The sequence below is a fragment of the Streptosporangium sp. OZ121 genome (assembly GCF_051918885.1).
Classification (GTDB): domain Bacteria; phylum Actinomycetota; class Actinomycetes; order Streptosporangiales; family Streptosporangiaceae; genus Streptosporangium.
Map to the genome: position 1 here is coordinate 226,871 of NZ_JBPXMC010000010.1, position 45,548 is coordinate 272,418.

The 45,548-nt window shown below is 70.9% G+C and carries 42 protein-coding genes (1 of these 42 cut by a window edge); 20 read left to right on the forward strand and 22 right to left on the reverse strand.

All coding sequences use genetic code 11. The features are described 5' to 3' along the window. Positions 1-1,185, forward strand: the 3' portion of a protein-coding gene (locus ACTOQ1_RS20365) for a hypothetical protein (protein WP_440069273.1). The gene continues 966 nt to the left of window position 1, outside the view; 1,185 of the gene's 2,151 nt are visible here — the last part of the coding sequence; its start codon lies beyond the left edge, outside the window; its stop codon occupies positions 1,183-1,185. Positions 1,186-1,249: 64 nt separating this feature from the next. Here ACTOQ1_RS20365 and ACTOQ1_RS20370 read toward each other — a convergent pair whose 3' ends face one another. Next, positions 1,250-2,233 carry a helix-turn-helix domain-containing protein gene (locus ACTOQ1_RS20370; RefSeq protein ID WP_440069275.1) on the reverse strand — a complete coding sequence of 328 codons (984 nt, stop codon included), beginning with the start codon at positions 2,231-2,233 and terminating at the stop codon, positions 1,250-1,252. Positions 2,234-2,713: 480 nt separating this feature from the next. Between ACTOQ1_RS20370 and ACTOQ1_RS20375 the strand changes: the two genes are divergently transcribed. Beyond that, a complete protein-coding gene (locus tag ACTOQ1_RS20375; RefSeq protein ID WP_440069277.1) occupies positions 2,714-3,802 on the forward strand; it encodes a glycoside hydrolase family 19 protein in 1,089 nt (362 codons plus the stop codon). Between the two features lie 188 nt (positions 3,803-3,990). Here ACTOQ1_RS20375 and ACTOQ1_RS20380 read toward each other — a convergent pair whose 3' ends face one another. The 5 genes from ACTOQ1_RS20380 to ACTOQ1_RS20400 are packed head-to-tail and all read right to left on the reverse strand — an operon-like array spanning position 3,991 to position 9,096. Beyond that, positions 3,991-5,163 (reverse strand): lipid-transfer protein, encoded by a 1,173-nt coding sequence (locus tag ACTOQ1_RS20380; protein ID WP_440069279.1) that lies wholly within the window; start codon positions 5,161-5,163, stop codon positions 3,991-3,993. A gap of 60 nt (positions 5,164-5,223) precedes the next feature. Further along, positions 5,224-5,634, reverse strand: coding sequence for a MaoC/PaaZ C-terminal domain-containing protein (locus ACTOQ1_RS20385; protein ID WP_440069281.1), 411 nt, complete (start codon positions 5,632-5,634; stop codon positions 5,224-5,226). After that, positions 5,634-6,860, reverse strand: coding sequence for a bifunctional MaoC family dehydratase N-terminal/OB-fold nucleic acid binding domain-containing protein (locus ACTOQ1_RS20390; protein WP_440069283.1), 1,227 nt, complete (start codon positions 6,858-6,860; stop codon positions 5,634-5,636). The genes ACTOQ1_RS20385 and ACTOQ1_RS20390 overlap by 1 nt, the downstream gene beginning before the upstream one ends. Continuing rightward, positions 6,857-8,011 carry an acyl-CoA dehydrogenase family protein gene (locus ACTOQ1_RS20395; protein WP_440069285.1) on the reverse strand — a complete coding sequence of 385 codons (1,155 nt, stop codon included), beginning with the start codon at positions 8,009-8,011 and terminating at the stop codon, positions 6,857-6,859. Before ACTOQ1_RS20395 ends, ACTOQ1_RS20390 begins: the two co-directional genes overlap by 4 nt. Further along, positions 8,011-9,096 (reverse strand): acyl-CoA dehydrogenase family protein, encoded by a 1,086-nt coding sequence (locus tag ACTOQ1_RS20400; protein WP_440069287.1) that lies wholly within the window; start codon positions 9,094-9,096, stop codon positions 8,011-8,013. Before ACTOQ1_RS20400 ends, ACTOQ1_RS20395 begins: the two co-directional genes overlap by 1 nt. Positions 9,097-9,394: 298 nt before the next feature. Here ACTOQ1_RS20400 and ACTOQ1_RS20405 point away from each other — a divergent pair, with 298 nt between their 5' ends. The 4 genes from ACTOQ1_RS20405 to ACTOQ1_RS20420 all read left to right on the forward strand — a co-directional run bounded on the left by ACTOQ1_RS20405 (position 9,395) and on the right by ACTOQ1_RS20420 (position 13,272). Then, a complete protein-coding gene (locus tag ACTOQ1_RS20405) occupies positions 9,395-10,003 on the forward strand; it encodes a TetR family transcriptional regulator (protein WP_440069352.1) in 609 nt (202 codons plus the stop codon). A 259-nt stretch (positions 10,004-10,262) separates the two neighbouring features. Continuing rightward, complete coding sequence (locus ACTOQ1_RS20410; protein WP_440069289.1) at positions 10,263-11,420, forward strand: steroid 3-ketoacyl-CoA thiolase; 1,158 nt, start codon at positions 10,263-10,265, stop codon at positions 11,418-11,420. A gap of 120 nt (positions 11,421-11,540) precedes the next feature. Then, on the forward strand, positions 11,541-12,560 hold the full coding sequence (locus tag ACTOQ1_RS20415; RefSeq protein ID WP_440069291.1) for an MBL fold metallo-hydrolase: 1,020 nt from the start codon (positions 11,541-11,543) through the stop codon (positions 12,558-12,560). A gap of 37 nt (positions 12,561-12,597) precedes the next feature. Further along, a complete protein-coding gene (locus ACTOQ1_RS20420) occupies positions 12,598-13,272 on the forward strand; it encodes a FadR/GntR family transcriptional regulator (RefSeq protein WP_440069293.1) in 675 nt (224 codons plus the stop codon). A 1-nt stretch (position 13,273) separates the two neighbouring features. Here ACTOQ1_RS20420 and ACTOQ1_RS20425 read toward each other — a convergent pair whose 3' ends face one another. From ACTOQ1_RS20425 to ACTOQ1_RS20480, 12 genes are all read right to left on the reverse strand, one after another. Next, complete coding sequence (locus ACTOQ1_RS20425) at positions 13,274-14,491, reverse strand: RNA polymerase sigma factor (RefSeq protein ID WP_440069295.1); 1,218 nt, start codon at positions 14,489-14,491, stop codon at positions 13,274-13,276. An 8-nt stretch (positions 14,492-14,499) separates the two neighbouring features. After that, entirely contained in the window at positions 14,500-14,856 is a 357-nt protein-coding gene (locus ACTOQ1_RS20430; RefSeq protein ID WP_440069354.1) for a YciI family protein, read from the reverse strand. A gap of 115 nt (positions 14,857-14,971) precedes the next feature. Continuing rightward, a complete protein-coding gene (locus ACTOQ1_RS20435; protein WP_440069297.1) occupies positions 14,972-15,148 on the reverse strand; it encodes a CGNR zinc finger domain-containing protein in 177 nt (58 codons plus the stop codon). Between the two features lie 46 nt (positions 15,149-15,194). Continuing rightward, positions 15,195-15,644: a hypothetical protein gene (locus ACTOQ1_RS20440; RefSeq protein ID WP_440069299.1), complete on the reverse strand. Its 450-nt coding sequence runs from the start codon at positions 15,642-15,644 to the stop codon at positions 15,195-15,197. Beyond that, on the reverse strand, positions 15,634-16,236 hold the full coding sequence (locus tag ACTOQ1_RS20445; protein WP_440069301.1) for a hypothetical protein: 603 nt from the start codon (positions 16,234-16,236) through the stop codon (positions 15,634-15,636). The genes ACTOQ1_RS20440 and ACTOQ1_RS20445 overlap by 11 nt, the downstream gene beginning before the upstream one ends. Positions 16,237-16,328: 92 nt before the next feature. Continuing rightward, the gene (locus ACTOQ1_RS20450) at positions 16,329-17,264 is read right to left on the reverse strand and encodes an aldo/keto reductase (protein ID WP_440069302.1); all 936 of its coding nucleotides are present in this window, start codon (positions 17,262-17,264) and stop codon (positions 16,329-16,331) included. Positions 17,265-17,541: 277 nt separating this feature from the next. Beyond that, the gene (locus tag ACTOQ1_RS20455; RefSeq protein WP_440069304.1) at positions 17,542-18,555 is read right to left on the reverse strand and encodes an ABC transporter permease; all 1,014 of its coding nucleotides are present in this window, start codon (positions 18,553-18,555) and stop codon (positions 17,542-17,544) included. Then, complete coding sequence (locus ACTOQ1_RS20460; protein WP_440069306.1) at positions 18,555-20,048, reverse strand: sugar ABC transporter ATP-binding protein; 1,494 nt, start codon at positions 20,046-20,048, stop codon at positions 18,555-18,557. The genes ACTOQ1_RS20455 and ACTOQ1_RS20460 overlap by 1 nt, the downstream gene beginning before the upstream one ends. Further along, positions 20,048-21,106, reverse strand: a complete 1,059-nt coding sequence (locus ACTOQ1_RS20465) for a sugar ABC transporter substrate-binding protein (RefSeq protein ID WP_440069308.1) — start codon at positions 21,104-21,106, stop codon at positions 20,048-20,050. Before ACTOQ1_RS20465 ends, ACTOQ1_RS20460 begins: the two co-directional genes overlap by 1 nt. A gap of 65 nt (positions 21,107-21,171) precedes the next feature. Beyond that, positions 21,172-21,918: an SDR family NAD(P)-dependent oxidoreductase gene (locus tag ACTOQ1_RS20470; RefSeq protein ID WP_440069310.1), complete on the reverse strand. Its 747-nt coding sequence runs from the start codon at positions 21,916-21,918 to the stop codon at positions 21,172-21,174. After that, positions 21,911-23,287, reverse strand: coding sequence for an L-fuconate dehydratase (locus ACTOQ1_RS20475; protein ID WP_440069312.1), 1,377 nt, complete (start codon positions 23,285-23,287; stop codon positions 21,911-21,913). Before ACTOQ1_RS20475 ends, ACTOQ1_RS20470 begins: the two co-directional genes overlap by 8 nt. Further along, a complete protein-coding gene (locus ACTOQ1_RS20480; RefSeq protein ID WP_362696908.1) occupies positions 23,284-24,129 on the reverse strand; it encodes a fumarylacetoacetate hydrolase family protein in 846 nt (281 codons plus the stop codon). The genes ACTOQ1_RS20475 and ACTOQ1_RS20480 overlap by 4 nt, the downstream gene beginning before the upstream one ends. Positions 24,130-24,596: 467 nt before the next feature. On the opposite strand from ACTOQ1_RS20480, the gene ACTOQ1_RS20485 reads away from it, so the two are divergent. From ACTOQ1_RS20485 to ACTOQ1_RS20495, 3 genes are all read left to right on the forward strand, one after another. After that, positions 24,597-27,812: a glycosyl hydrolase family 95 catalytic domain-containing protein gene (locus ACTOQ1_RS20485; RefSeq protein WP_440069315.1), complete on the forward strand. Its 3,216-nt coding sequence runs from the start codon at positions 24,597-24,599 to the stop codon at positions 27,810-27,812. A gap of 513 nt (positions 27,813-28,325) precedes the next feature. Then, positions 28,326-29,531: a cytochrome P450 gene (locus ACTOQ1_RS20490; RefSeq protein ID WP_440069317.1), complete on the forward strand. Its 1,206-nt coding sequence runs from the start codon at positions 28,326-28,328 to the stop codon at positions 29,529-29,531. Positions 29,532-29,733: 202 nt separating this feature from the next. After that, on the forward strand, positions 29,734-30,186 hold the full coding sequence (locus ACTOQ1_RS20495; RefSeq protein ID WP_440069319.1) for a DNA-binding protein: 453 nt from the start codon (positions 29,734-29,736) through the stop codon (positions 30,184-30,186). Between the two features lie 98 nt (positions 30,187-30,284). On the opposite strand, the gene ACTOQ1_RS20500 is transcribed toward ACTOQ1_RS20495, so the two are convergent. Continuing rightward, entirely contained in the window at positions 30,285-31,169 is an 885-nt protein-coding gene (locus ACTOQ1_RS20500) for a helix-turn-helix domain-containing protein (protein ID WP_440069321.1), read from the reverse strand. A gap of 139 nt (positions 31,170-31,308) precedes the next feature. On the opposite strand from ACTOQ1_RS20500, the gene ACTOQ1_RS20505 reads away from it, so the two are divergent. Further along, a complete protein-coding gene (locus ACTOQ1_RS20505; RefSeq protein WP_440069322.1) occupies positions 31,309-32,001 on the forward strand; it encodes an SDR family NAD(P)-dependent oxidoreductase in 693 nt (230 codons plus the stop codon). A gap of 52 nt (positions 32,002-32,053) precedes the next feature. Beyond that, positions 32,054-32,197 carry a hypothetical protein gene (locus ACTOQ1_RS20510; protein ID WP_440069324.1) on the forward strand — a complete coding sequence of 48 codons (144 nt, stop codon included), beginning with the start codon at positions 32,054-32,056 and terminating at the stop codon, positions 32,195-32,197. A gap of 59 nt (positions 32,198-32,256) precedes the next feature. On the opposite strand, the gene ACTOQ1_RS20515 is transcribed toward ACTOQ1_RS20510, so the two are convergent. Beyond that, positions 32,257-33,465, reverse strand: a complete 1,209-nt coding sequence (locus ACTOQ1_RS20515) for a macrolide family glycosyltransferase (protein WP_440069325.1) — start codon at positions 33,463-33,465, stop codon at positions 32,257-32,259. Positions 33,466-33,802: 337 nt separating this feature from the next. After that, positions 33,803-34,831 carry a GDP-mannose 4,6-dehydratase gene (locus ACTOQ1_RS20520; protein WP_362845262.1) on the reverse strand — a complete coding sequence of 343 codons (1,029 nt, stop codon included), beginning with the start codon at positions 34,829-34,831 and terminating at the stop codon, positions 33,803-33,805. A 296-nt stretch (positions 34,832-35,127) separates the two neighbouring features. Between ACTOQ1_RS20520 and ACTOQ1_RS20525 the strand changes: the two genes are divergently transcribed. The 6 genes from ACTOQ1_RS20525 (at position 35,128) to ACTOQ1_RS20550 (ending at position 42,941) form a co-directional block, all read left to right on the forward strand. After that, positions 35,128-36,372, forward strand: a complete 1,245-nt coding sequence (locus ACTOQ1_RS20525) for a glycosyltransferase family 4 protein (protein ID WP_440069327.1) — start codon at positions 35,128-35,130, stop codon at positions 36,370-36,372. A gap of 39 nt (positions 36,373-36,411) precedes the next feature. Then, entirely contained in the window at positions 36,412-37,125 is a 714-nt protein-coding gene (locus ACTOQ1_RS20530) for a class I SAM-dependent methyltransferase (RefSeq protein WP_440069329.1), read from the forward strand. Between the two features lie 29 nt (positions 37,126-37,154). Next, the gene (locus tag ACTOQ1_RS20535) at positions 37,155-38,207 is read left to right on the forward strand and encodes a prenyltransferase (protein ID WP_440069356.1); all 1,053 of its coding nucleotides are present in this window, start codon (positions 37,155-37,157) and stop codon (positions 38,205-38,207) included. 653 nt (positions 38,208-38,860) lie between these two features. Beyond that, a complete protein-coding gene (locus ACTOQ1_RS20540) occupies positions 38,861-39,781 on the forward strand; it encodes a DUF1702 family protein (RefSeq protein WP_440069331.1) in 921 nt (306 codons plus the stop codon). Positions 39,782-39,816: 35 nt separating this feature from the next. Continuing rightward, positions 39,817-41,835 (forward strand): CRTAC1 family protein, encoded by a 2,019-nt coding sequence (locus ACTOQ1_RS20545; RefSeq protein WP_440069332.1) that lies wholly within the window; start codon positions 39,817-39,819, stop codon positions 41,833-41,835. Further along, the gene (locus ACTOQ1_RS20550; RefSeq protein WP_440069334.1) at positions 41,832-42,941 is read left to right on the forward strand and encodes an enediyne biosynthesis protein UnbU; all 1,110 of its coding nucleotides are present in this window, start codon (positions 41,832-41,834) and stop codon (positions 42,939-42,941) included. Before ACTOQ1_RS20545 ends, ACTOQ1_RS20550 begins: the two co-directional genes overlap by 4 nt. Here the strand turns inward: ACTOQ1_RS20550 and ACTOQ1_RS20555 are convergent. Then, the gene (locus ACTOQ1_RS20555) at positions 42,877-43,524 is read right to left on the reverse strand and encodes a class I SAM-dependent methyltransferase (protein WP_440069336.1); all 648 of its coding nucleotides are present in this window, start codon (positions 43,522-43,524) and stop codon (positions 42,877-42,879) included. The two genes, ACTOQ1_RS20550 and ACTOQ1_RS20555, sit on opposite strands and share 65 nt — an antisense overlap. A 76-nt stretch (positions 43,525-43,600) precedes the next feature. Here ACTOQ1_RS20555 and ACTOQ1_RS20560 point away from each other — a divergent pair, with 76 nt between their 5' ends. From ACTOQ1_RS20560 to ACTOQ1_RS20570, 3 genes are read left to right on the forward strand one after another with little or no spacing between them, the layout of a single operon-like run. After that, positions 43,601-44,065 (forward strand): pyridoxamine 5'-phosphate oxidase family protein, encoded by a 465-nt coding sequence (locus tag ACTOQ1_RS20560; RefSeq protein ID WP_440069338.1) that lies wholly within the window; start codon positions 43,601-43,603, stop codon positions 44,063-44,065. A 9-nt stretch (positions 44,066-44,074) separates the two neighbouring features. Continuing rightward, positions 44,075-44,269 (forward strand): ferredoxin, encoded by a 195-nt coding sequence (locus ACTOQ1_RS20565; RefSeq protein WP_362696938.1) that lies wholly within the window; start codon positions 44,075-44,077, stop codon positions 44,267-44,269. 11 nt (positions 44,270-44,280) lie between these two features. Next, positions 44,281-45,366 carry an alcohol dehydrogenase catalytic domain-containing protein gene (locus ACTOQ1_RS20570; RefSeq protein ID WP_440069340.1) on the forward strand — a complete coding sequence of 362 codons (1,086 nt, stop codon included), beginning with the start codon at positions 44,281-44,283 and terminating at the stop codon, positions 45,364-45,366. The last annotated feature ends 182 nt before the right edge of the window (positions 45,367-45,548 follow it).

Consider the following 45,548-nt stretch of genomic DNA (forward strand, 5'->3'; position numbering starts at 1 on the left):
CGGGAAGACTTCTTCCGCCCGCTCACCCCGGAGGCACGGGCGGCCCGCGTCCGCACCGACAGGCTCGTCGCCGCCGCCCCCCGCACCGAGGCCCCGCCCGCCGGCCACACCGAGACGCCGGCCGCGGACCACATCGAGACGCCGCTCGCCGACCACGTCGGGACCCCGGCCGCCGGCCACACCGGGACACCGGCCGCGGACCACTTCGGTAGCCCGGCCGCCGGCCACACCGGGACGCAGGCCGTGGAGACGCCGCAGAGCCCTGTTCCCGCCGCCGAGACCCCCCGCACCCCGCTCACTGTCGTCCCGCCCCTCGGCAACCCCGGGCACCCCGGCGACGTGCTGGACGACGGCCTCGGCGACGTGCTGGACGACGCGCGTCCCCTTCCCGGCTGGCCCCTGCAGACCGACCAGCTCGACGCCCTCGCCGACCGCGAGCGCCACCGGCCCGCTCCCGCTCCCGCGCCCTCCAGGGAAGCGGGGCGGCACGCGTCCCCCGCCGGCGACCGCCCCCGGCTCTCGCTCCCCGTCTGGACCGCGCGGACGGACGCCCCCGCGTCCCCCGGGGTGTCGCCGGTGGAGCACGCCGAGCCCCCGTTCCCCACCTCGGCCCACCGGGCCGCCGGCCCCGTCCGGCCCCCCTCCGTCGACTGGTTCGCGGATGCCGCTCCCTCCGGCGCCCAGACCGGTGAGGCCCCGCCCGCTCCCTCCGGCGCCCAGACTCGGGAGGACCCGACCGCCCTTCCCGTCTGGTCCCCCCGGACCGACCACCTCCGCACCCCCGCCGGTCGCGCCCAGTTGCGCCTGCCCCGCTGGGTCATGCGCGAGGACCAGCCCGGCGACGTCCCCGACCGGACCGCCCCGCCGAACCACACCCTGACGCCGTACGACGCGCCGCTGGACGACGCGGCGACCATGCCGGGAAACGGGTTCGCGGCGATCCCCCCGGTCCCCCCGACGCCTCCGGTCTCCGAACCGTCCGCGCCGCACCCGGGGCTCGGGGAGACCGGTACGGTGCTCTCCCCCTACAGCCGGGCGGCATCCCGCAAGCGGGAGCCGCGCAGCCACAAGGCGATGAAGAACGCGACCCACCACGACTGGGCCTGGGAGCTGATCGGCTTCGTCATCGCGGTGACGATCGCCATGATCGTCTTCTTCGCGGTACCGATGATGTCCACCCCGTAGGCCCTCCCGGAATCCCCAGGGCCTTTCCGTACTCCCGCCCGGCCGCGCCGGTGTGGCCGGGTGCTCAGAGCCAGCGTTCGGTGGCGGCGCGCCAGGCCAGCTGCATGCGGGTCTGGGCGCCGGTGAGTTCCATGATGTTCGAGACGCGCCGCTGCACGGTCCGCTGACTGACGCCCAGCCGGGTGGCGATCGACTTGTCCGGTACGCCCGCGACCAGCAACGAGACCAGGGAGAGGTCGTCGGAACCGAGCGGGCAGGGCGTCGTCCCCTCGGTGAGGGCACCGTCCTCGGCGATCCGCAACGGCGTCGCCCGCTCCCAGCAGCCCTCGAAGAGGGCGATCAGCGCCTCCAGCAGCTGGTCGCCACGGACCAGCGCCGCCGTCGGTTCCGAGGTTCCCTCCTCCCGCGCCACCGGGATCACGGCGACCTCCCGGTCGACGACCGTCAGCCACACCGGCAGGCAGGGCGCGACCCTGGCCTGCTCGCCCAGTTTGACCGCGTACGCCACGTTGGCCGGCATGCCCTGCTCCTCCAGCAGGGGCCCCTCGTAGATCACCCGATACTCGACCCCGCGGCGCAGCGCGTCCGGCTCGGCGAGGTTCTCCTCCGCGGGCGGCACGACCGCGCGGCCCTGCCGAAGGCAGAGGACCTCGTGGCGGGCGTCCTCCTGCAGGTGGTCGAGGTACTCCCGGAGCACGACGCGGTTCGGCAGGACCTCGACCAGCCGGCCGGCGTCGCGGCGGCGGGCACCGTCCCGGTACTCCTCCGAGAGCCGGTCCACCTCACGCCGCGCCCAGTCGAGCGCCTGCTGGTGACGGAGGAGCTGTGAACCCAGCACGATGTCCGGCGCCACGGCCGTGAACCGCCGCCTGCCGGGACCGACCGTCCTGACCAGCCCTCTGACCCGCATGGACACCAGCACCGTCTCGGCCGTCTCGGCGTCGATGCCCAGGTTCCCCACGAGGTCGGCGACCTCCGCCTCCGCGATGGTGACCAGGAACCGGTAGACGCGCTCCTCCACGGGATCGAGTCCGAGGGATTCCAACATGACGCACATGATGACATCCGAAACGCCAGCGAAAGTTACATTCACCGTCTAACCGGACTTATACCGCCATTGTGAATTAACCGGGCGCAGGTCATATCGGGCGTGGAACGCACCCGCCCGCGACGACGGAAATCGCGGGCGATCGGGGTTGTGACAACGATCTGTCAAGGCTAGTATCACGGCAACTCTTAGGAAACTTTCTTAAGAGAAAGTTAAGGCGGGAGCCTTTGTGGCTCCCGGGAAACCGTTCGAACCGACCAAGAGCTGCGCGAACCCCGATGACACGATCCGTCGTCACCCGCAGGTCCGGCCACCCGGACGTCTCACACCGTCCGGCACCCGCAACGGAACCGGTAATGCGAAGCCCGCCGTCCTTACTCGTCCTGACTGGGTTTGCAAGCCTCTCGCGCGAGCCACTCGCGCCCCGGTCGCACAGAATCCCGAACCTCTGCGGCCCCCACCGCACGAAGGAGTGATCAAGTGTTGAGACAGCGCATCATGGCCGCCCTCGCCGCCCTGGCGGTCACGGGCGTGCTCGCGGTAGCCCTGCCGACGGCCTCAGCGTCCTCAGCGTCCTCCGCCGCCGCGGCGGCCTGCGTGACCCCGTGGAACTCCTCGGCGGTCTACACCAACGGCATGACCGCCTCCCACAACGGCCGCAACTGGTCGGCGAAGTGGTGGACCCAGAACGAGACCCCCGGCACCGCCGACGTGTGGGCGGACCAGGGCGCGTGCGGCGGCGGCACGACGCCTCCCCCGGGCAACTGCAGCCACCCGAACTGGGCGGCGGGCACCTGGTATCCCGCCGGGAGCATCGTCAAGTACACCAACGGCCAGTTCTACCGCGCCAAGAACGAGAACCCCGGCTACGACCCGGTGATCAGCACCTGGTACTGGGAGCCGTACACCTGTGGCGGCACGACGCCTCCCCCCACGAACCCGCCCACCTCGGGCTTCGTCGTGAGCGAGGCCCAGTTCAACCAGATGTTCCCGAGCCGGAACTCGTTCTACACCTACAGCGGCCTGACCGCGGCGCTGAGCGCCTACCCGGGCTTCGCGAAGACCGGCAGTGACACCGTCAGGAGGCAGGAGGCGGCCGCCTTCCTCGCCAACGTCAACCACGAGACCGGCGGCCTGGTCCACATCGTGGAGCAGAACACCGCGAACTACCCGCACTACTGCGACACGAGCCAGCCGTACGGCTGCCCCGCGGGCCAGGCGGCCTACTACGGGCGCGGTCCGATCCAGCTGAGCTGGAACTTCAACTACAAGGCTGCGGGCGACGCGCTCGACATCAACCTGCTCGGCAACCCGTACCTGGTCCAGAACGACGCCGCGGTGGCCTGGAAGACCGCCCTGTGGTACTGGAACACCCAGAACGGCCCCGGCACCATGACGCCGCACAACGCGATGGTCAACAGCCGTGGCTTCGGCGAGACGATCCGCAGCATCAACGGCAGCCTGGAGTGCAACGGCAGGAACCCCGCGCAGGTGCAGAGCCGGATCAACGCCTACCAGCGCTTCACGCAGATACTCGGCACCACCCCCGGCGGCAACCTGAGCTGCTGAGCCACCGGACGACCGGACGGTCGGTCATCCGACGGCCGCCGCGCGCCCGGCCTCCACCCCGGGCGCGCGGCCCCGCGGACCGTCCCCGCGGGACGCGCGAACCCATGAGGCGGCGGCTCACACGGCGACCCCACCTGGACGCCTTCGCGCCGGCCGCACGGCCCCGGACCGTCCCGCGGGGCACCGGGTCACTCCGACGACAGGACCAGCCCGCTGGTCGGCACACCCGTGCCGGCGGTGACCAGCACGTTCCGCACCCCGGCCACCTGGTTGGCCGAGGTGCCCCTGATCTGCCTGACGGCCTCGGCGATGCCGTTCATGCCGTGGATGTAGGCCTCCCCCAGCTGGCCGCCGTGCGGGTTGACCGGGAGACGGCCGTCGATCTCGATGCCGCCCCCGGCCACGTAGTCGCGGGCCTCGCCGCGCCCGCAGAAGCCCAGCTCCTCCAGCTGGGTGAGGACGAACGGGGTGAAGTGGTCGTACAGGATGGCCGTCTGCACGTCCGAGGGTCCGAGCCCCGACTGCTTCCAGAGCTGGCGGCCGACCACCCCCATCTCCGGCAGGCCGGTCATGTCGTCGCGGTAGTAGCTGGTCATCATCATCTGGTCGGCGCCCGATCCCTGGGCGGCGGCGGTGATCACGGCGGGTGACCTGCGCAGGTTCCTGGCCCGCTCGGCGGAGGTGACCACCAGCGCCACCGCGCCGTCGCTCTCCTGGCAGCAGTCGAGCAGGTGCAGCGGCTCCACGATCCACTTGGACGCCTGGTGCTCCTCCAGGGTGATCGGGCGACCGTGGAACCACGCGGCCGGGTTGGTGGAGGCGTGCCTGCGCATCGCGACCGCCACCCGGCCGAAGTCCTCGGAGGTGGCCCCGTACGCGTGCATGTAGCGCCGGGCGAACATGGCGACCCAGGCGGCGGGGGTCATCAGCCCGTACGGCACGTGCCAGCTCATCTCCAGGCCCTGGGACGAGGGCTCGCCGCCGATGCGGGCGTCGGGCTGGCCGAACCTGTTCCCCGAGCGCTCGTTGAACGCCCGGTAGCAGACCACGGTCTCGGCGACCCCGGTGGCGACGGCCATCGCCGCGTGCAGCACGGTCCCGCACGCCGCGCCGCCGCCGTAGTGGACGCGGGAGAAGAACGACAGGTCGCCGATGCCCACCTCGCGGGCCACGGCGATCTCCTGGTTGGCGTCCTGGGTGTAGGTGACGAGGCCGTCCACGTCCGAGGGCGCGAGACCCGCGTCGTCGAGCGCCGCGAACACCGCCTCGGCCGCCAGCTGGAGCTCGGACCTGCCCGACTGCTTGGAGAACTCGGTCGCGCCGATCCCGGCGACGGCCGTGCTCCCGGAGAAGGAGACCACGGTGGTGGGGGCCTTTCTGTGTTGCCGCGTGTCCGCGTGTCCGCCGCCGCTGGGGCGCGGTCAGCGGGAGGGGAGGGCGAACCTGACGGTGCCCGAGACGTGGTCGCCGAGGCTGACCCCGCCGCGGACCTCGACGGTGAACTCGCCGTCCTCGCAGGCGACCACGCTGCCGGTGAAGGCCAGCCTGTCGCCCGCGTACGCGGGGACGCCGAGCTTGACGTTGATGCCACGGATGATCGCCTCGGGTCCGGCCCAGTCGGTGACGTAGCGCTCGACGAGACCCATGGTGGTCAGGATGTTGAGGAAGATGTCCTTCGACCCCTGCGCCCTCGCACCCTCGACGTCGTGGTGGACGGGGGTGAAGTCCATGGTCGCGAGCGCGGTCGACACGACCACGGTGGGGCTCAGATCGATCGCGAGCTCGGGAAGCGGAGCTCCGACCCGCACCTCGTCGTCGGTAAGTGTCCGCATCACGCCTCCAGGGGGACCCACATGGGCAGGATCAGCTCGTCGTCCATCCGGCGGTACGTCAGGCGCACCGGCATACCGATACCCACCCGCGAAGCGTCGCAGTCCACCACGTTGCCCACGATCCGCACACCTTCCGGCAGTTCCACCACGGCGACCACGAAAGGTGTCCGGTGTCCCGGAACCGGCGGGTTGTGGTGGACGACGTAGCTGTACACCTCGCCCTCGCCGCTCGCCGTCACGAACGTGCGGGCGGCCGAGCGGCACGAGGGGCAGACCGGTCCCGGCGGGTGGCGGAGCTCGCCGCAGTCGGCGCACTTCTGGATCCGCAGCTCGCCCGCGGCGACCCCCTCCCAGAAGAAGGCGGTGTCGGCGTTGACCGCGGGTCTCAGCGGGTACGGCGTGCGCGGGGACGCGTCCCCGCGCGTCGCGGTCGCGTCCTGAGCGGGTCCGTCCTGAGCGGGTCCGTCCTGAGCGGGTCCGTCCTGAGCGGGTCCGTCCTGAGCGGGCGCGGTCTGGGAGGGCGCGGCCTGGGAGGGCGCGTCCCTCGCGGGCGTGAGCCCGTTCCCGCCGGTCGCGGTCGCGTCCTCGCCCGGTCCCTGGGCCCGCTCCCTGGGCAGGAACTTCAGCACCCGGAACAGCATGTCGGCCACGGCCTCGCCGCCGGCGTACCAGGTGACGTTCCAGGTGACGAAGTAGCCCTCACCGAGCGCGGTCCGCTTCGGCCCGGTGATACCGGTCAGCCGGGTGGCCGGAACCAGGGACTCGCCGAGCCTCACGTAGCGGTGGTAGGTCTGCTCGCAGTTGGTGGCGACCACGCCGGTGTAGCCGTTGCCGTCCAGCATCGCGAGCACGGCGTCGACCGGCGTGCCCGGCCGCTTCCTCCTGCTCCCGTCCACGCCGGGCATGGTCCAGACCTGGATCATCGCCGGTGGGGCCACGATCCCCCCGTGCACTCCGGCGGCGGCGGCCTCGGGGTCGGTGTAGAGCGGGTTGGCGTCGCCCATGGCGTCGGTCCAGTGCCGGATCATCGGGAGGTTCACCGGGTCCGCCTCCGCGACGCCGAGCACCTCGCCCTCGGCGATCTGCCGATCGGCCAGGGCGGTGAGCCGTTCGTGCAGGGAGGCGGACTCCGCCGTCGCGGAGGTCGGATCCGTCGTGGGGGCCGGGTTCGTCGCGGAAGACGGATCCGTCGGAGGGGTCGGGTTCGTCGGAGGGGTCTCGGTCATCGGGGCGGCCTCGGCAGGCTCAGGCCGAGCATGGCGATGAGCTCGCGCTGGACCTCGTTGACCCCGCCGCCGAAGGTGAGCACCAGCCCGCCCTTGGCGCCGCGGTCGACGCGCCGCATCAGGTCCGCGGTGTCCGGGTCCGACGGGTCGCCGAAGCGGGCCAGGACCTCGCCGACGATCCTGCCGACGTCCTGCAGCCGTTCGGAGCCGTACACCTTGGTGGCCGAGGCGTCGGGGGCGCCCAGCCAGCCGAGGTCCATGTTGGCCGCGACCTGCCAGTTCAGCAGCTCGTTGGTCCGGAAGTAGGCGTAGACCTGGCCGAGCGCCCTGCGGACCGCGGGCTCCTCGATCGTGCCGGTGCGGCGGGCCCAGGCCAGGAACCGGTCGTAGGTGTGGGCGAGGTTGCCCGCCGGGCCGAGCGTGACCCGCTCGTGGTTGAGCTGGTTGACGATCAGGTCCCAGCCCTTGTTCTCCTCCCCCACGACCATCTCCACCGGCACCCGTACGTCGGAGTAGTAGGTGGAGTTGGTGTGGTGGTTCCCGTCCATCGTGATGATCGGGGTCCACGAGTAGCCGGGGTCGGAGCAGTCGACGATCATCATCGTGATCCCGCGGTGCTTCTTCGCGTCCGGGTCGGTGCGGGCGGCGAGCCAGATGTACTGGGAGTAGTGGCCGCCCGAGGTGAAGATCTTCTGCCCGTTGACGACGTAGTGGTCGCCGTCGCGGACCGCGGTGGTGCGCAGGGCCGCCAGGTCGGTGCCCGCCCCGGGCTCGCTGTAGCCGATCGCGAAGTGACACTCCCCGGCCAGGATCTGCGGCAGGAAGAACTCCTTCTGCGCCGCCGTCCCGTACTGCATGAGGGTCGGGCCGACGGTCTGCACGGTGATGATCGGGTACGGCACCTCGGCGCGGGCGATCTCGTTGGCGAAGATCTGCTGTTCCAGCGGGCCGTACCCGCCGCCGCCGTACTCCTTGGGCCAGCCGAGCCCGAGCTTGCCGTCGCGGCCGAGGGTACGGCAGTGCTCCATGTAGGCCTGGCCGAACGGGTCGGCGGAGATCCGCGCGCGTCCCTCGGCGGTGAGACAGGACTGGAAGTACTCGCGCAGCTCGTCGCGGAGCCTCTTCTGGTCGGGAGTCAGGTCGATCAGCATCAGACGAGCGCTCCGATCGTGTCGAGCCGGGCTTCCACCCCGCCCAGCAGGTGGGCGTGGTGCTTGCCCCAGGCGAAGTAGCGGTGCAGCGGGTAGGTCACGTCCACGCCGATCCCGCCGTGCAGGTGCTGGCAGGTGTAGAGCGCCCGCAGCGCCTGGTCGGTCGCGGTCAGCGCGCCGACGGCCAGGTCCGCCTCGGCCTCCTCGTCCGCGCCCTCGGCCAGCCGCCACGCTCCGGACCACACGGCCACGTCCAGGGCCCGCCCGGCGATGTAGACGTCGGCGATCTGCACGGTGACCGCCTGGAACTCGGCCAGCGCCCGGCCGAACTGCTTGCGCGTCCTGATGTACTCCGTGGTGAGCGCCAGCGCCCCGGCCAGCACGCCGGAGGTGACGGCGATGTTCCCGGCCAGCGCCAGCCTGCGCAGGCCGTCGGCCGCCGTACCGTCCTCGGCCCCGACGAGTTCGCCCGGGGTGCCCTCCAGGGCGAGCGCGGCGGCGGGTTCGCCGGTGGAGGTCGGCACCGGCCGCAGGCCCGCCCGGGCCGGGTCCACCAGGAACAGGCCGACCCCGGCGGCGGTGGCGGCGGGGACCAGGATCCTCGCCGCCTGGGCGGCGTAGGGCGTCGTGCCCTTGGCGCCGTCCAGCACCCATCCGGTGCCGTCCCTGCGGGCGGTCGTGACCGGCGGGGCGGCGAGGTCGCGCCCCGGCTCGGAGGGGGCGACGGCCAGTGAGATCTCGCCGTCGGCCAGCGGGGCCAGCGCCTCGCGCTGCTCCCGGGAGCCGTACCTGGTGATCACCTGCGCCGCGACCAGGCTCTGCTCGGCGGGGACCGGGGCCACGTGGGCGCCGATCTCCCGCAGGACGACCGCCATCTCCACCGGTCCGAGCCCCGCGCCTCCGGCCTCCTCGGGCAGGACGGCACCGAGCAGCCCGGCCCCGGCGAGGGAACGCCACAGGGCGGTGTCGTAGGACGCGCCGCTCTTCTCGTGGGCTTCGAGCCTGGTCGAGGTCACCTCCTTGCCGAGGAGGTCGACCGCGAGTTCGCGCAGGTCGGTCTGTGTCTCGTCGAGATTGAAGTCCACTGGCACTCCAGGGTTTCTGTCGGCCGCTTCGCCCTTCCGGAAAGTAGAACAGATTCTATTCTGTGTCCAGAGCCAGCTAATCGCAATAAGTCACTGCATAACCGCCGCACCGCATATGCCATGTAAGCGTGGGGCATCTTTGTGACTGGCGAGTAACCCATCGGAGTATCCTGAAATCAGATAACGTGTTCTCATGCGCACCTCGCATGTGACCACCGATACGCCGGTCACCCCGCACCGGACCGGAAGGCACGCCCCGAGCGACGCCGATCCGGCCACGACCGAGGGGGCATCCGGCATGCAGAGCGAATCGGCGTCCACAGGTGTCCGCACCAGGAGCCAGCACCAGCGGCGCAAGCGCATCGTCCAGGCCGCCGCCGCCCTCGCCTCGCGGGGCGGCGTCGAGGCGATGCAGATGCGGACCGTCGCCGAGCGTGCCGGGGTCGCACTCGGAACGCTCTACCGATACTTCCCCTCCAAGATGGATCTCGTCGTCGCCGTCGTCGGCGAGGAGATCGAACTCCTGGAGACCAGCATCGAGCGCCGCCCGCCCAGCGCCACCACGGCCTCGGGCCGGGCCGTCGACGTCCTGATGCGCGCCACCCGGGGCCTGATGCGCGAGCCCGAGCTCGCCGACGCGCTCATCCGCTCGTTGATCATGGCCGATGTCGACATACCGTTCGGCGACCGCATGGCGGGTCTGCTGCTCCGCGTCGCCGGGGACGACCTCACCGTCGAGACCGCCACCGAGGAGCAGTTCGCCCTGGCGGGCTCGCTGTCCAGCGTCTGGGTGCACGAGCTCATGGAGATGCTCAGGGGCCGGCGCACGTACGAGCAGATCCAGCGCCGCATCGAGATCGCCGCCGGACGCCTGCTGGCCGACTTCCGGCCCTCCCCCTCCGGCTGAGTCCGCTCCCGCCCCACCGGACGTCTCGTTCCACCGGAGGCCCCGTCCCACCGGACGTCTCGTTCCATCGGGGGCGCTGTTCGCCGGAGCCCCCTGCCACCGGAAACCCCGCCGCTCCTTCCGCCTGAAACTAGAACCCGTTACAGTCGGTGGCGGAAGCTACTAGAGCGACGTTCTGGAGCGACGCGCGAACAGGCGGACCGGCGGGAACGGCCGCCCGGCGGCCGCGGGCTCCGACCCGGATGGCGAGGAGATCGTTATGGGTGCGGTGATCGTCGAGGCCGTGAGGACCCCGATCGGCAGGCGCAACGGATGGCTCGCCGGGCTGAAGCCGCAGGCGGTCCTCGCCGCGGCGCTCAACGGCCTGATCGGCAGATCGGGCATCGATCCCGCCGCCGTGAAACAGGTTTTCGCCGGATGCGTCACGCAGGCCGGAGAGCAGGGCGGCCATGTCGGGCGGCACGCCTGGCTCTACGCCGGGCTGCCGTACCAGACGGGCGTGACCACGGTCGACGCGCAGTGCGGCTCCTCACAGCAGGCGGTGCACCTGGTCGCGGCGCTCATCCAGGCCGGGGTCATCGACGTCGGCGTGGCCTGCGGCGTCGAGGTGATGAGCCGGGCGCCGCTCGGCTCCAACGTGCTGCCCGCCAACCCCCGGCCCGACGACTGGGCCATCGACCTGCCCGACCAGTTCACCGCCGCCGAGCGGATCGCGCGGCGGCGCGGGCTGACCCGCGAGCGGCTCGACCGGTTCGGCGCCAGGTCCCAGCGTCTCGCCGCGGAGGCGTGGGCCCAGGGGCGCTTCGACCGGGAGGTCGTCGCGGTGACCGCGCCGGTCCTCGGCCAGGACGGGGAGCCCACCGGCGAGACCCGCGTCGTCGACCGGGACCAGGGACTGCGCGAGACCACCGTCGAGGGGCTGGCCGGGCTCAGGCCCGTCATGGGCGAGGACGGCATGCACACGGCGGGCACCTCCTCGCAGATCTCCGACGGCGCGGCGGCGGTGCTCCTCATGAGCGAGGAGGCCGCCGCCCGGCACGGCCTGCGGCCCCGGGCGCGCGTCCTCGCCCAGGCGCTCGTCGGCTCCGAGCCGTACTACCACCTGGACGGGCCGGTGGACGCGACCGCCAGGGTGCTGGCCGCGACCGGGATGAGCACGGCCGACATCGACAGGTTCGAGGTGAACGAGGCTTTCGCCTCGGTGGTCTTATCCTGGTCATCGGTGCACAAGCCAGACATGGAACGGGTCAACGTCAACGGCGGCGCCATAGCGCTCGGCCATCCGGTCGGAGCGACCGGATCCCGACTGATCACCACCGCCCTGCACGAGCTCGAGCGGTCCGACTCCTCGACCGCGCTGGTGTCGATGTGCGCGGGCGGGGCGCTCGCGACCGCGACCATCCTGGAGCGCCTCTGAACGGCATCGCCGCCCCGGGGCGGCCGTGAACGGCGCCGATCCCCTGGAGCTCTTGAGCGGCGTCGCACAAGGAGCACCACCATTGAAATCCCTCCGTAGGCCGCACAAGGAGCACCACCGTTGAAATCCCTCCGCAGGCCGTACAGCGAGCAGCGCCCGTTCGACACCGGCGGCGGGGTGTGGAGCGTGCCCGTCCCGATCCCGGGAAACCCGCTCGGCTACACGCTCGTCTACGCGATCGAGTCCCCCGCCGGTCCCGTGCTGGTCGACGCGGGCTGGAACGCCCCCGAGGCGTGGCTGGCGCTGCGCGACGGGCTGGGGGCGGTCGGCATGGACGTCCGCGACGTGCGCGGGGTGGTCGTGACCCACTTCCATCCCGACCACGCCGGGCTGGCCGGTCAGGTCAGGGAGGAGTCCGGCGCGTGGATCGCCATGCACGAGGCCGACGCCGCGCTGATCGGGTTCATGCGGAACTTCCAGGGGGACGCGCACCGCGACTTCCAGGCCGACATGCTGCGCCGGGCGGGAGCGGGCACCGTCGAGGTGGAGGAGGTGACGGGGAACCGGCCGCAGCCGCCCGCGGTACCCGACCGCGTCCTCACCGACGGCGACCTGATCGACCTGCCGGGGCGCAGGCTCCGGACGATCTGGACGCCCGGTCACACGCCCGGCCACGTCTGCCTGCACCTTGAGGACGCCGACCGGATCTTCACCGGGGACCACGTGCTGCCGGCGATCACGCCGCATATCGGGATCTACCCGTACGACCGCGCGGACGTGGATCCGCTCAGCGACTTCCTGGAGTCGCTGGAGAAGGTGAAGGGCCTGGGCCGGCTCGAAGCCCTCCCCGCCCATGAATGGATATTTCAGGACACGGGGGCTCGAGCGACGGAGATCGTCGTCCACCACGAGGAGAAGCTCCGACGGCTGGCCGCCCTGCTCGCCGAGGCTGAGGGACCTCTCACCATTTGGGAGATAGCTGGACGTATGACCTGGAATCGCCCTTGGGAGGACTTCCCCCCCGTACTGCGCGGGATGGCGGCCGGAGAGGCCGCGGCCCACCTGCGCACGCTGGAGGTTCGCGGAATCATCCGCCGTGTGATGGGAGTGGATCCGGTCCGGTTCGCCATACACTCATAGACATCGGATGTCTGGCGCGACCTGAGGACGGTGCAGAGTGGCGGTCACCGACGCCGCTATCGACAAGATCAAGCAGATGATCCTGTCTGGCGAGCTCGCCCCGGGCAGCAGGCTGCCCAAGGAGGCCGACCTGGCCGATCGGCTCGGCCTGTCGCGCAACTCGCTGCGCGAGGCCGTCAGAGCCCTGGCCCTGATCAACGTGCTGGACGTGCGCCAGGGCGACGGCACGTACGTGACCAGCCTGGAGCCGAGGCTGCTGCTCGACGCGATGTCGTTCGTGGTCGACTTCCACCAGGACGACACCGTGCTGCAGTTCTTCCAGGTCCGGCGGATCCTGGAGCCCGCGGCGACCGCGATGGCGGCGACGCACATGTCCGAGTCCGAGGTCACCGAGCTGCGCAAGATCCTCGACGAGCTGCCTCCCGACCCGAGCGTCGAGCAGCTGGTCGCCAACGACCTGGAGTTCCATCAGCGCATCGCGGCGGGCTCGGGCAACGCGGTGCTGTGCTCCCTCATCGAGAGCCTCTCGGGACCCACCACCAGGGCCAGGATCTGGCGGGGCCTCACCCAGGAGAACGCCCTGGAGAAGACCCGCGAGCAGCACACCGCGATCTGCGACGCCATCGCCGCCCGCCAGCCGGAGGTGGCGCGGGCCTGGGCCACGGTCCACATCGCCGGCGTCGAGGAGTGGCTCCGCAGCGCCCTCGCCTGACTCAGGTGAGCGCCTGACGGGTGCGCCGCAGGAAGTCGCGCTCGGCCGCGTTGCCGGTGCGGGCGATCGCCGCCTCGTAGGCCCGCGCCGCCTCGGTGGTGCGGCCCAGGCGCCGGAGCAGGTCGGCGCGGACGGCGTGGAACAGGTGGTAGCCGTCGAGGTCGAGGCCGTCGACCAGGGTGAGCGCCGCCGCCGGCCCCTCGACCTCGGCCACCGCGACCGCGCGGTTGAGGGCCACCACCGGGTTGGGGGTCAGGGCCAGGAGCAGGTCGTACAGTGCCAGGATCTGCCACCAGTCGGTGAGGGCCGCGGTCGGCGCGTCGCCGTGAACGGCGTTGATCGCGGCCTGGATCTGGTACGGACCCGGCCGGTCGCGCCGCAGGCACCACCGCACGATGGCCTGGCCCTCGGTGATCAGGTCGCGGTCCCAGCGGCCCCGGTCCTGGTCCGCCAGCAGCACCAGGTCGCCGTCCGGCGTGGTGCGGGCGGCCCGGCGGGAGTCGACGAGCAGCATGAGCGCGAGCAGCCCCATGACCTCGGGTTCGCCGGGCATGAGCTCGGCCAGGAGCCGTCCCAGCCGGATGGCCTCCGCGCAGAGGTCCTCGCGGACCAGCCGCTCGCCCGAACTCGCCGTGTGGCCCTCGTTGAAGATGAGGTACACCACGGCCAGGACGGCCCGCAGCCGGTCCGGGAGATCGGCCTCGGCCGGGACACGGTACGGGATCCCCGCGTCCCGGATCTTGTTCTTGGCCCGGACCAGGCGCTGGGCCATGGTCGGCTCGGGCACCAGGAAGGTCCTGGCTATCTCGGCGGTGGTGAGCCCGCCCAGCAGCCGCAGGGTCAGCGCGACCCGGGCGCTGGCGGCGAGCGCGGGATGGCAGCAGGTGAAGATCAGGCGGAGCCGGTCGTCGCGCACGGCGCCCTCCTCCAGAGGCTCGTCGGCGGCGTGCAGCAGGGCCGCCTGGGCGTGGCGGTCCTGGCGGGTCGCCTCCCGGCGGAAGCGGTCGATCGCCCTGTTGCGGGCGGTGGTGATGATCCACCCCGCCGGGCTCGGTGGCAGGCCGGTGGAGGGCCACCGGCCCGCCGCCACGGTGAACGCGTCCTGGACCGCCTCCTCGGCGAGGTCGATGTCACCGAGGAGGCGCACCAGGACGGCGACCGCGCGACCGTACTCGGCGCGGAACACGCGGTCGATCTCCGAAGCGGGAACGTCCGGCATGCCGGGTGTCAGCCGTCCACCTCGCCCTGGAACGGCCGCACCTCGATCGGGAGGAGGCCGATCGCCAGGGCGAGCCTGCGACCCCATTCGAGCGCCGCGTCGAGGTCGGGCGCCCTGATGACCGTCAACCCGCCGAGGTGTTCCTTGCCCTCGGTGTACGGGCCGTCGGTCATGAGCGTGTCGCCGTCCTTGACCCGGACCACGGTCGCCGTGTCCGGGGAATGAAGGCCGCCGGAGAAGACCCACACGCCGGCGGCCTTCATCTCCTGTTCCAGGATCTCCAGGTTCCGGGCGATCGGCCCCAGCACCTCGGGGCCGGGAGAACCTCCGTCGGGCTGGTAAACGCTGAGCAGATACTGTTTCATCACGCGTCCCTCCTGGACCGGTGCGACCCCATGGCCGCCTTCCTACCCATCACACGAACGGCATCCGGCGGGATCGACACCGGGCGCGACCGTCCCACGAAGAATTTCCGCGTTCTCAGGGCCGGGAGTCGTCCGCGTCGGCCGCGGAGTGCCGGCGGTAGTGGCGCGCCGCTCGGGCCCGGTTGCCGCACGACGGCTTGCACCACTCCTGCCGGCCGTGCTTCTTGACGAAGTAGCGGACGCAACGCGGCGCGGTGCAGGCCCGCAGATCCTCACGCCGGGGGCCGGTCAAAAATCCGATAGAACACACCAGACCGGTGCCGACGTAATCGTGGCGGTCAGTTCTCACGCCCACGCCGACGAGACGGCTTCGCAAGATCACGACAACGAGCCACCAGATCGTCGATTTCCGTCAGGTTCGGGCCGGCGCCGTCACCATCACAGCAAGCGGGCTTGGTGCGCTCGCCCACCGGCGGTTCGTGCAGCCCGCACACCTGCCACAGCGAGGTGTAGACGTCATGTGTGCGGTTGCGCTCGTCATGAGGTCCCAACATCAGAATCCATGAACGACCCAGGCCCTCGAACGCGACCACGACGCGCATGGCCGCTCTCAAGTGCTTGACGCACAGACGGTTCACCGGAAGCTCTCCGGTGAGTCGATAGCCGAGAGCCGCGCAACCTCGCGCTTCCAGATCACCGACGAAAGCGACGAAGGCTCTCAGGTCCGCTCCGCGCAACGTCTCGGCCTGCTTCTCCGCGAGAACGGAGAGATAGGCCTCAGTCTTCATCAGCGGCCGGTTCCGAGTTCCTGGAACCCCACTCCGCCCGGATCTCCCGCCACGGGCGGCCCTCGTCCTGGCTCATCTGCCGAAGACTGTCAGCCAGTTGGTCACTCTCCAGAAGCTCCTGGTCCTGCAGGCGGTGCCAGACGGCCTCGGCGAGATTGCGGGTACGGCCGACCCGGCGCAGGTCCTGGACAAGGGTCGCCACGGCGTAAAGGCGTTCGGCCTCAAGCATCAGTCGTGGCTTTCCCCTGACCTGCGTGAGCAGCCCTTCCGTGACCCATGCGCGAACCGTCTTCTCGTCAACACCAAGGATCTTGGCAGCGACCGTCGCTCGCACCGGCTCGGCATAAGCGAGCAGGTCGTGAACGACTTCCCTGACCGTGTCACGAGTGTCGGCCTCGTGGGTGCTGGCGGCCACTCCGTCCAGTCGCTGCGCCTGGTCGAACAGGGCCAGTGCGGCCCGCTCCTCGACCTCTTTCCTGCGAAGGGTCTGCGTCGCACCGGCCCTCTCGTGATCACTCCCCGCCGACGCCGCCCGATACTTCCGTTTTTTGACCGCTCCCGCCGAAGCTTTCCCGGGCTTGGCATCAACCATGAGGAGGCCTCCTTTCCCGCCTCATACTACTCCCTGATTCTGCTCCAAAATCGGGAATCAGCAGGATCTCGGGCTCCCCTGCTGCGGTGCGTTCAGGGGATGAGGCCCTCGGCGGCGAGGTCGGCCCACAGGTCCTCGGGGACGGGCTTGGCGGTCAGTTCCGCGTTGCGGGTCACCTCGGCGGCGGAGCGGGCGCCGATGACCACGCTGGCGACGGCGGGGTGACGCAGGGGGAAGGCGAGGGCCGCCTGGGGGAGGGTGACGCCGTGACGCTCGCAGACGGCGGCGATGCGGCGGGCGCGCTCCAGGAGCGGGCCGGGGGCGGGGGCGTAGTCGTAGGTGCCCGACGGGTCGTGGGTGGCCAGCAGGCCGCTGTTGAACACCCCGGCGGCGAGCACCGCGACACCGCGCTCGGCGCACAGCGGCAGCAGCTCGTCCTCGCCCGACTGGTCGAGGAGGGTGTAGCGCCCGGCGAGCATGACCATGTCGACATCGGTCTCGCGGACGAACCGGGCGAGCATCCCCGTCTGGTTCATGCCGGCCCCGACGGCCTTGACGACACCCTGGTCGCGCAGCTCGGCCAGGGCCGGGTACGCCTCGGAGACGGCCTGCTCCCAGTGGTCGTCCGGGTCATGGATCAAGGCGATGTCGACCGCGTCGAGACCGAGCCGCTCCAGGCTCTCCTCCAGCGACCGCAGCACCCCGCCCCGCGAGAAGTCCCACACCCTGCGCAGGTCGGCGGGGACGTCGAAGCCCTGGTCGTCCCGGCCGGAGGGGCCCTCGCCGGTGGCGGGCACGAGCAGGCGGCCGACCTTGGTGGACAGGGCGTAGGAGTCGCGGGGCCGCTCCGCCAGGGCGGCGCCGAGGCGCCGCTCCGACAGGCCGAGCCCGTAGTGGGGCGCGGTGTCGAACAGGCGGATCCCCGCCTCGTAGGCCGCGTCCACCGCCGCGCGCGCCGTGTCCTCGCCAACTTCCGAGAACAGGTTCCCGATCGGGGCCGTACCGAAGCCGTATCTGCTGACCTGCACCGCTTGCTCCGTTCTGTACGGCTTCATGGCTCTCATGCCGCTTGATGCATTTGTATCGCTTCGTGTCTCGCGGGTGGTCATACATTTCCACACGTGTCCGTGCGGGCTCCACCACCCGTAAGGCCTCATGGTTTCGCGAAGGCCTCGCGCCCGTACGGCTTCACGTCCCCGTACGGGCCGCGCGTCCACGCGGCTCACGCCCCGGCGAAGGCTCCCGCCCTTGTCAAAGGCTCACGCCCCTGCGTCAAAGGCTCACACCCCCGTCGAGGCGGCCGCGTCAGTCTTGGGCCTTGCCGCCCGCCAGGCGACTGATCATCAGGGCGACCAGGATGATCGAGCCGTAGACGAGCTGCTTCCACTCTCCGGGGACGCCCTTCAGGGTCAGGATGTTCTCGACGAGGCCGATCACCAGGACGCCGGTGAGCGCGCCGAGGATCGTCCCCTTGCCGCCGTCCATGCTGACGCCGCCGATGACGGCCGCGGCGAAGGCCATGAAGATCCAGCCGACGCCCTGGTTGGCGCTGATGCCGCCCAGCCGGCCGGTCTCCAGCACTCCGGCGAGCGCGGCGACGATCCCGCCGATGACGAAGACGACCCAGACGACCCGCTCGACCCTGATGCCGGCCGCGCGGGCGGCGTCGGCGTTGCCGCCGATGGCGTAGAGCGAGCGGCCGCCCCGGAAGTAGCCGAGGGCGACGATGGCCACCGCGAAGAGGACGCCGGTGATCCAGATGGCCGCCGGCAGGCCGAGCCAGCGGGCGCTGCCGAGGTAGAGGAACGACTCGGGCAGCTCGAACAGGCTCTTGCCCTGGGTGAGGCCCAGCTGGAGGCCGTGCACGACGATCATCATGGCCAGCGTGACGATGAAGGCCGACAGCTGGAACCGCAGGATCAAAAAGCCGTTGAAGGCGCCGATCAGGCCGCCGACCAGCAGGCACAGCGGGATGGCCAGGATGGCGGGCAGCTCCAGGCCGAACCCTCCGGCCGCCACCGGGATGACCAGCATCACGCCGACGGCGGGCGCCATGCCGACCGTGGACTCCAGCGACAGGTCGAACTTGCCCGCGATCAGGATCAACGCCTCGGCGAGGACCACCAGCGCCAGGGCCGACTGCTGCTGCAGCACGTTGGTCAGGTTGCCCGTGGTGAGGAAGACCGGGTCCACGAAGGAGCCGGCGATCAGCAGAACGACGATCACCGGGACCAGGGTGAGGTCGCGGAACCGCCCGAGCTGGATGCGACGGCCCTGCGGGGCCGCCAGCACGGGCGGGGGGGTCTTTGTCGTGGTCATTAGTGGTCGATACCTTCCATCGCCGCCACCAGCTCGTTGTCGGTCCAGCCGCGCGGCACGTCCTTGACGATCCTGCCGTGGAACATGACGAGGACGCGATCGCAGATTCGCAGGTCGTCGAGCTCGTCGGAGACCAGTACGGCCCCCGCCCCCCGCTCGGCCGCGTCCTCCACGGCACCGAGCAGGGAGTGCTTCGCCTTGACGTCCACCCCGGCGGTCGGGTTGATGACCACGAGCGCGTTCGGGTCGTCGGCGAGCGCCCTGGCCAGCACCACCTTCTGGGCGTTGCCGCCGGACAGGTCGGCCACCTGCTGGTCGGGGCCCGTCGTCTTGATGTCCAGCAGGTCGATCATCCGGGTGCCGCGCTCGCGGCGGCGGGCCGGGGAGACCACGCCGTAGCGGCCGAGCTTGTGGGCGATCGGGATGGTCGCGTTCTCGGCGATCGACAGCAGCGGCACGAAACCCTGGTGGTGCCTGTCCTGGGGGACGAACCCGAGCCCGGCGCGGAGCGCGGAGGGCACGTCGCCCTGCCTGATGTCGGTGCCGTTGACGGTCACCGTCCCGGTGTCGGCCCGGTGCAGGCCGACCAGGGTCTCGGCGAGACCGACCTTGCCGCTGCTGCCGGAACCGGCGAGACCGACGATCTCCCCCGCCCTGACGGCGAGGTCCACGTCCTCGTAGCGCCCGGCGAGGCTGAGCGACCGCGCGGACAGCACCACGGGGGCCGAGGGGGCGACCGTCCGGGTGCGGTACTCGTAGGCGGCGGTGGCCTCGCCGGTCATCGCGTCCACGAGCCGGTCGTGGGGCAGGTCGCCGACCGGGGCGGTGACGATGTGCCGGGCGTCGCGGAACACCGAGACGCTCTGGCAGATCTCGTACACCTCCTCCAGGTGGTGGGAGATGAACATCATCGTGACGCCCTGCTCCCGCAGGGAGCGCATCCGGTCGAAGAGCCGCTGGATGGCCGGGCCGTCGAGCTGCGCGGTGGGCTCGTCCAGGATGATGAACCGGGCGCCGAACGACAGCGCCCTGGCGATCTCCAGCAGCTGGCGCTGCTCGACCCCCAGGTCTCCGGCCATGGTCTCCGCGTCGACGTCCACGCCGTACTGCTCCAGCAGCCGGCGGGCCCGCGTGCGAAGGCTCCGCCAGCTGATCATGCCCCGCTCTGTCTGGCGGTTCAGGAAGAGGTTCTCCGCGACGGACAGGGTGGGGATGATCGTCGACTTCTGGTAGACGCACGCGACCCTCTGCCGCCAGGCGTCCCGGTCGGCCGGCGGCGGCGCGGGCCGCCCGGCGAAGCGGACCTCGCCCTCGTCGGGACGCTGGAGCCCGGTCAGGATCGACACCAGCGTGGACTTGCCCGCGCCGTTCCTGCCGACGAGCGCGTGCGTCTCCCCCTCGGTGATGGCGATCCCGGCACCGTTGAGCGCGGTGGTCGGGCCGAAGCGCTTGGTGATCCCAAGCGCCTCGACTGCCTTGACGGAAGATGTCATCACTTGACCTGGTTACCCCAGAAAGCCTGGTCGTCCACGTTCTCCTTGGTGACCAGGGGAGCGGGGAGCTGGTCCTCGAGACCGTTCGGCAGCTGGATGATCGTGCTGTCGTGGTCGGTCGGGCCGGGCTGGAAGGTCTTGCCCTCGGCCGCGGCCTTGGCGTAGAAGAGCGCGTACTTGGCGTAGAGGTCGGCCGGCTGGGAGACCGTGGCGTCGATCTCGCCCTTGCGGATCGCCTCGAACTCCTGCGGGATGCCGTCGTTGGAGATCACGAAGACGTGCTTGGGGTCCTCCGGCGGCACGATCAGGCCCTTGGCCTTGAGCACCTGGAGGGTGGGGGCCAGGTGGACGCCTCCGGCGTGCATGTAGACGCCCTTGATGTCCGGGTGCTGCTCGAGACGGGTCTGGAGCATGGAGGCGGCCTTCGTGCCCTCCCACTCGGTGGGCTCCTCGAAGACCGTGATGCCGGGGAACTTGTCCTTCATGCAGCCGCGGAACGCCTCGGCCCGGTCGCGGCCGTTGATCGACGAGAGCGCGCCCATGAGCTGGACGACCTTGCCCTTGCCGCCGAGCTTCTCGCCGAGGAACTCGCACGCCTTCGTGCCGTACGCCTTGTTGTCGGCCCGCACGACCATGTAGACCTTGCCCTTGTCGGGGCGGGTGTCCACGGTGACGACGGGGATGTTCCTGCCCTCCAGCGACTGCAGCGTGGAGGCGATGGCACCGGTGTCCTGCGGGGCCATGACGATCACCTTGGCGCCCTGGCCGGTCAGGGCCTGGACGTTGGCGACCAGCTTTGCCACGTCGTTCTGCGAGTTCGTCGGCGGCATCAGGTCGACGCCCAGCTCGGTCGCCATCTGGGGGACGTACTTGTTGTACGAGTTCCAGAAGTCGGAGTCGGCGCGGGGGAAGTCGATCCCGACCTTGGCGCCCGTGGGGGCGGCGGCCGCGTCAGCGCCGGGCTGGGCCGCGGTGGTGGGTTCCGACGATCCGCAGGCGGAGAGGGTGAAGGAGATCGCGAGCAGTGCCGCACCTGTCGCCGCGGGTCCGATTTTCATACCGTTGCCTCGATTCAAAGCTGTATGGGGGGTGAATCATTTCTCGACCGATGCAGGGATCCCGGTCATGGCTTCGGCCGGAGCCTGAGCCCCTGCATCCCGCCGTCCACGGCCAGGACCGTGCCGGTGGTGGCCGCCGCGAGCGGGCTCGCGAGGTAGGCGATCGCCGCGGCGACCTCCGGGGCGCTCACCAGGCGGCCCATCGGCTGGCGGGCCTCCAGGGCCGCCCGCTCGGCCTCCGGGTCCTCGGCCGCGTCGAGCAGGCGCTGCACCCAGGGGGTGTCGGCGGTGCCGGGGTTGACGCAGTTGACCCGGATGCCCTCGCGGACGTGGTCGGCCGCCATCGCCAGGGTCAGCGACTGGATGGCCCCCTTGGACGCGCTGTAGAGCGCCCGCTGGGGCAGTCCCGCCGTCGCCGCGATCGAGCAGGTGTTGACGATCGCGGCGTGCGCCGAGCGGCGCAGGTGCGGCAGGCTCGCCCGGGTGACCCGGACGATGCCCAGGACGTTGACGTCCAGGACCCTGGACCACTCCTCGTAGGGGTTGTCCTCGATCGTCCCGGCGGCGCCGATCCCGGCGTTGTTGACCAGGATGTCCAGGCCGCCGAGCCGCTCGACGGCCTGGGCGACGGCAGCGTTGACCGCCTCCTCGTCGGTGACGTCCGCCCTGACCTCGACGAACGGGCCGCCGGAGACGTTGATGTCGAGGGAGGCCACCCTCGCGCCCCGCTCGGCCAGCAGGGTGGCGGTGGCCAGGCCGATGCCGGAGCCGCCACCGGTGACCAGGGCGCGCAGGCCGTCGAACTCACCCATTGAGGGACCTCCATACCGGACCGTTGGGATAGGTGTAGTCGATGATGGAGGCGGCGTGCATGGCCGCCCCGAAACCGGGCCGGCTCGGCGCGGCGTAGGCGCCGTTCTCGATCACCACGGGATCGACGAAGTGCTCGTGGAGGTGGTCGACGTACTCGATCACCTTGCCCTCCATCGAGCCGCTGACCGCGACGTAGTCGAACATCGACAGGTGCTGCACCAGCTCGCACAGGCCGACCCCGCCCGCGTGCGGGCAGACCGGGACGCCGAACTTGGCGGCGAGCAGCAGGATCGCGACGTTCTCGTTCACGCCCGCGACGCGGGCCGCGTCGATCTGCAGGTAGGAGATCGCGCCGGCCTGCAGGAGCTGCTTGAAGACCATGCGGTTCTGGACGTGCTCGCCGGTGGCCACCGGGATGGGCGCGATGCCCCGGGCGATGGCGGCGTGGCCGAGCACGTCGTCGGGGCTGGTCGGCTCCTCCACCCAGTGCGGGTGGAACTCCGCGAGGGCGTTCACCCAGGCGATGGCGGAGTCGACGTCCCAGCGCTGGTTGGCGTCGATCGCGATGGGGAAGTCCTCGCCGCAGGTCTCGCGGGCGATGCGCATCCGCCGCCTGTCGTCCTCCAGGTCGGCGCCGACCTTCAGCTTGATCTGGGTGAAGCCCTCGTCCATCGCCTCCTTGCACAGGCGGCGCAGCTTGTCGTCGCCGTAGCCGAGCCACCCCGGGGAGGTCGTGTAGGCCGGGTAGCCGTGCTCGCGCAGGTGGGCCACGCGCTCGCGCCTGCCGGGCTCGGCGGCCCGCAGGATCTCCAGCGCCTCCTGCGGGGTGAGCGCGTCGGTGAGGTAGCGGAAGTCGACCAGCTCGACGAGTTCCTCGGGGGACATCTCGGCCAGCAGCAGCCAGAGCGGCCTGCCCGCCCGCTTGGCCTTGAGGTCCCAGAGCGCGTTGACCACGGCGGAGATCGCCATGTGCATGACGCCCTTCTCCGGGCCGAGCCAGCGCAGCTGGGAGTCGTGGACCATGTCCTTCCAGAGCGCGCCCATGTCCTCGACGTCCCTGCCGAGCACGTACGGCTCCAGGGCCCTGATCGCGGCGGTCTGCACCTCGTTGCCGCGCCCGATGGTGAAGGCGAAGCCGTGGCCCTCGAACCCGTCGTCGGTCCGCAGGATCAGGTAGGCGGCCGAGTAGTCGGGGTCGGGGTTCATCGCGTCGGAGCCGTCGAGCTCCAGCGAGGTGGGGAAGCGGATGTCGTGGGTCTCCATCGAGGTGATGCGGTACGCGCCGACCCCGGCCGGAACCCCCTCCGCCGCCTCGGCCACGACGGCTTCGACCGGCGCGTCCTCGCGGGTGTCGATCCTGTCGCTCATGCCTGCCCCACGGTCTGCCGCTGGCGCCCGAGGCCGTCGATCTCCAGCTCCACGACCTGCCCGGCGCGCAGGTACGGCGTGCCGGGCAGGCCGAGCGCGACGCCCGCCGGGGTGCCGGTGTTGATGAGGTCGCCGGGTTCGAGGACCATGAAGCGGCTGAGATAACGGACGACCTCCGCCACCGTGAAGATCATGTTCTTGGTGTCGCCGTTCTGGAACCGCGTGCCGTCCACCCACAGGCGCAGACCCAGGGCCTGCGGGTCGGCGATCTCGTCGGGGGTGACCAGCCAGGGGCCGAGCGGGTTGAAGGTCTCGCAGGACTTCCCCTTGTCCCACTGGCCGCCGCGCTCCAGCTGGAACTCGCGCTCGGAGACGTCGTTGGAGATGGCGTAGCCCGCGATCTTGGACAGCGCCTCCTCGTGCGTCTCGACGTAGCGGGCCGTCTCGCCGATGACGACGGCCAGCTCGACCTCCCAGTCGGTCTTCACGCTGTCCCTGGGGATGAGCACCTCGTCGTCGGGCCCGACGATCGTGTTGGGAGCCTTCATGAAGATGATCGGCTCGGCCGGGATCGCGGCGTTCGTCTCCTCCGCGTGGTCGCGGTAGTTGAGCCCGACGCACACGATCTTCCCTGGTCGCGCGATCGGGGCGCCGATCCGCAACCCCTCGGCGTCCAGCACGGGAAGCTCGTCCCGCTCCAGCGCCTCTCGGACACGAGCCACTCCCCCGGAAGCGAGGAAAGCCCCGTCGATCTCGGCTTCCGAGATTTCGCGGAGGTTACCGGCCCCGTCCAGGACGGCCGGTCGCTCCTGGCCGACGGGTCCCACTCGCAGCAGCTTCACACCGCACCCTTCGTTGATACATCGGATGTCTTGTCTCGTGATGCTGAACGACGCCGAACCTCGGTGTCAACCCCCCACAGGCCGATACGTCCGATCCGTTATCGAGGAGAAACCGCAGCTGACAGGGGTAATGCTCGATCGTGTCCTAATTTTGACCTCCAGTCATCGGGTTTCCTCGCGCGGACGGAAACAGGGATCATCTGGGACGTTCGCGGCGGTGAGAGGCACAAAAGTGATCAACCATCGAGAAACATCGGAGGATGAGGCTTGTTACGGCGGAATTTCGGTGCTATCTCCTTGAAACAGTCCCGCCCTGTGATCGGAGGAATCCGTTGCCCCGCCCTCCACGACGTCGTCTCGGCGTCGCACTCCTCGCCGCCCTCACCCTCGCCACCGGGTTATACGGCCAGAGCTCGGCCAACGCGGAGCCGTCAGCAAATACGACCATGCCAAATACACCCGATGACTTGACGCTCTGGTACGACAAACCGGCCACCGACTGGGAGACGCAGGCACTGCCGATCGGCAACGGCGCGCTGGGCGCCATGGTGTTCGGCGGCGTGAACAGCGAGCAGATCCAGTTCAACGAGAAGTCCCTGTGGACCGGCGGACCCGGCGCGAACGGCTACGACTTCGGCAACTGGACCTCCCCCAGGCCGAACGCGATCGCCGAGGTCAGGGCGCAGATCGACCGCGACGGCAAGATGTCCCCCGAGGCGGTGGCGGCCAAGCTCGGCCAGCCCAAGAGCGGCTTCGGCGCCTACCAGACCTTCGGGGACCTCTGGCTGGACATGACCGAGAACACCGAGAACACCGCCACCGGCTACCGCCGGGAGCTGGACCTGCGCGACGCGGTCGCCAGGGTCGGCTACACCGCGAACGGGGTGACCCACTCCCGCGAGTACTTCGCCAGCCATCCCGGCAACGTCGTCGTCGGCAAGGTCTCCGCCAGTGAGCGCGGCAAGGTCTCCTTCACGCTGCGCACCTCCTCGCCTCGTGACGACAAGCAGGTCTCGGTCTCCAAGGGCCGCCTCACCGTCAAGGGCGTGCTCGCCGACAACGGCATGAGGTTCGAGTCGCAGGTCCAGGTGATCACCCAGGGCGGCACCCGCACCGACGGCACCGACAAGATCACCGTCACGGGCGCCGACAGCGCGGTGTTCGTGCTGTCGGCGGGCACCGACTACTCCGACGTCTACCCGGCCTACCGGACCGTGGACCCGCACGCCAAGGTGACCAAGGCGGTCGACAGGGCCTCCCGCAAGTCGTACGAGGAGCTCAGGTCCGAGCACCAGGCCGACTACCGCAAGCTGTTCGACCGGGTCGAGCTGGACCTCGGGCAGAAGACCCCGGCCATCCCGACGGACAGGCTGCGCGCGGCGTACACCGGCGGCGCCTCGACCGACGACCGGGCGCTGGAGGCGATGTTCTTCGCCTACGGCCGCTACCTGCTGATCGCCTCCTCCAGGGAGGGGTCGCTCCCGGCCAACCTGCAGGGCGTGTGGAACAACTCCACCAATCCCCCCTGGTCGGCCGACTACCACGTCAACATCAACCTGCAGATGAACTACTGGCTCGCCGAGCAGACCAACCTCGCCGAGACGACCGAGCCGTACGACAGCTACATCCGGTCGATGGTCGCCCCCGGGCAGAAGACCGCGAAGGAGATGTTCGGGGCGCGCGGCTGGGTGGTGCACAACGAGACCAACCCGTTCGGCTTCACCGGCGTGCACAACTGGGCCACCTCGTTCTGGTTCCCCGACGCGGCGGCGTGGGTGACCCAGCAGATGTACGACCACTACCGCTTCAGCGGCGACACCAAGTACCTGCGCAAGACCGCGTACCCGGTGATGAAGGGCGCGGCCGAGTTCTGGCTGGACACCCTCTACACCGACCCGCGTGACGGCAAACTGGTGGTCTCCCCCAGCTACTCCCCCGAGCAGGGCGACTTCACGGCGGGCGCCTCGATGTCCCAGCAGATCGTCTTCGACCTGCTGACCAACACCCTGGAGGCGGCGAAGGAGCTGAAGACCGACAAGGCCTTCCAGGCCGAGGTGAAGGCCGCGCTGGACAGGCTCGACCCGGGCATCAGGATCGGTTCCTGGGGACAGCTCCAGGAGTGGAAGGAGGACCTGGACGACCGGGGCAACACCCACCGGCACGTCTCCCACCTGTTCGCCCTGCACCCCGGACGGCAGATCACGGCCGGCACCCCGGAGGCCGAGGCGGCCAAGATCTCGCTCACCGCGCGGGGCGACGGCGGCACCGGCTGGAGCAAGGCGTGGAAGGTCAACTTCTGGGCCCGCCTGCTGGACGGCGACCATTCGCACAAGATGCTCAGCGAGCAGCTCAAGGGCTCCACGCTGGACAACCTGTGGGACACCCACCCGCCGTTCCAGATCGACGGCAACTTCGGCGCGACCTCCGGCATCGCCGAGATGCTGCTGCAGAGCCAGCACGACACCGTGCACGTGCTGCCCGCGCTGCCGTCGGCCTGGCCCACCGGGTCGGTCACCGGCCTGCGCGCCCGGGGCGACGTGACCGTGGACGCCTCGTGGAAGGACGGCAACGCCGACAGGGTCACCGTGCACGCCGGGACGTCCGGCCCCCTCAAGGTCCGCGCCGCCATGATCGGTGGCCGCTACCACGTCGAGGACGAGCGTGGCCGGACGATCACCCCGCGCCGCGACGGTGACGTCGTCACCATCGACGCCAAGGCGGGCAGGTCCTACACGCTCGTCAACGAGGTGACCGTCAAGATCACCGCCCCGGTCGTCGCGGGCGCCGACGAGTCGATCCCGGTCACCGTCACCGTCACCGCGACCGGCCGGGAGAACGTGCCCGCCGGCACGCTGGCCCTCGCCCTGCCGCAGGGCTGGACCGCCGTCCCCACCTCGATCGAGGTGCCCGCCGTCTCGCCGGGCGGCCCGAAGACCTTCTCGTTCTCGGTGGCCGTCGGTCCCGCGAACGGGACCAGGTCAGCGCGGGTCGCGGCGGAGCTGTCGGGAAGCGGCTGGAAGGCCGGCAGCTCGGCGGCCGTCGGCCTCAACCCGTGCGTCTCTCCCCCGGCGGACCGGGCCGTCGTCGCCTGGGACCCGACGTCGGGCACGACCGTCACCGACACCTCCGGCAGCGGCAGGAACGCCACCGTCGTCGGCGGCGCGACCTACGACACCGAGGCCCCGAGCGGCAGCGGGCTGGTCCTGAACGGCTCGACCTACCTCACCACAGGGAACACCCTGCTGGGCTACCTGCCCGAAGCGACGTTCGCGGCCGAGGTCAAGATCGAGGGGACCGGCTACCGGCGGCTCTTCGACTCCCAGCCCGGCGGCAACCCGGGCACCGACGGGATCATCGTCGACCTCACCCCCTCCAACACCCTGCGCTTCATCGGCGCCGGGCAGAACGTGGGGCTGAGCGGGACGATCCCGACCGGCCGCTACATCGACCTCGTCGTCACCATGGACCGCAACGGCGTGATCAACGCCTACGTCGACGGCACCCGGGTCGGCGGCGGCACGGCCACCAACGACGGCATCACCGGCTGCACCTCCCGGCCGCTGCGCTTCGGCGCCGACCAGGACGGCGGCCAGCGTCTGAGCGGCGCGGTCGACCGCATGGCCATCCTGCCCAGGGCCCTGACCGCCGCGGAGGTGGGCACCTGGCGCGACATCGCGTTCTGATCCCGGCGCTCCCGTACGCGGTCCGCCCCCGGTTCCCCCGTCTCCTCCGTAGGAACCGGTTCTGAATCCCCGTGAGGCTCGGGACGCACCCACGCGTCCCGGGCCTCACGGCCGTGCGGGTGGCCGATAGCCGCCGCGCGGAGGGTCGGAAGCGTCGCGCGGAGCGCCCGGCGGGCATCGCGCGGAGTGCCGGAGGTCGTCACGCGGAGTGCCCTCCGGCCACCGCGCGAGGGGCCCGCGGCCGTGGTCCGAGGTCCTGACTTGACGGGGTTCCCCTCCCGTAATAGAACACGTTTCAGAAAGATGACTCGCCGAGCGTCCGATCAAGCGCTTGGCGAGTCGGCGTGCCCCGGACGGAAGGCGGGAACATCGGAAAGTCCCGCGATCGCCACGTTCGCGATGGATTCTCAGCGAACGGGTGGGGTACGCCGCTGACCGCACCCCCAAGGCCGTACCGACAATGAACCGCGTCATCGCGTCACGAGAACGCCGACCCGGCTCGCAGGAGGACCGATGGATATCGATCTGGTCGACCAGGACTTCTATTGGCGGAACGGCGCGCCGTACGAGCAGCTGGCCTGGCTACGGGCGAACGCGCCTGTCTACGCGCACCCGGGCGACACCGAGCGGGGCTGGCCCGGCTTCTGGGCGGTCACCAAGCACGCCGACGTGGTGCAGGTCTCCCGCCGCTCCGACCTGTTCTCGTCGAGCAGGAAACTCGCGCTCTTCAACGAGATGCCCGAGGACCAGATGGCCCTGCAGCGGATGATGATGCTCAACCAGGACCCGCCGGACCACACCCGGCGGCGCTCCCTGGTCAACCGGGGTTTCACCCCGCGCATGATGGGCGCCCTGGAGCAGCACATCCGCGACATCTGCCACGAGCTGGTGGACGAGGCCAAGGGACGCGGTTCGGTCGACTTCGTCAGGGACATCGCCGCCCCGCTGCCGCTGTACGTGATCTGCGAGCTGCTCGGCGCCCCCGTCGAGGACCGTGACAAGATCTTCAACTGGTCCAACCAGATGATCGGGGCCGAGGACCCCGACTACGCGGCCGACCCCGAAGAGGGCACGAACGCGGCCATGGAGGTCTACGCCTACGCCAACACCCTGGCCGCCGAGCGGCGCGCGCAGCCCCGCGAGGACATCGTCACCAAGCTGATCATGCCCGACGCCGCCGGGGAGACGCTCACCGAGGAGGAGTTCGACCTGTTCGTGCTGCTGCTCGTGGTGGCGGGCAACGAGACCACCCGCAACGCGGCCTCGGGCGGCATGCTCGCCTTCTTCGAGAACCCCGAGCAGTGGCGGCGGCTGGTCGCCGACCGCGCCCTCGCCCGCACCGCGGCCGACGAGATCGTCCGCTGGGTCTCCCCGGTGAACCTCTTCCGCCGTACGGCCACCACCGACACGACGATCGGCGGGCAGGAGGTCAAGGAGGACGACAAGATCGTGGTCTTCTACAGCTCCGCCAACCGGGACGAGGAGGTGTTCGCCGACCCCGGCGTCTTCGACATCGGCCGTGACCCCAACCCGCACATCGGCTTCGGCGGCGGCGGGGCCCACTTCTGCCTGGGCAACCACCTCGCCAAGCTGGAACTGCGGGTCCTCTTCGAGGTGCTGGCCGAGCGGCTGCCCGGCCTGGAGCAGGCCGGCGAGGCCCGCCGCCTGCGGTCCAACTTCATCAACGGCATCAAGGACCTGCCGGTCTCCGTCGCCTGAGGTCCGGCGACACCGGAAGCGCACGCCGAGGACGACATGAGAAGGCCACGCGGGGCCGGCTCGCCCCCGTGGCCTTCTCATGTCGTCCACACCGGATCCCGGGCTCGTCCCGGCCGCGGGGAGGACGTCACGCTCACCGTTTAAACATTCTGTTCAACTCATCATGTTGACAACACTTTGTTAATCGGGCCATCCTGATCGCATGCCCGCGAATCACGACGGATCATCCGACCCCTTCACGCCCTCCGACCCGGGCCTGACCCGGGCACACCGCGAGTACGCCTCCCTCTCGCGCATCGCCGAGCGCCACGCGGCCGGCGAGGGCCAGCGCCACCGGCAGGTCCACCCCACGGTCCTCGGAGCCCACGAGGCCGTCAGGCTCGTGACGTTCCTCCTGAGCGGCAGCGCCCATCGCGAGGAGGGCGAGCCGGAGGTGGACCACGCCGACATCACCGCCGCCCTGACCCTCCTGCCCAGGGCCCGCGCGGAAATGGACGAGCTGGAGGCGTCGCTCCTCCTCACGGCGCGGGGCCGCGGTCTCACCTGGCAGGAGATCGCGTTCGGCCTCGGCCTCGCCACCCCCCAGGCGGCCAAGCAACGCTACGAGCGCCTGGCGGGCCGCACCACCACCCGGCCTGGAAGCCGGTTTGAGTGACCACCTCGCCGGCGCCGTGACCCCGGGTGTTGTCCCGGGATTCCGGTGAGGAGCGTTGTTCGCTCGCGCGACTCTGCTCCGCATCGGCCTCGCCGGGTTCACCCGAGCGCGGCGCCGTCCGTCTCACGTGCCGGCCTGCCGGAGCTCTTGTTCTTGTCCGAGGTCGGCAGGCCCGCGGAAGCCAGCAGAGCCAGCTTTTCCGCATCGCCGGACCCGGCTTCCGGGTGATACACGACGAGCATCAGGCCCTCGGTTCCGCCTATGCCCAGTCGTTCCCGGTTGAGGGTCAGTTCCCCGACCTGCGGGTGGTTGATCCGCATCAGCGACCCGCGCTGCCCGCGGACCTCGTGGCGGGCCCAGAGCCGGCGGAAATGGGGACTCGCCAGTGAGAGTTCTCCGGTGAGCTCGATGAAGCGAGGATCGTCGATGTCGTTGCCCACGGACTGCCGCAGGTTCGCGACGAGGCATTCCGTGACGTCTTTCCAATCAGGGTGCAGAGCCTGCTCGGCCGGATCCAGGAACATGTCCCTCAGCTGGTTGCCCCCTGCGGCGAGGCCGGGAGAGAGTGCCCTGGCAAGACTGTTCGAGGCCAGGATGTCGAAGTACCGGCCTTCGATGAAAGCGGGCTGGACGAGGGAGTCCAGGAGCTTGAGGGCGCCGGGCGGCGGGATCTCCCTGGGCGGCCGGCGTCTGCGCCGCCGGGGTGCCTCCGAGACCAGGGTCCGCAGATGGGCGATGTGGTCGTCGTCGAGGTGGAGCACGCGAGCGATCGACTCGAGCACCTGCGCGGACGGGTTGCGATCGCGGCCCCGTTCCAACCGCAGGTAGTAGTCGGCGCTGATGCCGGCGAGCATGGCGACCTCCTCGCGCCGCAGCCCGGGCACACGCCGCACACCGACGCCGGGGATGCCCGCCTGCTGAGGCGTCACCAGCTCGCGCCGGGCACGGAGGTACGCGCCGAGGGCGTTCGTCGTCGCGCTCATGAGGCCGGCCCAGGACTCCGCGAGGCGGACAGAGGGGGCCCTGTCACACCCCAGGCTCGAGAGGGCTCTGGTCGAGGCGAGTAGCTCCGCATAGCGTGCTCAACGGTCCGCTCGGGCCACGTATTTCGAGAGGTGGGACATGACCGTCACACTGGTCACCGGGGCCAACAAGGGCATCGGTTTCGAGACAGCCAAACAGCTTCTGGAGCTTGGGCACGTCGTCTACATCGGTGCGCGTGACGTCGAGCGAGGCGAGAAGGCCGCGGCGGCGCTCGGCGCACGATTCGTGCAGCTCGACGTGACCGACGACGCGTCGGTGAGCAACGCGCTGGCGACGATCGGTTCGGCCGAGGGCCGGCTCGACGTCCTGGTGCACAACGCGGGCATCCTGGAGAACGGAGCCCTCGACGGTCCCACGGCCCTTCGGGCCTTCGACACCAACGCGGTGGGAATCGTGCGCGTCACGGAGGCGGCGATCCCCCTGCTGCGCAGATCCTCGAATCCCACCGTGGTCACCGTCTCGAGCAGCGCCGGGTCGTTCTGGGCGGTGAACAACCCCGACCGGCCGGAGTTCCACCTGAGGGCTGCGCTTTACTCCGCGTCCAAGGCGGCGGCCACCATGCTCACTGTCCAGTACGCCAAGTCTCAGCCGGGCATCAAGTTTAACGCGCTCGAGCCGGGCTTCACCGCCACCGACATGACCGCCGGCCTGTCCTTCGAAGGCGGAAGATCACCGGAAGAGAGCGCCAGAACCGTCGTGCGTCTGGCGACTCTCGACGCGGACGGCCCGACAGGAACGTTCCAGGACGAGGCCGGGGAACTGCGCTGGTGAGCGCGCGGGAACGATCGAGGGGTTCGAGGTGTTCGCCGGCGAGTCCGGACGGGTGACGCGTCGTAAGACCTCGGAAGAGGTCTGGGCCGTGCCGGAGCCGGAGCTGGAGCCGGAGCCGGAGCCGGAGCCGGAGCTGGAGCCGGAGCCGGAGCTGGAGAAAACCGGGGCGAACCGTGCCGGATCTGCGCCCGTCTGATGAGCCCGCCCGCGGAGCGCGCCGGCGGCGGGCCGGGCGTCGCCCGCCCGGCCCGCGCCTCAGGACGGGCGGACCTCCCCTCGACGCCGGAGCAGTTCCTCGATCAGGTCGGCCGCGCGGACGGTGCCGCCCTCGCCCCGGACCTCGTCCCGGAGCTTCGCCAGCCGCGCCGCCACCTCCGGGTCGGAGGTGAGGTCGAGCAGGGCGGCGCGCAGTGCCTCGGGGGTGGCCTCCCCGGTGTCGATCCGGCGGCCGACCCCGAGCTCCACGAGCCTGTCGGCGTTGCCGAACTGGTCGGCGGCCTGCGGGACGGCGATCATCGGGACGCCGCAGTACAGGCCCTCCTGGGTGCCGCCCATGCCCGCGTGGGTGACGAACGCGTCGGCCTGCTCCAGGATCGAGAGCTGCGACACCCAGGAGTGCACCTCGACGTTGGCGGGGATCACCCCGAGTTCCGCCCGGTCCACGAACTTCCCGACCTGGAGGACGACGTGCCAGCCGGGCAGGTCGCCGAAGGCCGCCAGGCAGGAGCGGTAGAAGCCCGGCAGGTTGGTGAAGGCCGACCCCAGGGAGACGAGCAGCACCTTCTCCGCGCCCTCGGGGCGGATCCAGGGCTCCTGGTGGGAGCGGGTGGCGAAGCAGGGCCCGGTGAAGGTGATCCGGGCGGGATCGACCCGGTCGGCGTTGGGCTGCATGACCTTCGGGATGAGCGCCAGCGCCCGCGGCGGGCGGCCCCCGAAGTCGTCGGAGTCGATGCCGTGGATGCCGTTGTCGCGCAGCCACTCCTCGAACCGCCGGTAGTGCTCGGCCCCGCCCGGGGCCCTCCTCAGCTCCTCGAGCATCGGCGCCATGTCCTCCCGGTAACCCTCCCAGCCCACGTAGGTCGGCGAGAGCTGCATCAGGGGGATGTCCCAGTTCTCCGCGAGCACCCGGGCCGTGTAACCCCCGATGTCGTAGAGGAACAGATCAGGCCGGTCGTTCTCGTACGCGGCGCGGAGCTGCGGCAGCATCGAGATCGCGTCGCCGAGGAAGACGTTGAGCTGGGCGATCGGATCCTCCGGCCACTCGGCGGTGTCGCCCATGGGCAGGGTCGAGGTGTACGGGACGAGCTCGGCCCCGGCGCCGGTGATCACCTCGGCGAAGGAGGGGTCGTTGGCATAGGTCACCCGGTGCCCGCGCGCCACCAGCTCCCTGATCACCTCGATGCTCGGGTTCACGTGGCCCGGCGCGGGGATGCTGACCATCGCGATGTGCGCACGTCGGGACATGGTTTCTCCTCTGTCGAATCTTCGGGGCTCTTGAGAAACGATACGTTCCGTCTCGTCAATGGGTACAGCATCGCCCCTGTCGCGCACACTGTCAAGACGAGACGTTCCGACTCGCCTAGCGGGCGAGAGCCCGCGGGATCAGGCCGGGCGGGAGCGCCCGGGCCGCTTCGGCACCGCTTCGGGGCCCCTTCGACGCCCCTTCGGGGTCACCCGGAGTCGCCCCGGCGCCGGGGCGGGGCCTCTCCGGGCCGGCCCACGAACGGGAAAAGGCCCCGGGGACGGAAAAAGGCCCCGGGCGCAGGAAGCCCGGGGACGGGAGGCTCGGGAACGGGGAGGCTCAGGGCCAGGAGGAGTCCTGGTCGGGGTCGCCGCCCTCGGAGAGCAGCTTGACGTCCGACTCGACCATCATCGCCACGAGTTCCTCGAAGGTGACCGTGGGCTCCCAGCCGAGCTGGACGCGGGCCTTCTTCGGGTCGGCGCACAGCAGGTCGACCTCCGCCGGACGGTGCAGGTTCTGGTCGGTGACCACGTACCGCTCCCAGTCGAGCCCGGCGGCGGCGAAGGCGGCCTCCACGAGGTCGCGGACGGTGTGGGTGCGGCCGGTGCCGATCACGTAGTCCTCCGGCGTGTCCGCCTGGAGCATCAGGTGCATCGCGCGGACGTAGTCTCCGGCGAACCCCCAGTCGCGCCGTGCCTCCATGTTGCCCAGGCGCAGTTCGGAGGCGAGGCCGAGCTTGATCCTGGCCACGCCGAGCGTCACCTTCCTGGTGACGAACTCGGCTCCCCGGCGCGGGGACTCGTGGTTGAACAGGATCCCCGACACCGCGTACATGCCGTACGACTCGCGGTAGTTCTGCGTCAGGAAGTGCCCGTACGCCTTGGCCACCCCGTACGGCGAGCGGGGGTGAAAGGGGGTGATCTCGGTCTGCGGGGTCTCGCGGACCTGGCCGAACATCTCCGAGGAGGAGGCCTGGTAGAACCGGATCTGGCCCGAGCCCGCCGCCGTGCGCGAGGAGGAGATGCCCGAGCAGACCCGGATGGCCTCGAGCATGCGCAGCACGCCCATGCCGGTCACCTCCGCGGTGAGCTCGGCCTGCTCCCACGACATGGGGACGAAGGAGATGGCGCCCAGGTTGTAGACCTCGTCGGGCTGGACCTTCTCGACGGCGGAGATCAGCGAGCCCTGGTCGAGCAGGTCACCCCGGACGAGCTGGACGTCCTGGAGAAGCTTGCGAAGCCGCGATACGCGGGGGTTGGCCTGCCCTCGGGCGAGGCCGGAGACCTCGTAGCCCTGACTGAGCAGGCACTCGGCCAGATAGGAACCGTCCTGCCCGGTGATACCGGTGATCAGCGCGCGCCTGGCCAACGCGTCCTCCTCGCTTGCGGGGGCGGCGACCTATGCCTGGTCTTGTGCCGTTTGATGGCGAATGTACCCGCACACCCCCCGGCGGGCACCAGCACCCCACGGCACAGCATGCCTAGAACGCGTTACACCGAATCACGCTCGGTAAGGCTAACTTCCCAGTTCGCACCCCGTGAAGCACGATCTAGGAACAATTCCACATCAAGTGCAACAGAGCTCATGAATGGTAGGGTCCGAGGACTAAGGTCATCTTTCACGGTACCTGTCCCCTTTTCGGACAGGTTGAGAAGGGGGTTGCCGTGCCGGGTGCTGAATCACTGCGCGTCGCGCTGCTGTCGTACCGCAGCAAGCCGACCTGTGGTGGGCAGGGCGTCTACCTGCGTCATCTCAGCCGCGAGCTGGTCGCCCTCGGGCACAGCGTGGAGGTCTTCTCCGGCCAGCCCTACCCGGAGCTCGACGAGGGCGTCGTCCTCACCAAGATCCCCAGCCTGGATCTGTACCGCGACGAGGACCCCTTCCGCACCCCCGGGCTGCGGGAGTACCGCGACTGGATCGACCTGCTCGAAGTCGGCACCATGTGGACCGCAGGATTCCCCGAGCCGCTCACCTTCAGCCTGCGGGCGTACCGCGAGCTGAAGAAGCGCGTCGGCGACTTCGACGTCGTGCAGGACAACCAGACCCTCGGCTACGGCGTGCTCGGCATCCAGAAGCTGTTCCCGGTGGTCGGGACCATCCACCACCCGATCAGCGTGGACCGGCGCATCGAGCTGAAGGCCGCGACGCTGCGCAAGAAGATCCCCATGCGGCGCTGGTACGGCTTCGTGCGCATGCAGGCCAAGGTCGCGCCGCGGCTCAACCCGATCCTGACCGTCAGCGAGTCGTCCCTCGCCGACATCCACCGCGACTTCAACGTGCCGCAGAAGAACATGCGGCTCATCCCGCTGGGCGTCGACACCCGCTACTTCCACCCGCGCCCGGAGATGCCCAAGCGGCCCGGCTCCATCGTCGCGGTGGCCAGCGCCGACTCCCCGATGAAGGGCGTCGCGACGCTGCTGCGGGCGGTGGCGAAGCTCGCCACCGAGCGCGACGTCAACCTCACCGTGGTCAGCAGGCCCACCCCCGGCGGCCCGACCGAGAAGCTCGTCGCCGAGCTGGCGCTGCAGGACCGGGTCAGGTTCGTCCACGGCATCTCCGACACCGAGCTGGGCGAGCTGATCGCCACCTCGGAGATCTCGGTCGTCCCCTCCCTGTACGAGGGCTTCTCGCTCCCGGCCGTCGAGCACATGGCGTGCGGCACCCCGCTGGTCGCCAGCCGCACCGGGGCGCTGCCCGAGGTCGTCGGCGACGCCGCAGTGCAGGTGGCCCCGGGCGACCCCGAGGAGCTGGCCGCGGTGCTGCGCCGCCTGCACGACTCCCCCGAGGAGCGGGCGGCGGTGGGCCGCAAGGGCTACGACCGGGTGATGGAACGCTTCACCTGGAACGTCGTCGCCAAGCGGACCGTGGAGGCCTACCACGAGGCCATCCAGGCCCGCCGCGCGAAGTGAGCGACATCCCGAACGACCACCTGTGAAGAGGAGCGGCGAGTGCTGACTGTCGACTTCGACCGGCTGCCCGTGGGACCGGGGAACCGAGTCCTGGACCTGGGCTGTGGCGGCGGACGGCATGCTTTCGAGGTACTGCGGCGCGGTGCCGACGTGGTGGCCTTCGACATGGACGCCAAGGAGCTGGAGGGCGTGGCGAGCATGTTCGCCGCGATGGACAAGGCCGGGGAGGTGCCGCCCGAGGCGACGGCGGACACCGTGACGGGCGACGCGCTCGACATGCCGTTCGAGGACGGCAGCTTCGACCGGGTGATCGCGGCCGAGGTGCTGGAGCACATCCCCGACGACATGGCCGCGATGCGCGAGATCTTCCGGGTGCTCAAGCCGGGCGGCCAGGCGGCCGTCACCGTGCCGAGCTTCCTGCCCGAACGGATCTGCTGGGCACTCGACGAGGCGTACCACACCGCTCCCGGCGGGCACGTCCGCATCTACACGCTGGCCGAGCTGAGCGCGAAGCTCAAGTCGACGGGCTTCACCATCGGCCCGCACCACCACGCCCACGGCCTGCACGCGCCGTACTGGTGGATCAAGTGCGCGGTCGGCGTCGGCAACGACGACCACCCGCTCGCCAAGGCGTACCACGAGCTGCTGGTCTGGGACATCATGAAGCGTCCCGCCGCCACCAGGATCGCCGAGGCGGTGCTCAACCCGCTCATCGGCAAGAGCGTGGTGCTCTACGTCCGGAAGCCTGCGTGAGCTCTGAGGGAGAAGCGGTGAGCGGCTCCATGGGGTGGGAAATGCAGTGGGAACAGGTCGTCCGGACCGCGTGGAGCATCGCGGCGGTGCAGGAGCCCGACGGCGGCGTCCCGTGGCCCGAGGGGCACGTGGACGCCTGGAACCACATCGAGTGCCTGATGGCGATGAGCGTGGCGGGGCTCACCGACCCGGTCCGCCGGGGGTACGACTGGCTGGTCCGCACGCAGCGGGCCGACGGTTCCTGGCCGATGAAGCTGGTCGGCGGCGAGGCCGTCGAGCAGGGCGGGGAGTCCAACCACGCCGCGTACGTCGCGGTCGGCGTCTGGCACGAGCTGCTGGTGACCGGGGACGAGGAGTTCGCGCGGCGGATGTGGCCGGTCGTCCGGGCGGCGCTGGACTTCGTGGTCGGCCTGCAGACCACCCGGGGTGAGATCGTCTGGGAGCGCGCGGCCGACGGCAGGCCCGCCGGGTACGCCCTGCTGACCGGCTGCGCCTCCATCCACCAGGGCCTGCGCTGCGGCGTGCTGCTCGGCGAGCACCTGGGCGATCCGCAACCCGACTGGGAGCTCGCCGCCGACCAGCTCGGCCACGTGCTGGCCGCCCACCCCGAGGCGTTCGCCGACAAGAGCCGCTTCTCGATGGACTGGTACTACCCGATCCTGGGCGGCGCGGTACGCGGCCCGGCCGCGGAGGCGCGGCTGGCCGAGGAGTGGGACACGTTCGTGGAACCGGACCTCGGCATCCGCTGCGTCTCCGACCAGCCGTGGGTGACCGGCGCCGAGACGTGCGAGCTGGTGCTGGCCCTCGACGCCCTGGGCGACCGGGAGCGGGCGTCGAAACTCTTCTCGGACATGCAGCACCTGCGGCACGAGGACGGCTCGTACTGGACCGGCTGGCAGTTCGTGAACGAGAAGCACTTCCCGCACGAGCGCTCGGCCTACACCGCGGCCGCGGTCGTGCTCGCCGCCGACGCGCTGGCCGGGCACACCCCCGCCTCGGGCATCTTCCGCGACGCGGGCGCGTACGTGACCGACCGGCCCACCGCCGCCTGCGGCTGCAGCCACGCCCGTTCCAGAAGCTAGTCCCCGGTCCCGCGCCTCCCGTCACGACCCGTCCTCGACCCATCCACATCCACGGCCTCGACCACGGCCGCGGAGAGGTCGTGCGGAGCCCCGGCCGGCGGGCCCTGCGGGACTCCCGGCCGGGCCTGCGGCGTTTTCTTTGCACGGAATCAGAAACGCGGTGCTTGAAGGGCCGGAGGCGGCTCACTACGTTCGGGTCCGTGAGTAACGCGGAGGGCACTCGGACGGTGGCTCAGAGCGACGACGCCGAGACGGCCGACGCGAGAACCGGCACCGAGGCCGTCGATTCGCCGGACCTCCCCGCGACCTCCCGCACCCCGGCGCCTCCCGGCACGCCGGACCTCCCGATGCCCTCCCACATCCCGGACCTCCCGACGCCTTCCGGCACGCCGGGCGCTTCGGGTCCTCCCGATCACGCCTACCTCCCACCCCTGCCGGAGGCGCCGGAAGCGCCGGCTCCTCCCGCCCCTCCTGACCTCCAGGACTCCCCGGCCTCCCCTCCGTCCCACCGCGAACCCCCGCGTCCTTTCGAGCCCCCGCACCCGTCCGAAGCCTCGAACAACCCGCCCGAGCCCTCGGACCCGCCGCGAGCGCCGGATCCGTCCCCGCCTCCGGAGCCCCGGGAGTCCCTCACCCCGGCCAGGCCGAAGGGCATGGCCCGGCTGCTGTGGCAGGACCCGGCCCGGATGGGGTTCGGGGTGCGGCGGTTCCGGCTGGGGCCGGCGCGCGAGCTCCTGGAGGGCGCGGGCGGGGCGTTCGTCTCCGGCTTCAACGCGGTGGTCGCCGGGGAGACCGAGCGGATCGACGACCTCCGCGAGGACCTGCGCGGTTTCGCGTACGAGGGGGCGGGCATGGCCTGCGCCACCCTCGACGTGCTCACCCTCACCGGCGGGCGCCGGCTCAGGGAGCTGCTGAGCGGGCAGGGCCTGCGCCACCCGCACCTCATCCACATGGGCACCGGCCGGGCGTACGCCCGCATGCGGCTGCGGCCGATGTGGGGCGTCCACTCGGTGCATCCGCTGCTGCGCTGGCTGGCCCACGACGGCTTCGGTTTCCACCAGGGTTTCTTCTCCTCCGACCGGACGGTGGGACGCCAGCGCACGGCCGGGCTGATGGACCGGACGCGGCGGGCGATCTTCGACCAGGGGCTGGGGCGGATGCTCTGGTTCCACGAGTGCGCGGGGGCGGGCGACGTCGTGCTGCGCGTCGCCGAGTTCCCCGCGGGACGCCGCGCCGACCTGTGGAGCGGGGTGGGCCTGGCCGCCACGTACACCGGGGGCGCGAGCGGCGCGGACCTGGGGCGGCTGGCCGCGGCCGCGGCCGAGGACGGCTTCCGCGCCCACCTCGCCCAGGGCTGCGCCCTCGCCTGCGCCGCCCGGCTGATCTCGGCCGTCGTCCCCGAGCACACCGTCGCCGCCGCCCCCGTGCTGTGCGGGGCCGAGGTGGACGAGGCGGCGGGCTGGACCGACACCGCGCTCGTCGCGCTGGGCCACAACGCGCACAGCGACGACCACTACCAGGCCTGGCGGGCGGGGATCCGGAAGGCCTGGGCACGGCGCGACCGCGATTCATGACACTCATGACCACTCATGACCACTCATGACCACTCATGACCACGATGCGGAGGGCGGTGGGAACGGTGCCGGGGGTTCGCAGGTACGCGGCGGGAGTCCTGGCCCTGGTGGCCGCGACCGCCGGGTGGAGGCTGACCGCCCTGCCGGACACCTCGGCCGTGGAGGCGTCCGCCGGCTTCTCCTTCCACGCGAGGCGGCTGGGCCCGCCCGCGGAGCCCGGTGACCGCGTCCTGCGGCCGGTCGCGCCGGGGTACGCGAACCTCCGGAGCCGGGTGTCGTCGCTGGGTGCCGGGGTGGCCCTGTTCGACGTGGACGACGAGGTCGTCGCCGACGACCTGTGCCTGGTCGACCCCCGCCGCGACACGGTGACCGTCAGGCCGGCGCCGGGGACCTCCCGCGGCTACCGGCCGTTCACGCTGGTCCCCCCGCAGCGCGGGCGGCACGAGGCTCCGACCGGGTGCCTGCCCGCAGACCTCGACCAGGACGGCTGGGAGGACCTGGTCGTCTACTACTGGGGCCGCTCCCCCTCCCTGTTCCTGCGCGTGCCCGGGGCGCCCCCGTCCGGCGCGGCCTTCCGCCACCGCGCGCTGACCGGCGAACCGGAGATCTGGAACACCAGCGCCGCCACGGCCGGTGACTTCGACGGGGACGGCCGCCTCGACCTGGTCTTCGGCAACTACTTCCCCGACGGCGTCAGGGTGCTGGGCGGCGGCGCCGACCGCGGCGACGCCGTGATGCCCGACTCGCTGTCCGCCGCGGCCAACGGGGGCGGCGACCGGCTCTACCGGGCGACGGGACCCGCGGTGTTCACCGAGGCCGAGGGGGTGTTCGACGAGGTCGAGGGCGGTACGGGAGGCGGGGGCTGGACCCTCGCGCTGGGCGCCCAGGACCTGGACGGCGACGGGCGGCCCGAACTGTACGTGGCCAACGACTTCGGCCCCGACCACCTGCTGGTCAACGAGTCGGTGCCCGGCAGGATCCGGTTCACCGAGGCCCGGGGCACCCGGCACCTGACGACTCCCCACTCCCGGGTCCTCGGCCACGACTCGTTCACGGGGATGGGGGTGGCCTTCACCGACCTCAACGCCGACGGCAGGCCGGACATCCTGGTGAGCAACCTCACCGGGGACCACGCGTCGCACGAGAGCAACTTCGCCTTCGTCTCACGACCCGGCGGGCTCCACGAGGGTCACGCGCCGTACGACGACCTCGGCGAGGAGCTGGGGCTGAGCCGCAGCGGCTGGTCCTGGGACGTCAAGGCCGCCGACTTCGACAACGACGGCGTCGACGAGATCATGCACGCGACCGGGTTCGTCAGGGGCGAGGTCGACCGGTGGGCGCGGCTGCGGGAGGCGGCCTCGGCCAACGACCTGCTCCTGTCCCGCCCCTCGCTGTGGCCGGACCTGCGGGCCGGGGACGACCTGTCGGGCCGCGACACCAACACCTTCTTCACCAGGGGCCCGGACGGCCGCTACGTGGACGTGGCGCGGCGGGCCGGTGTCGGCGGCGACAGCGACGGTAACGGTGACGGTGACGGTGACGGTGACGGTGACGGTGACGGCGGCACGGTCAGCCGGGCGTTCGCCGTGGGCGACGTCGACGACGACGGGCGGCTGGACTTCGCGGTCGCCAACCAGTGGTCCGCGTCGGTGCTCTACCGCAACCACGGCCCGACGGCCCCGTTCGTGGGCCTGCGGCTCCGCCTCCCCGCGGGCGCCTGCGGCACGGCCACCGAGTCACCCCCCGCGCGGACGCTCACGGGGCGGGCGCGACCCGGGCCGACACGGCCCGCCATCGGAGCCGTCGCCACGGTGCGCCTGCCCGGCGGGGTCACGCGCAGCAGGCAGCTCTACCCCGCCAACGGCCACAACGGCGTCTCCGCGCCCGAGCTGCTGTTCGGCCTGGGCGACGACCTGCCGGGCGCCACCGTCCCCGTCGAGATCTCCTGGAGGGACGCCTGCGGCGGCGCCCGTACCGCGTCGCTGTCCCTGGAGCCCGGCTGGCACCGGATCCTGCTGGCCGGCGGCCACGCCGCGGAGGTCCGGCGGCCGTGAACGCCGACCGGAGGCGAGAAGGACGGAACCGGAACGACCGGAACCGGGACCACCGCGATCTGGACCACCGGAAGCGGGACGAGGCGTTCCGGCGGCTGGCGGAGTCCCTCACCCTGATCACCGTGCTCGGGCACACCGTGCTCGGGTTCGAGCAGTCCTGCCTGGCGCCGGTGGTCGGCGTGCTCACCGGCGTGACCGCCGAGTTCGCGCTGGAGACCGTGGAGGCGTGGTCGCGGCGGCGCCCGGCCCGCTACCTCGGGGTGCCCCGCGCCCGGGTCGCCGGCTTCTTCCTGCCCTCCTACGTCTGCGGCCTGCTCTGCGCGATGCTGCTGTACGGCAACGGGCACCTGATGCCGGTCGCGCTGGCCGTCCTCGTCGGCGTCGGCGGCACGTACGTCTTCCGCGTGCGGGCGCCGCGGACGCCGCGGGTCCCGAAGGCGCGGGAGACGCCGGAGACGGCGAGAGAGGCCGGCGGGGCGGGGCGGGGCGCCGAGGACGCGCCGGGCAGGCCGTTCCTGAACCCGGCGGCCTTCGGGGTCGTCGCCGTGCTGCTGCTGTTCCCGTGGGTCGGGCTCGCTCCGGCGTACCAGTTCACCGCGTGGGTCTCGGGGCCGTTCGACCTGGTCGTGCCGCTGGCCGTGCTGGTCTGGGGAACGGCGGTGAACGCCAGGCTCGCGGGGAGGCTGCCGCTGGTCCTCGGCTGGGTCGGCGGGTTCGCCCTGCAGGCGCTGGTCAGGGGAGGGCTGACAGACGTGTCGGCGGTCGGCGCCCTGCTGCCGATGACCGGGACGGCCTTCGCCCTCTACACCGGATACATGATCATCGACCCTGCCACGTCCCCGGCCAGGCCGCGCGACCAGGTCGTGTTCGGCCTGGCCACCGCGGCGGTCTACGGGCTGCTCGTCCAGTTCCACGTCGTCTTCGGGCTGTTCCTCGCCCCGGTGGTCGTCGGTGCGGGCCGGAGTCTCCGGGTGGCCCTTCACGACCGCCTCCACCCGCCCGGCGCCGGCGGTCCGGTGGCGGGCGGGTCGTCCGAGGAGCTCAGCCGATACCGGGACCGACCCGTTCGAGCACCCGCAGCGAGCCCTCCTGCCGGATCTCCTTGAACGCGCCGGAGGCGAGCACTCGCTGGTAGACGCGGTAGGGAGCCTGCCCGCCCTTGGCCGGGTCCGGGTAGATGTCGTGGAAGACCAGGGCACCGCCCGGCATGACGTGCGGCGCCCACCCCTCGTAGTCCTTGGTCACCGGATCCTCGGAGTGGCCGCCGTCGATGAAGAGCATCGCCAGCGGGGTGTTCCACAGCGCGGCGACGCGCTCGGACCTGCCGACGATCGCGACGACCTCGTCCTCCAGACCGGCGGAGGCGATGGTGGCCCGGAACGTGGGCAGCGAGTCCATCTTGCCGAAGCGGAGGTCCATCAGCGTGGGGTCGTGGTGGGCCCAGCCCGGCTGGATCTCCTCGGAGCCCCGGTGGTGGTCGACGGTGAAGACGACGGACCCGGCCTGCCGGGCCCCCGCCCCGAGGTAGACGGCGGACTTCCCGCAGTAACTGCCGATCTCGCAGATCGGGCCGCGCGGGCCGTACTCGGCCGCGATCTCGAACAGCGCGATCCCCTCCTGGTGTGGCATGAAACCCTTGGCGCGCTGGGCGGCGTACAGCAGGTCGGCCGGCATGGTGGCGATGCTCATCGCAGCAGACTACCGAGACCGAACAACATTCCGAATGCCCTTGCCCGACCTTGTGGAACGTGTTCTACTTTGCACCGTGAACCAGCGCGCCCGCATCGTGATGTCCGACGACGAGGTGACGGCTTTCGTCGGAGAGTCACGGAAGCTGCAACTCGGCACGATCAACCCTGACGGGACACCGCACATGGTGACCATGTTCTACGGGCTGACCGAGGGCAAAATCTCGTTCTGGACCTACGGCAAGGCGCAGAAGACACTCAACATCCAGCGCGACGCCCGGGTGAGCTGCCTGATCGAGGCCGGGGACGAATACTCCGACCTGCGCGGCGTCCTGGTCTACGGGGTCGCGCGGAGGATCGACGACCCCGAGGGCATCCTCGACGTCGGTATGAACGTGGCCAGACGGATGGCCGGGATGCCCGACGCGGAGGAACTCCTCGCGGAGTACGTGGCCTACACCGGCCGCAAAAGGGTCGCCTTCGTGGTCGAGCCGAGTCGAGTGATCTCCTGGGATCACCGTAAGCTCGCCATTCCCGGTTAGGAGGCCCGTATGAAAATCAACGTCGACTATCTGGTCTGCGAGGCCAATGCGATCTGCATGGGACTCGCCCCGGAGGTCTTCGAGCTCGACGACGACGACCAGCTGCACCTGCTGCTGCCTGAGCCGCCGCCGGAGATGATGGACCGCGTCCGGCACGCGGTCCGGTCCTGTCCCAAAGCCGCCCTCTCCCTTGAGGAGAACTAGGAGGACCCCCCATGCGTGGTGCGCTTCTGCATGCCGTCGGCGACGACAAGCTCGACATCCGCGACGACTTCACCCTCGCGCCGGTAGGCCCGACGGATGTCCGCGTCAAGATCAGGGCCACCGGTGTCTGCCATTCGGACCTGTCGGTGATCAGCGGCGTGCTGCCCATGCCGCTGCCGGTCATCCCCGGTCACGAGGGCGCGGGCGTGGTCGTCGAGGTCGGCGACCACGTGACCTCGGTCCAGCCCGGCGACCACGTCATCCTCAACTGGACCCCGGCATGCGGCAGCTGCGCGAACTGCCTGGTGAACCAGCCGTTCCTGTGCATGACGTACGTGATGGACAGCTTCGTCAACGCCCGCTTCCGCTACGGCGGCGACACCCCGGCGTTCGGCATGGCCGGGTGCGGCAGCTGGTCCGAGGAGGTCGTCGTGCCCTGGCAGGGCGCGATCAAGGTCGATCCCGACGTACCGTTCGAGGCGGCGGCCCTGATCGGCTGCGGGATCACCACCGGTGTGGGCGCGGCGCTGAACACGGCCAAGGTGCGGGCGGGCTCGACCGTCGCCGTGGTCGGCGCGGGCGGCATCGGCCTGTCGGTGATCCAGGGGGCCCGCATCTCCGGCGCCACCACGATCCTCGCGATCGACCCGCTGGAGTCCAAGCACGCCCTCGCCAAGAAGGTCGGCGCGACCCACGCCATCACCCCGGACCAGCTCATGGACGCGGTCGGCACGCTCACCGGCGGCGCCGGGTTCGACTACGGTTTCGAGGCCGTCGGCAAGTCCGCCGCCATCATGACGGCCTGGCAGGCCACCCGCCGGGGCGGCGACACGATCGTGGTGGGCGCGGGCGCGATGGACGACACCGTCCCGCTGAGCGCCTTCAACCTGCTGTTCGAGGGCAAGAACATCCTCAGCTCGCTGTACGGCGGCTCGGACGTCCGGCGCGACTTCCCGTTCTTCGCGAGGCTCTACAAGGCGGGCAAGCTCGACCTGGAGAGCATGATCAGCTCTCGTATCAAGCTCGCCGACCTCAACGACGCCGTGGCGGCGCTCAGGGGCGGCGAGGTGCTGCGCCAGATCGTCGTCATGGACTGAGGCACGTCCGATCCGATCCTCGGCCGGGTCACCGGGCCGCCCACCTGAGCGGGGCGGACCGGTGACCCGGCCGTGTTCACCGTGCGCGTCTCAGCCTTCGGCCGGGGGTTCAGTCCGAGGAGAAGGCGGCGTCGAAGGCGGTGGCGGGCGGGGTGATGGCGTTGAGCTTGCGGATCACGGCC

Excerpts from the sequence above, each read along its gene's own strand:
- ACTOQ1_RS20385 (WP_440069281.1), bottom strand. The coding sequence starts at position 5,634 with ATGCGGACACTTACCGACGACGAGGTGCGGGTCGGAGCTCCGCTTCCC.
- ACTOQ1_RS20555 (WP_440069336.1), bottom strand. The coding sequence starts at position 43,524 with ATGAGCATCGCCACCATGCCGGCCGACCTGCTGTACGCCGCCCAGCGC.
- ACTOQ1_RS20425 (WP_440069295.1), bottom strand. The coding sequence starts at position 14,491 with ATGCCGGACGTTCCCGCTTCGGAGATCGACCGCGTGTTCCGCGCCGAG.
- ACTOQ1_RS20455 (WP_440069304.1), bottom strand. The coding sequence starts at position 18,555 with ATGACCACGACAAAGACCCCCCCGCCCGTGCTGGCGGCCCCGCAGGGC.
- ACTOQ1_RS20410 (WP_440069289.1), top strand. The coding sequence starts at position 10,263 with ATGGGTGCGGTGATCGTCGAGGCCGTGAGGACCCCGATCGGCAGGCGC.
- ACTOQ1_RS20490 (WP_440069317.1), top strand. The coding sequence starts at position 28,326 with ATGGATATCGATCTGGTCGACCAGGACTTCTATTGGCGGAACGGCGCG.
- ACTOQ1_RS20370 (WP_440069275.1), bottom strand. The coding sequence starts at position 2,233 with ATGTTGGAATCCCTCGGACTCGATCCCGTGGAGGAGCGCGTCTACCGG.
- ACTOQ1_RS20475 (WP_440069312.1), bottom strand. The coding sequence starts at position 23,287 with ATGAGCGACAGGATCGACACCCGCGAGGACGCGCCGGTCGAAGCCGTC.
- ACTOQ1_RS20460 (WP_440069306.1), bottom strand. The coding sequence starts at position 20,048 with ATGACATCTTCCGTCAAGGCAGTCGAGGCGCTTGGGATCACCAAGCGC.
- ACTOQ1_RS20515 (WP_440069325.1), bottom strand. The coding sequence starts at position 33,465 with ATGTCCCGACGTGCGCACATCGCGATGGTCAGCATCCCCGCGCCGGGC.
- ACTOQ1_RS20465 (WP_440069308.1), bottom strand. The coding sequence starts at position 21,106 with ATGAAAATCGGACCCGCGGCGACAGGTGCGGCACTGCTCGCGATCTCC.
- ACTOQ1_RS20540 (WP_440069331.1), top strand. The coding sequence starts at position 38,861 with ATGGCCCGGCTGCTGTGGCAGGACCCGGCCCGGATGGGGTTCGGGGTG.
- ACTOQ1_RS20565 (WP_362696938.1), top strand. The coding sequence starts at position 44,075 with ATGAAAATCAACGTCGACTATCTGGTCTGCGAGGCCAATGCGATCTGC.
- ACTOQ1_RS20495 (WP_440069319.1), top strand. The coding sequence starts at position 29,734 with ATGCCCGCGAATCACGACGGATCATCCGACCCCTTCACGCCCTCCGAC.
- ACTOQ1_RS20470 (WP_440069310.1), bottom strand. The coding sequence starts at position 21,918 with ATGGGTGAGTTCGACGGCCTGCGCGCCCTGGTCACCGGTGGCGGCTCC.
- ACTOQ1_RS20405 (WP_440069352.1), top strand. The coding sequence starts at position 9,395 with ATGCAGAGCGAATCGGCGTCCACAGGTGTCCGCACCAGGAGCCAGCAC.
- ACTOQ1_RS20545 (WP_440069332.1), top strand. The coding sequence starts at position 39,817 with ATGACCACGATGCGGAGGGCGGTGGGAACGGTGCCGGGGGTTCGCAGG.
- ACTOQ1_RS20395 (WP_440069285.1), bottom strand. The coding sequence starts at position 8,011 with ATGCTGATCGACCTGACTCCCGACCAGAAGAGGCTCCGCGACGAGCTG.
- ACTOQ1_RS20445 (WP_440069301.1), bottom strand. The coding sequence starts at position 16,236 with ATGGTTGATGCCAAGCCCGGGAAAGCTTCGGCGGGAGCGGTCAAAAAA.
- ACTOQ1_RS20505 (WP_440069322.1), top strand. The coding sequence starts at position 31,309 with ATGACCGTCACACTGGTCACCGGGGCCAACAAGGGCATCGGTTTCGAG.
- ACTOQ1_RS20390 (WP_440069283.1), bottom strand. The coding sequence starts at position 6,860 with ATGACCGAGACCCCTCCGACGAACCCGACCCCTCCGACGGATCCGTCT.
- ACTOQ1_RS20570 (WP_440069340.1), top strand. The coding sequence starts at position 44,281 with ATGCGTGGTGCGCTTCTGCATGCCGTCGGCGACGACAAGCTCGACATC.
- ACTOQ1_RS20535 (WP_440069356.1), top strand. The coding sequence starts at position 37,155 with ATGGGGTGGGAAATGCAGTGGGAACAGGTCGTCCGGACCGCGTGGAGC.
- ACTOQ1_RS20430 (WP_440069354.1), bottom strand. The coding sequence starts at position 14,856 with ATGAAACAGTATCTGCTCAGCGTTTACCAGCCCGACGGAGGTTCTCCC.
- ACTOQ1_RS20440 (WP_440069299.1), bottom strand. The coding sequence starts at position 15,644 with ATGAAGACTGAGGCCTATCTCTCCGTTCTCGCGGAGAAGCAGGCCGAG.
- ACTOQ1_RS20500 (WP_440069321.1), bottom strand. The coding sequence starts at position 31,169 with ATGAGCGCGACGACGAACGCCCTCGGCGCGTACCTCCGTGCCCGGCGC.